Annotated in this window: 48 protein-coding genes, 1 rRNA gene and 1 pseudogene (1 of these 50 running past the window's edge); 16 read left to right on the top strand and 34 right to left on the bottom strand. The window is 55.5% G+C overall.

The window, feature by feature from the left end:
* A protein-coding gene (locus tag ETG88_RS19160) for a flagellar biosynthesis protein FlhA (RefSeq protein WP_100778044.1) crosses the window boundary here: on the top strand, positions 1 to 1,602 show its 3' portion. It extends 495 nt beyond the left edge of the window; the window shows 1,602 of its 2,097 coding nt (coding positions 496-2,097); its start codon lies beyond the left edge, outside the window; it ends in the stop codon at positions 1,600 to 1,602.
* An 81-nt stretch (positions 1,603 to 1,683) separates the two neighbouring features.
* On the opposite strand, the gene ETG88_RS19155 is transcribed toward ETG88_RS19160, so the two are convergent.
* On the bottom strand, positions 1,684 to 2,670 hold the full coding sequence (locus tag ETG88_RS19155; RefSeq protein WP_129036120.1) for a lysozyme inhibitor LprI family protein: 987 nt from the start codon (positions 2,668 to 2,670) through the stop codon (positions 1,684 to 1,686).
* A gap of 174 nt (positions 2,671 to 2,844) precedes the next feature.
* Between ETG88_RS19155 and ETG88_RS19150 the strand changes: the two genes are divergently transcribed.
* A complete protein-coding gene (locus tag ETG88_RS19150) occupies positions 2,845 to 3,093 on the top strand; it encodes a hypothetical protein (RefSeq protein WP_100778046.1) in 249 nt (82 codons plus the stop codon).
* A gap of 227 nt (positions 3,094 to 3,320) precedes the next feature.
* Positions 3,321 to 4,082 (top strand): EAL domain-containing protein, encoded by a 762-nt coding sequence (locus ETG88_RS19145; protein ID WP_129036119.1) that lies wholly within the window; start codon positions 3,321 to 3,323, stop codon positions 4,080 to 4,082.
* 149 nt (positions 4,083 to 4,231) lie between these two features.
* On the opposite strand, the gene ssb1 is transcribed toward ETG88_RS19145, so the two are convergent.
* Positions 4,232 to 4,759, bottom strand: a complete 528-nt coding sequence (gene ssb1, locus ETG88_RS19140) for a single-stranded DNA-binding protein SSB1 (protein ID WP_100778048.1) — start codon at positions 4,757 to 4,759, stop codon at positions 4,232 to 4,234.
* Positions 4,760 to 5,005: 246 nt separating this feature from the next.
* On the opposite strand from ssb1, the gene uvrA reads away from it, so the two are divergent.
* Positions 5,006 to 7,828, top strand: a complete 2,823-nt coding sequence (uvrA, locus tag ETG88_RS19130) for an excinuclease ABC subunit UvrA (RefSeq protein ID WP_129036118.1) — start codon at positions 5,006 to 5,008, stop codon at positions 7,826 to 7,828.
* A gap of 3 nt (positions 7,829 to 7,831) precedes the next feature.
* Here the strand turns inward: uvrA and ETG88_RS19125 are convergent, their stop codons facing one another.
* From ETG88_RS19125 to dnaB, 5 genes are all read right to left on the bottom strand, one after another.
* The gene (locus tag ETG88_RS19125; RefSeq protein ID WP_100778051.1) at positions 7,832 to 8,185 is read right to left on the bottom strand and encodes an MmcQ/YjbR family DNA-binding protein; all 354 of its coding nucleotides are present in this window, start codon (positions 8,183 to 8,185) and stop codon (positions 7,832 to 7,834) included.
* A 117-nt stretch (positions 8,186 to 8,302) separates the two neighbouring features.
* Entirely contained in the window at positions 8,303 to 9,016 is a 714-nt protein-coding gene (gene aphA, locus ETG88_RS19120; RefSeq protein WP_100778052.1) for an acid phosphatase AphA, read from the bottom strand.
* A 275-nt stretch (positions 9,017 to 9,291) separates the two neighbouring features.
* Positions 9,292 to 10,485, bottom strand: coding sequence for an aromatic amino acid transaminase (tyrB, locus tag ETG88_RS19115; protein ID WP_102105616.1), 1,194 nt, complete (start codon positions 10,483 to 10,485; stop codon positions 9,292 to 9,294).
* Positions 10,486 to 10,616: 131 nt separating this feature from the next.
* Positions 10,617 to 11,696, bottom strand: coding sequence for an alanine racemase (alr, locus tag ETG88_RS19110; RefSeq protein WP_129036117.1), 1,080 nt, complete (start codon positions 11,694 to 11,696; stop codon positions 10,617 to 10,619).
* Between the two features lie 90 nt (positions 11,697 to 11,786).
* Positions 11,787 to 13,199, bottom strand: a complete 1,413-nt coding sequence (gene dnaB / locus ETG88_RS19105) for a replicative DNA helicase (RefSeq protein ID WP_100778055.1) — start codon at positions 13,197 to 13,199, stop codon at positions 11,787 to 11,789.
* Positions 13,200 to 13,273: 74 nt separating this feature from the next.
* On the opposite strand from dnaB, the gene ETG88_RS19100 reads away from it, so the two are divergent.
* Positions 13,274 to 14,257 carry a quinone oxidoreductase gene (locus tag ETG88_RS19100; RefSeq protein WP_129036116.1) on the top strand — a complete coding sequence of 328 codons (984 nt, stop codon included), beginning with the start codon at positions 13,274 to 13,276 and terminating at the stop codon, positions 14,255 to 14,257.
* Between the two features lie 177 nt (positions 14,258 to 14,434).
* On the opposite strand, the gene pspG is transcribed toward ETG88_RS19100, so the two are convergent.
* The 4 genes from pspG to ETG88_RS19080 form a co-directional block, all read right to left on the bottom strand.
* The gene (gene pspG / locus ETG88_RS19095) at positions 14,435 to 14,677 is read right to left on the bottom strand and encodes an envelope stress response protein PspG (protein ID WP_100778057.1); all 243 of its coding nucleotides are present in this window, start codon (positions 14,675 to 14,677) and stop codon (positions 14,435 to 14,437) included.
* A gap of 138 nt (positions 14,678 to 14,815) precedes the next feature.
* The gene (gene dusA / locus ETG88_RS19090; RefSeq protein ID WP_129036115.1) at positions 14,816 to 15,811 is read right to left on the bottom strand and encodes a tRNA dihydrouridine(20/20a) synthase DusA; all 996 of its coding nucleotides are present in this window, start codon (positions 15,809 to 15,811) and stop codon (positions 14,816 to 14,818) included.
* An 81-nt stretch (positions 15,812 to 15,892) separates the two neighbouring features.
* Positions 15,893 to 17,152: a conjugal transfer protein TraF gene (locus ETG88_RS19085; RefSeq protein WP_228483554.1), complete on the bottom strand. Its 1,260-nt coding sequence runs from the start codon at positions 17,150 to 17,152 to the stop codon at positions 15,893 to 15,895.
* 222 nt (positions 17,153 to 17,374) lie between these two features.
* Positions 17,375 to 17,863: a cupin domain-containing protein gene (locus tag ETG88_RS19080; RefSeq protein ID WP_100778060.1), complete on the bottom strand. Its 489-nt coding sequence runs from the start codon at positions 17,861 to 17,863 to the stop codon at positions 17,375 to 17,377.
* 116 nt (positions 17,864 to 17,979) lie between these two features.
* On the opposite strand from ETG88_RS19080, the gene zur reads away from it, so the two are divergent.
* Positions 17,980 to 18,495, top strand: a complete 516-nt coding sequence (gene zur / locus ETG88_RS19075) for a zinc uptake transcriptional repressor Zur (RefSeq protein WP_100778061.1) — start codon at positions 17,980 to 17,982, stop codon at positions 18,493 to 18,495.
* Between the two features lie 68 nt (positions 18,496 to 18,563).
* Here zur and ETG88_RS19070 read toward each other — a convergent pair whose 3' ends face one another.
* The 4 genes from ETG88_RS19070 to ETG88_RS19055 all read right to left on the bottom strand — a co-directional run bounded on the left by ETG88_RS19070 (position 18,564) and on the right by ETG88_RS19055 (position 21,391).
* On the bottom strand, positions 18,564 to 18,773 hold the full coding sequence (locus tag ETG88_RS19070; protein ID WP_095280331.1) for a CsbD family protein: 210 nt from the start codon (positions 18,771 to 18,773) through the stop codon (positions 18,564 to 18,566).
* Positions 18,774 to 18,914: 141 nt separating this feature from the next.
* Positions 18,915 to 20,237: an MATE family efflux transporter DinF gene (gene dinF / locus ETG88_RS19065; RefSeq protein WP_129036114.1), complete on the bottom strand. Its 1,323-nt coding sequence runs from the start codon at positions 20,235 to 20,237 to the stop codon at positions 18,915 to 18,917.
* A gap of 67 nt (positions 20,238 to 20,304) precedes the next feature.
* Positions 20,305 to 20,913 (bottom strand): transcriptional repressor LexA, encoded by a 609-nt coding sequence (gene lexA, locus ETG88_RS19060; RefSeq protein WP_100778063.1) that lies wholly within the window; start codon positions 20,911 to 20,913, stop codon positions 20,305 to 20,307.
* Positions 20,914 to 21,022: 109 nt separating this feature from the next.
* Positions 21,023 to 21,391: a diacylglycerol kinase gene (locus ETG88_RS19055; protein WP_100778064.1), complete on the bottom strand. Its 369-nt coding sequence runs from the start codon at positions 21,389 to 21,391 to the stop codon at positions 21,023 to 21,025.
* Between the two features lie 154 nt (positions 21,392 to 21,545).
* On the opposite strand from ETG88_RS19055, the gene plsB reads away from it, so the two are divergent.
* The gene (gene plsB, locus ETG88_RS19050; protein ID WP_129036113.1) at positions 21,546 to 23,966 is read left to right on the top strand and encodes a glycerol-3-phosphate 1-O-acyltransferase PlsB; all 2,421 of its coding nucleotides are present in this window, start codon (positions 21,546 to 21,548) and stop codon (positions 23,964 to 23,966) included.
* 100 nt (positions 23,967 to 24,066) lie between these two features.
* Here plsB and ubiA read toward each other — a convergent pair.
* From ubiA to malK, 5 genes and pseudogenes are all read right to left on the bottom strand, one after another.
* Positions 24,067 to 24,935 (bottom strand): annotated as a pseudogene (gene ubiA / locus ETG88_RS19045) (4-hydroxybenzoate octaprenyltransferase).
* 12 nt (positions 24,936 to 24,947) lie between these two features.
* Entirely contained in the window at positions 24,948 to 25,445 is a 498-nt protein-coding gene (ubiC, locus tag ETG88_RS19040) for a chorismate lyase (RefSeq protein WP_129036112.1), read from the bottom strand.
* A gap of 181 nt (positions 25,446 to 25,626) precedes the next feature.
* A complete protein-coding gene (malM, locus tag ETG88_RS19035) occupies positions 25,627 to 26,580 on the bottom strand; it encodes a maltose operon protein MalM (RefSeq protein WP_123429859.1) in 954 nt (317 codons plus the stop codon).
* 114 nt (positions 26,581 to 26,694) lie between these two features.
* Positions 26,695 to 28,047: a maltoporin gene (locus ETG88_RS19030; RefSeq protein ID WP_100780781.1), complete on the bottom strand. Its 1,353-nt coding sequence runs from the start codon at positions 28,045 to 28,047 to the stop codon at positions 26,695 to 26,697.
* Between the two features lie 102 nt (positions 28,048 to 28,149).
* Positions 28,150 to 29,259 carry a maltose/maltodextrin ABC transporter ATP-binding protein MalK gene (gene malK, locus ETG88_RS19025; RefSeq protein WP_123429858.1) on the bottom strand — a complete coding sequence of 370 codons (1,110 nt, stop codon included), beginning with the start codon at positions 29,257 to 29,259 and terminating at the stop codon, positions 28,150 to 28,152.
* Positions 29,260 to 29,630: 371 nt separating this feature from the next.
* Between malK and malE the strand changes: the two genes are divergently transcribed.
* From malE to malG, 3 genes are all read left to right on the top strand, one after another.
* Entirely contained in the window at positions 29,631 to 30,821 is a 1,191-nt protein-coding gene (malE, locus tag ETG88_RS19015; protein ID WP_100778070.1) for a maltose/maltodextrin ABC transporter substrate-binding protein MalE, read from the top strand.
* 116 nt (positions 30,822 to 30,937) lie between these two features.
* Positions 30,938 to 32,482, top strand: a complete 1,545-nt coding sequence (gene malF, locus ETG88_RS19010) for a maltose ABC transporter permease MalF (protein WP_129036111.1) — start codon at positions 30,938 to 30,940, stop codon at positions 32,480 to 32,482.
* Positions 32,483 to 32,496: 14 nt separating this feature from the next.
* Positions 32,497 to 33,387, top strand: coding sequence for a maltose ABC transporter permease MalG (gene malG / locus ETG88_RS19005; RefSeq protein WP_100778072.1), 891 nt, complete (start codon positions 32,497 to 32,499; stop codon positions 33,385 to 33,387).
* A gap of 221 nt (positions 33,388 to 33,608) precedes the next feature.
* On the opposite strand, the gene psiE is transcribed toward malG, so the two are convergent.
* From psiE to pgi, 6 genes are all read right to left on the bottom strand, one after another.
* Complete coding sequence (psiE, locus tag ETG88_RS19000) at positions 33,609 to 34,019, bottom strand: phosphate-starvation-inducible protein PsiE (protein WP_095280319.1); 411 nt, start codon at positions 34,017 to 34,019, stop codon at positions 33,609 to 33,611.
* 172 nt (positions 34,020 to 34,191) lie between these two features.
* Positions 34,192 to 36,288 (bottom strand): YjbH domain-containing protein, encoded by a 2,097-nt coding sequence (locus ETG88_RS18995; protein ID WP_129036110.1) that lies wholly within the window; start codon positions 36,286 to 36,288, stop codon positions 34,192 to 34,194.
* On the bottom strand, positions 36,288 to 37,025 hold the full coding sequence (locus ETG88_RS18990) for a capsule biosynthesis GfcC family protein (protein ID WP_129036109.1): 738 nt from the start codon (positions 37,023 to 37,025) through the stop codon (positions 36,288 to 36,290). The genes ETG88_RS18995 and ETG88_RS18990 overlap by 1 nt, the downstream gene beginning before the upstream one ends.
* Positions 37,022 to 37,660 (bottom strand): YjbF family lipoprotein, encoded by a 639-nt coding sequence (locus tag ETG88_RS18985; RefSeq protein ID WP_102105626.1) that lies wholly within the window; start codon positions 37,658 to 37,660, stop codon positions 37,022 to 37,024. Before ETG88_RS18985 ends, ETG88_RS18990 begins: the two co-directional genes overlap by 4 nt.
* Before the next feature lie 62 nt (positions 37,661 to 37,722).
* The gene (yjbE, locus tag ETG88_RS18980; protein WP_100778077.1) at positions 37,723 to 37,965 is read right to left on the bottom strand and encodes an exopolysaccharide production protein YjbE; all 243 of its coding nucleotides are present in this window, start codon (positions 37,963 to 37,965) and stop codon (positions 37,723 to 37,725) included.
* 365 nt (positions 37,966 to 38,330) lie between these two features.
* Positions 38,331 to 39,980 (bottom strand): glucose-6-phosphate isomerase, encoded by a 1,650-nt coding sequence (gene pgi / locus ETG88_RS18975; protein ID WP_129036108.1) that lies wholly within the window; start codon positions 39,978 to 39,980, stop codon positions 38,331 to 38,333.
* A gap of 372 nt (positions 39,981 to 40,352) precedes the next feature.
* Between pgi and lysC the strand changes: the two genes are divergently transcribed.
* The 3 genes from lysC (at position 40,353) to ETG88_RS18960 (ending at position 43,075) form a co-directional block, all read left to right on the top strand.
* A complete protein-coding gene (gene lysC / locus ETG88_RS18970; protein WP_100778079.1) occupies positions 40,353 to 41,702 on the top strand; it encodes a lysine-sensitive aspartokinase 3 in 1,350 nt (449 codons plus the stop codon).
* 92 nt (positions 41,703 to 41,794) lie between these two features.
* Positions 41,795 to 42,739 (top strand): ketopantoate/pantoate/pantothenate transporter PanS, encoded by a 945-nt coding sequence (gene panS, locus ETG88_RS18965; protein WP_129036107.1) that lies wholly within the window; start codon positions 41,795 to 41,797, stop codon positions 42,737 to 42,739.
* Between the two features lie 63 nt (positions 42,740 to 42,802).
* Positions 42,803 to 43,075 carry a YjbD family protein gene (locus ETG88_RS18960; protein ID WP_100778081.1) on the top strand — a complete coding sequence of 91 codons (273 nt, stop codon included), beginning with the start codon at positions 42,803 to 42,805 and terminating at the stop codon, positions 43,073 to 43,075.
* Position 43,076: 1 nt separating this feature from the next.
* Here the strand turns inward: ETG88_RS18960 and rluF are convergent, their stop codons facing one another.
* A complete protein-coding gene (gene rluF / locus ETG88_RS18955) occupies positions 43,077 to 43,946 on the bottom strand; it encodes a 23S rRNA pseudouridine(2604) synthase RluF (protein ID WP_100778082.1) in 870 nt (289 codons plus the stop codon).
* A gap of 197 nt (positions 43,947 to 44,143) precedes the next feature.
* Between rluF and ETG88_RS18950 the strand changes: the two genes are divergently transcribed.
* Both ETG88_RS18950 and ETG88_RS18945 read left to right on the top strand, forming a co-directional pair.
* On the top strand, positions 44,144 to 44,461 hold the full coding sequence (locus ETG88_RS18950) for a type II toxin-antitoxin system RelE/ParE family toxin (protein ID WP_100778083.1): 318 nt from the start codon (positions 44,144 to 44,146) through the stop codon (positions 44,459 to 44,461).
* On the top strand, positions 44,454 to 44,741 hold the full coding sequence (locus tag ETG88_RS18945) for an addiction module antidote protein (protein ID WP_100778084.1): 288 nt from the start codon (positions 44,454 to 44,456) through the stop codon (positions 44,739 to 44,741). The genes ETG88_RS18950 and ETG88_RS18945 overlap by 8 nt, the downstream gene beginning before the upstream one ends.
* Here the strand turns inward: ETG88_RS18945 and ETG88_RS18940 are convergent.
* Together ETG88_RS18940 and metH are read right to left on the bottom strand one after the other, a co-directional pair.
* Positions 44,738 to 46,369 carry a Na/Pi cotransporter family protein gene (locus tag ETG88_RS18940; RefSeq protein ID WP_100778085.1) on the bottom strand — a complete coding sequence of 544 codons (1,632 nt, stop codon included), beginning with the start codon at positions 46,367 to 46,369 and terminating at the stop codon, positions 44,738 to 44,740. The genes ETG88_RS18945 and ETG88_RS18940 overlap by 4 nt on opposite strands.
* A gap of 175 nt (positions 46,370 to 46,544) precedes the next feature.
* Positions 46,545 to 50,228 (bottom strand): methionine synthase, encoded by a 3,684-nt coding sequence (gene metH / locus ETG88_RS18935; protein ID WP_129036106.1) that lies wholly within the window; start codon positions 50,226 to 50,228, stop codon positions 46,545 to 46,547.
* A gap of 194 nt (positions 50,229 to 50,422) precedes the next feature.
* On the opposite strand from metH, the gene iclR reads away from it, so the two are divergent.
* Complete coding sequence (iclR, locus tag ETG88_RS18930) at positions 50,423 to 51,247, top strand: glyoxylate bypass operon transcriptional repressor IclR (RefSeq protein WP_123429852.1); 825 nt, start codon at positions 50,423 to 50,425, stop codon at positions 51,245 to 51,247.
* Positions 51,248 to 51,293: 46 nt separating this feature from the next.
* On the opposite strand, the gene aceK is transcribed toward iclR, so the two are convergent.
* The 5 genes from aceK to rrf form a co-directional block, all read right to left on the bottom strand.
* Positions 51,294 to 53,021, bottom strand: coding sequence for a bifunctional isocitrate dehydrogenase kinase/phosphatase (gene aceK, locus ETG88_RS18925; protein WP_129036105.1), 1,728 nt, complete (start codon positions 53,019 to 53,021; stop codon positions 51,294 to 51,296).
* Positions 53,022 to 53,070: 49 nt separating this feature from the next.
* Entirely contained in the window at positions 53,071 to 54,375 is a 1,305-nt protein-coding gene (aceA, locus tag ETG88_RS18920; protein ID WP_100780782.1) for an isocitrate lyase, read from the bottom strand.
* A 135-nt stretch (positions 54,376 to 54,510) separates the two neighbouring features.
* Positions 54,511 to 56,112: a malate synthase A gene (gene aceB / locus ETG88_RS18915; protein WP_129036104.1), complete on the bottom strand. Its 1,602-nt coding sequence runs from the start codon at positions 56,110 to 56,112 to the stop codon at positions 54,511 to 54,513.
* 271 nt (positions 56,113 to 56,383) lie between these two features.
* Positions 56,384 to 57,313 carry a homoserine O-acetyltransferase MetA gene (gene metA, locus ETG88_RS18910; protein WP_100778090.1) on the bottom strand — a complete coding sequence of 310 codons (930 nt, stop codon included), beginning with the start codon at positions 57,311 to 57,313 and terminating at the stop codon, positions 56,384 to 56,386.
* 193 nt (positions 57,314 to 57,506) lie between these two features.
* Positions 57,507 to 57,622 (bottom strand): 5S ribosomal RNA (gene rrf / locus ETG88_RS18905).
* Between the last annotated feature and the right edge of the window lie 49 nt (positions 57,623 to 57,671).

Genomic DNA, 57,671 nt, shown 5'->3' with positions numbered 1-57,671 from the left:
GACCTGAATGCGGGACTGATTAACCAGAAACAGGCGCGCGATCGGCGTAAAGAGGTGTCGAAAGAGGCCGACTTCTACGGCGCGATGGACGGGGCCTCGAAGTTTGTCCGTGGTGACGCCATCGCCGGGATCATGGTGCTGGTGATTAACGTCATCGGCGGGATCTGTATCGGTATCTTCAAATACGATCTTGATGCCAGCCACGCGTTCCAGCAGTACGTTCTGCTGACCATCGGTGACGGCCTGGCGGCGCAGATCCCTTCCCTGCTGCTGGCGACCGCCGCAGCGATTATCGTGACGCGCGTCAGCGACGGCGATGACGTCAGCGATGAGATCAAAACCCAGCTGCTGGCCAAACCGCATGTGCTCTACACCGCCGCCTTCGTCATGTTTATTCTGGCGATTGTCCCCGGTATGCCACACATCGCGTTTCTGTGCTTCACCGGTTTACTGCTGTTTGCCGCCTGGCGGCAGAGCAAAGTGGTTAAACCCGCCGAAGAAGAGACGGATTACGAGGCGATTACCGATGCACTGGGCCAGGATGTCGCGCCTGCCATCAACTGGGAAAGCATTCCGTTGGTGGAGCCGATTGGCCTGAATCTGGGGTACAAACTGGTGACGCTGATTGATTCGGCAAAGGGCAGCCCGCTGTCGCAACGTATTCGCGGGGTGCGCCAGGTGGTGTCTGAGCAGTGTGGTGTGCTGCTGCCGGAGATTCGCATCCGGGAGAATTTCCGCCTCAAGCCTGCGCAATATGCGATTCATATCAACGGCATCCGCACTGCGCTGGCGGAGGTGTACGCTGAAAAACTGATGGCGATTCCAGGGGCGGAACTGTACGGCGAAATCGACGGCGTGCTGGATACAGATCCGGCGTACGGCATGGCGATCGTCTGGATCGACCCGGAACAGAAAGCCAATGCGCTGAATCTGGGTTATCAGGTAGTGGACTGCGCCAGCGTGGTCGCGACGCACGTCAATAAAGTCGCCCGCGAGCATCTGCCGGAGCTGTTTAATTACGACGATATTACCCATCTGCACGCCCGTCTGGCACAACAGGCGCCGAAGCTGGCGGAGGATCTGTCGAACGCCCTCAACTTTAGCCTGCTGCTGCGGATTTATCGCCAGCTGCTGCTGGAGCAGGTGTCACTGAAAGATATCGTCACCATTGCCTCGACGCTGCTGGAAAGCTCGGCAGTGACTAAAGATCCGATCCTGCTGACCTCCGACGTGCGTTACGCCCTGCGTCGCGCCATTATTCATAATATCAATGGTGACCGGCAGAAGCTGGCGGCCTACACCATTGATAACGCGCTGGAGAATATGCTGCTGGGCGCGCTAAATCAGTCTCAACAGAGTGGAAAAGTGGCGCTGGATAGCTTCCCGGTCGACCCGAACATTCTGACGCAGTTGCAGAACACGATGCCGATTATTCAGGAGCAGATGAAAGCGAAAGGGATGCCACCGCTGCTGCTGGTGACGCCACAGCTGCGACCATTGATTTCACGCTATGGACGTCTGTTTGCCAGCAATTTGAATGTGCTGTCGTATAACGAGGTGCCGGATGACAGTGATTTGACGATTGTGGGGACGTTGTCGTAGTCAGTGATGAATGCCCGGCGGCACTGCGTGAGTGGTGTTGTCAGCCGGGCAAGCGCTGCGTTACCCGGCATTTCCTGCCAGTTAATCATCCAAAAAACGCAGTTTCCAGCCGGCGAGGGTGCGCGGCATATGGCGCTGATCGCTACCGTCGGTGCTGTAATAGCTGAACATCAGGCCGCCCCCTTTCGCTGGCGAAATCAGCCCGGCCCAGATTTCCCCTTTCGGCGTGTACATCACGATAGCCGTGTGTTTATTTGCCGCACCTTGCACCCACATGGAGATCACGCGGGCACCGATGTTGTCGATATCATTCTGATAAATATAGACGTTCGCGCTGTTGACGAAGTTCTGGTAATCGTCCCCGACCAGCGCGCGGAATTTGTCGTCGAGGGCGGCATCCTGGAAGATCCCGAGGGTGAGCAGCGTCGCTTTGGGGCGCGGATCGTGTTCCGCCATCTGATAAGCGCCATCGAGGAATACCCCGGCTGGCATCGACATGCGGCAGCCCCAGTCGGAGTTACTGTAAACCTGGAGGGAGCCGTCGTGTTTGGGGATCAGCAGCAGTTTGCAGTTATTGGTGTCCACCACCTTCTCGACCACCAGCATCCCGTAGAGTTTGCGCGCCTCGGCGGTGAATTCATCTTTGTTTAACCCCGCCCAGGCACGAATATCCAGCGTCTCGCTCCACTGGGCACTGCGACTGAACTGGATCACCCCGCCGCTCATATTGGGTGCCAGCATGTTCCACCATTTGCCTTCCCACTTAAAATCGCGGTTAACGTTGGAAATCCCACTGATCCCGGCGTAGTACGCACGTTCAATGCAGACAGCGGTTGTGCATTTTTCCAGCAGCTTTTCCCAGTGGAGATACTCTTTATCGTTTGCCGCCAGACCATCCTGATGAATCGCCTGCTGATAAACCACCGACAGGGTGCTGTCGAGCCAGTGCAAGTTGTCGTTATTACAAATCGTATTTTCCAGCGGCGTGACGGCTCTTTGGCAGTTCACCGCCATGGCGCTGCTGCTCAACATTAGCATGAGGCAAAACAGAATGCGGCGAGAGATCATAATTGCTCAACTTTCATCCAATAATAGCTCTATTGTGGCGAATGCCTACCCACTTTGCAATATAAACCCATTCAGGGTATCTATATTTATAATTAATGAGAATGAGGTGTTAAGTTTTGTTGGTATTTTGTCGCAATATTAAAAATGGGATGATTAAATTATGGATACTTAATAATGAAAATTGACAGTAGTAATTTGACCATGGCAACCGTAGCCGCCTACGGATCGCAAACAGAATCCTCGCGCAGTCCCTTAGGTATAAAACGCTCCAGTGGAAATGCATGTCCGCAAAGTGGTTACTGGCGAATAGATAACCCTGCGGTGACCAATGTGGTAAATGTTATAAAGGGTGACACGATGCCCTGGCAAAATGGCTACCCCGTCACCTGGAAACTTATCGAATACGATTTAAAGAACGAATGACGTTATTGTTATTCACTCTATGGGAAATTTCATTTCCAGATGTAAAACAATAAAATTTCCCATAATATTATTCTTTCCCGTTTCAAACGCTTTTCCGTATTTTTACTTCCTTCAGAATGCTGTAATACACTGGCTCATACCACGCCGCCGCATTGTTGCCCTTCCTGTTTAAGTCTGGCGCAGAGTGTGTCGCTTTGAACGGGTAACGTTATGGTGATGAGGCTGGCATGGAAAAAAGTACACATTTTGTTGTTCAGTGTGTCGAAAAAAACAAGCTCGATGCTGGTATCGATTTTGTTATTCAACCCATTTTCGATCTTTCGCGCTTCGCCTGTATAGGCGGTGAAGTTCTTGTGCGCGGCACCCATAGGCGCAATATCGTGCCGCCGAATTATTTTATCAGCCAGCTGGAAGAGACGGGCGGAATTTTGCCGATGGGTGATTATGTCATGGCCCAGGCATTTAAATTCATCGCCAGACAGCCGCTGGCGTTGCGGGAAAATCCGCTTTTTACCCTGAATATATCTCAGGTACAATTGAACGATACCGAATTTTCGGCGCGCGCGTTAGACATGATGCAGAAAAATAATCTGTCACCGCGAAACTTTATTTTTGAAATTACGGATATCATCGATACGCCGGAAGAATCTGTCTGCCAAAATCTCGACCGGCTGAGCAAAGCCGGCATTCAGCTCGCCTGGGATGGTATTGACAGCCTGGAAACATTGAAATCACGGCTTGCTATCTGGACGACAGACTATATTAAGCTCGACAGAAGTTGTCTGACTGCCGGAAATATCGAAAAGACGTTTTTAATGCTGGATTATATCAATGAGATTGATATCGATGTCATTATTGAAGGCGTGGAAAATTACACGCACGTCTCCGCGATGCTGCGCCACGGTGTGAAATACGGACAAGGTTTTCTCTTCTCCCGCCCGATCAGTAAAGAGCATTTTCACCAGGAGTATATGCAGCCCGAACGCTAGCCATTTTCCCTGGAGAGATAAAAAACAAAAAGCCCCAAAAAGGGGCTTTTTCGTTTTATCACCGGGCGGCGCTGCGTTTCTCTGGCCTGCAAAATGGTGAGCAGGCCAGTGCAAACAGCGAGCCGCCAGGCGACAGCACGGTCTGAGTCTTAGAACGGGATATCGTCGTCGAAATCCATTGGTGGTTCATTAGACGGTGCTGGAGCAGACTGCTGCTGCGGACGAGACTGCGCGCCGCCGCTGAACTGATTGCCGCCCTGTGGCTGCTGAGGCTGACCCCAGCTACCCTGCTGCTGCTGGCCGCCGCCTGCAGGTGCGCCACCGCCCTGACGGCCACCCAGCATCTGCATGGTACCGCCGACGTTTACCACAACTTCAGTGGTGTACTTTTCTGCACCGGACTGATCGGTCCATTTACGGGTACGAAGCTGACCTTCGATATACACCTGAGAACCTTTACGCAGATATTCACCAGCCACTTCTGCCAGTTTGCCGAACAGCACAACGCGGTGCCATTCAGTCTGCTCTTTCATCTCACCGGTCGCTTTATCACGCCAGGATTCGGAAGTAGCCAGCGTAATGTTGGCAACTGCGCCACCACTCGGCATGTAGCGTACTTCCGGGTCCTGGCCCAGATTACCGACGAGAATCACCTTGTTTACGCCTCTGCTGGCCATGATTGTGTCTCCTGAATACGTTTCTTAATAGTGTAAACGCGCGAGTGTACCATTTCCACGGTGCAATTTGATAGCTGCGACCGCGATTCCACAGAACTCACGCTACCTAAACATTGTTGCACATTAAATCGGAACCTGCTTTCCAATACTGTATATTAAAACAGGTCAGATTGTGTCATAATTAGCCGTTTCTGCCGTTTGTCCTTCAAACAAACCAGGCATCCGAGTCTCTACCGGGAAAGGTGAATGGATAAGATCGAAGTACGGGGCGCCCGCACCCATAATCTCAAGAATATCAACCTCATAATCCCTCGCGACAAGCTGATTGTCGTGACCGGGCTATCGGGTTCTGGCAAGTCATCTCTGGCTTTCGACACCTTGTATGCCGAAGGACAGCGTCGTTACGTTGAATCGCTCTCCGCCTATGCGCGTCAGTTCCTGTCACTGATGGAAAAGCCGGACGTCGACCATATCGAAGGGTTGTCGCCTGCCATTTCCATTGAGCAGAAATCAACGTCCCACAACCCGCGTTCTACGGTCGGTACGATTACTGAAATTCATGACTATCTGCGTCTGCTGTTTGCCCGCGTGGGCGAGCCGCGCTGCCCGGATCATGACGTGCCGCTGGCCGCGCAAACCGTCAGTCAGATGGTGGATAACGTGCTGGCGCAGCCTGAAGGCAAGCGCCTGATGCTGCTGGCGCCTATCATTAAAGACAGGAAAGGCGAGCACACCAAAACGCTGGAAAACCTGGCAAGCCAGGGCTACATCCGCGCGCGTATCGACGGGGAAGTGTGTGACCTTTCCGATCCGCCGAAGCTGGAACTGCAAAAGAAACACACCATTGAAGTGGTGATTGACCGCTTTAAAGTGCGCGACGATCTCACGCAGCGTCTGGCCGAATCGTTCGAAACGGCGCTGGAGCTGTCGGGTGGTTCCGCTATCGTCGCGGATATGGACGATGCGAAAACCGAAGAGCTGCTCTTCTCCGCGAACTTTGCCTGTCCGATTTGCGGCTACAGCATGCGCGAACTGGAACCGCGTCTGTTCTCGTTTAACAACCCGGCTGGCGCGTGCCCTACCTGTGATGGTCTGGGCGTGCAGCAATATTTCGATCCGGATCGCATCATTCAGAATCCGGAGCTTTCGCTGGCGGGTGGCGCGATTCGCGGCTGGGATCGCCGTAATTTCTACTACTTCCAGATGCTGAAATCCCTGGCCGAACACTATAAGTTCGACATCGAAGCGCCGTGGGCGAGCTTAAGCCCGAATGTTCATAAAGTGGTGCTGTCAGGTTCCGGCAAAGAGAACATCGAGTTCAAGTACATGAACGATCGCGGCGATACCTCCGTGCGCCGCCATCCGTTCGAAGGCGTGTTGCATAACATGGAACGCCGCTACAAAGAGACCGAGTCCAGCGCAGTGCGCGAGGAGCTGGCGAAGTTTATCAGCAACCGCTCCTGCACCACCTGTGAAGGAACGCGTCTGCGCCGCGAGGCTCGCCATGTCTTTGTCGAGAACACGGCGCTACCGACCATCTCAGACATGAGCATCGGCCACGCGATGGACTTCTTCACCAATCTTAAGCTCTCCGGCCAGCGCGCGCAGATTGCTGAGAAAGTGCTGAAAGAGATTGGCGATCGCCTGAAGTTCCTCGTGAACGTCGGCCTGAACTATCTGTCACTTTCTCGCTCAGCGGAGACCCTCTCCGGCGGCGAAGCGCAGCGTATCCGTCTGGCAAGCCAGATTGGCGCGGGCTTAGTCGGCGTAATGTACGTGCTGGATGAGCCGTCCATCGGCCTGCACCAGCGCGATAACGAACGCCTGCTCGGCACGCTGATCCACCTGCGTAATTTGGGTAACACGGTGATTGTGGTCGAGCACGACGAAGACGCAATCCGCGCCGCAGACCACGTCATCGATATCGGCCCTGGCGCGGGTGTGCATGGCGGCCAAGTGGTAGCCGAAGGGACGCTGGCCGACATCATGGCCGTTCCGGAGTCGTTGACCGGGCAGTTCATGAGCGGCAAACGCAAAATCGACGTGCCGAAGCAGCGCGTTGCGGCCAACCCAGAGAAAGTGCTGAAGCTGACTGGCGCGCGCGGCAACAACCTGAAAGACGTCACGCTGACGCTGCCAGTCGGGCTGTTCACCTGTGTCACCGGGGTGTCGGGTTCCGGTAAATCGACGCTGATTAACGATACCTTGTTCCCGATTGCACAGACTCAGCTGAACGGCGCAACGCTCGCCGAGCCAGCGCCGTATCGCGACATTCAGGGCCTGGAACATTTCGATAAAGTGATCGATATCGACCAAAGCCCGATTGGCCGTACGCCGCGTTCAAACCCGGCTACGTATACGGGCGTCTTTACGCCTGTACGTGAACTGTTTGCCGGTGTTCCTGAATCACGCTCGCGCGGGTATACGCCAGGACGTTTCAGCTTTAACGTGCGCGGTGGGCGCTGTGAAGCCTGTCAGGGCGACGGTGTGATCAAAGTTGAAATGCACTTCCTGCCGGATATCTACGTGCCGTGCGATCAGTGCAAAGGCAAGCGCTATAACCGCGAAACGCTGGAGATTAAGTACAAAGGCAAAACGATCCACGAAGTGCTGGATATGACCATTGAAGAGGCGCGTGAGTTCTTCGATGCGGTGCCTGCGCTGGCGCGTAAGCTGCAAACGCTGATGGACGTGGGGCTGACCTACATTCGTCTCGGGCAGTCAGCGACAACGCTCTCCGGCGGTGAAGCCCAGCGCGTGAAGCTGGCGCGTGAACTGTCGAAACGCGGCACGGGCCAGACGCTGTATATTCTGGATGAGCCAACCACCGGCCTGCACTTTGCCGATATCCAGCAGTTGCTTGAAGTGCTGCATCAGCTGCGCGATCAGGGCAACACCATTGTGGTCATTGAGCACAATCTGGATGTCATCAAAACCGCAGACTGGATTGTGGATCTCGGTCCGGAAGGCGGCAGCGGCGGCGGTGAAATCCTCGTCTCCGGTACGCCAGAGACAGTTGCCGAGTGCGAAGCCTCGCACACCGCGCGCTTCCTTAAACCTCTGCTGTAATCCTCAGTCTGAAAGCTGCTGTCGGGTATTTTCCGGCAGCAGCTCAAAGGCCTGCTTGTAAGAGGCATCCACCAAATAGTAAATCTGCGAATCGGGCAGCGAGCCGTCGAGATAGACGGTGCTCCAGTGCGCTTTATTCAGATGCTTGCTCGGGCGCACATCGCTGTGCTGCTGACGCAACAAGTCCGCCAGTTCCGGGCTGGTTTTTAACGATGCCGCCGGACGCCCTTCTACCTCTTTTACCATCGCAAACAGCACGTCAGCCACTTTGATCTGCGTGGCTTTCCAGTCGCTGTGGACACTTTGCCCGGCGCCCGGTTTATTCATGCAATATTGCAGTATCTCCGAAATTGTCATCTTTGCTCCCCTGTGAGTGGGTTGAGTGCGACCTGAGGACTTGCCTCTTTAAGTGTGCAGCAAGACGACAAAAGGTAAACCCGGGCAGGCCCGATTTGTACAAATAATCATCGATTATCAGTATTCAGAATTAACAATCACCTCTTCGCCAAAAGAGCCGGCCATGGGCAGCGGGCGGTACGTCGAGTTGGAGGCGCGCAGAACGCGTATGCCACGGGCACCGACATCACGCGCGGCAGAGATATCGTTATCCGAATCGCCGTAGAACACTTTGATATTTTTCTGTTCCAGCCACTGGGTCTTGGTGTTTTGCCCGTGCTTGTCCCCGGCAAAAATCACCGGATTCATATTCGCTGGCGGAATGGAAAAATCGCCCTGCAGGGTTTTGCTGACGGTTTCCGTTTTGGTCTGGCTACGACCGGTGATGAAATAGATGCTGTCGCCGCGTTTTACGTGCATCGCAATCAGTGCGCGACCCACCTCTTTCGGGATACTGAATTCATCCCAGCCGTTGTTCATTTTTTCCCAGAATTCCGGGTTCTTCAGATACTCCTCGCTCTCAGGCGAGTAGGTTTTTTTGCCTCGCCAGAAGCCAGGGCTGGAAAAGAGGACGGTATCGTCAATGTCAAAACCGACAGCCATTGGCGCGCGGCCCATCAGGCTGTTTTCAATTTGCGCCACGGAGACCCAGTGAATGGGGGCTTGTTCAGCCAGAATGGCGGCGGTGGTTCCGGTGTAAAGCGGCGTTGGTGCGGAGGCTCGGGCACCGACTGCACTATTAAGCGAGAACAATAAGCAGGCGGCGCTGAGCGCCAGTGTGATCTTGCGCATGTATTCCCCTGAATATTCAGTTTGTTATCGTTTTAAATTGAGCGAATGGTCAAAAATCTATCAGACCTTAACCCCTGAGCCAGGCGAAGGAAAGGAAATTTTTCAGATTGTCCTTGGTAAAGGGAGGGATATCACAATGCGGGAAAAACAAAAAAGCCGGGTGGCCATTGCGCCTTACCCGGCCTGCGATTCAGGTCGTGGTCGCCGTTGTTGGCCCGGTACGCACAGCGCCACCGGGCGTTAATGGGTACGAACCCAAAAGAGTAAGTGAGTGCTTACATCACAGCCGCAAACGCCTGTGCGACGCGTTGAACGTTATGCGCATTCAGCCCTGCGACACACATACGGCCGCTGGCAATCAGATAGACGCCAAACTCTTCACGCAGACGATCGACCTGCTGCGCGCTCAGCCCGGTGTAGCTGAACATCCCGCGCTGCTTGAGCAGATAATCGAAGTTATGCTCCGGTAACGCGCTTTTCAGGGCGTTAACCAGCGCCTGACGCATCGCCAGAATACGCGTACGCATCGCTTCCACTTCAGCAAGCCAGGTCGCCTTCAGGCCCTCATCGCCCAGAACCGTCGCCACGACCTGTGCACCGAAAGCCGGCGGGCTGGAGTAGATACGACGCACGGTGGCTTTGAGCTGGCCGAGCACGCGGCCTGCTGCCTGTTCGTCTTCGCAGACCACCGACAACCCGCCGACACGCTCGCCGTACAGGGAGAAAATCTTCGAGAAGGAGTTGCTCACCAGTGCTGGCAGCCCGGCGCTGGCAATCGCGCGGATCGCGTAGGCGTCCTCTTCCATGCCTGCGCCAAAGCCCTGATAGGCGATGTCGAGGAACGGGATCAGATTGCGCGCTTTCAGCACCTCAATGACCGCATCCCACTGGCTGTTGGTCAGATCCGAACCGGTTGGGTTGTGGCAGCATGGGTGCAGCAGGACGATGCTGCGCTCCGGCAAGGTGTGCAGTTTTTCCAGCAGCGCTTCAACGCGAACACCTTTGGTGTCGTTGTCGAACCACGGATAGGTGCTGACGGCAAAGCCCGCGCCTTCAAAAATCGCGACGTGGTTTTCCCAGGTCGGATCGCTGACCCATACGCCTGAATCGGGGAAGTACTTTTTCAAAAAATCGGCGCCCACTTTCAGCGCACCGGAACCGCCCAGCGTCTGAATGGTTGCGACGCGTTTTTGCGTTAATACCGCATGATCGGCACCAAACAGCAGCGGCGCAATGGTGTTGCGGTAGGTATTCAGCCCTTCCATCGGCAGATAGAGCGAGGCGCCGTGCGGCACCGCGTTGAGACGCGCTTCGGCTTCGGCCACCGCCTGCAGCTGAGGAATGATACCGTCTTCGTTGTAGTAAAGACCGATGCTGAGGTTCACTTTGTCGCTGCGTGAATCTTCTTTGAAACGCTCCATTAAGGAGAGAATGGGGTCGCCGGCGTAGGCGTCAACTTTCTGGAACACGCGATGTATCTCCGGATATCTGTCAGGCAGGGATTTCAACAATAAACCGGAAGCGCGAGAAGATCGAGGGGATGTTCATCACAAGGTGCATGCCGGGTGAGGCAAAGCCGCCACCCGGCACTCAATAGGGGTTAATCGACGTACTTCATCGCCACCCGCGACGTGAGGCGCGTGATAAGTTCGTAAGCACTCACTTTCGTAATTTCAGCAATGCGCTCAACGGGTAAACCTTCGCCCCACATCACGACCGGATCGCCCGCTTTGTCGGTGGCATCAGGCCCGAGATCGACGCAAATCATGTCCATCGCGACACGCCCGACAAGCTTCACCTCACGGCCATTCACCAGCACGGGCGTACCGGACGGTGCCGCGCGCGGATAACCGTCGCCGTAGCCCATCGCCACCACGCCCAGACGCGTATCGCGCTCACTCACCCAGGTGCCGCCGTAGCCAACCGGTTCACCCGCCTGATGCTCACGCACGGCAATCAGGCTGGAGACCAGCGACATCACCGGCTGGAAGCCAAAATCAGGCCCCCAGGGTTTGCTCTCCAGCGGCGAAACCCCGTAGAGAATAATGCCCGGACGCGCCCAGTCGAAGTGCGACTGCGGCCAGAGCAAAATACCGCCGGACGCCGCGATAGAACGCATTCCCGGCTTGCCTTCGCAGAAGATGTTAAAGATGTCGAGCTGCTGCTCCGTGGCGCCGCACTCAGGCTCATCGGCACGGGCAAAGTGGCTGACGATATTCACCGGCTGACGCACGTTTTTGCACTGGCTCAGGCGCTGATAAAACGCCTCTGCCTGCTCCGGGCGCACGCCCAGGCGATGCATGCCGGTGTCGAGTTTCATCCACACGGTGACCGGCTCGCTGAGGGTCGCAGCTTCTAGTGCGGCCAGCTGCTCTTCGTTATGCACGGCGGTGTGGAGACGTTGATCGGCAATCGTCGTCAGATCGTCGGCTTCGAAAAAGCCTTCGAGTAACAGAATCGGTTGGGTGATGCCGCCCGCGCGCAGGTGCAGGGCTTCTTCGAGACGGGCGACGCCAAAGGCATCGGCATCAGGGAGCGTTCGCGCGGTCTCAAGAAGACCGTGTCCGTAAGCGTTCGCTTTCACGACTGCAACGAGCTTGCTGGCGGGCGCCAGTTCACGCAGACGTTGCAGGTTGTGTCGCAGAGCGCGGCGGTTAATGACTACAGTTGCCGCTTGCATTCGAATTCCTTGCCTTAATGAAATAAATCCAATCCTCTAAATCATTTGCGTTACAGCGGCGGTGGCTGTGACGCGAAGGATGGCGAGGATTTATTCGTCGTCGTACTGCGGCCCCGCATAATTATCAAAACGCGACCACTGACCGTTAAACGTCAGACGCACCGTCCCGATCGGGCCGTTACGCTGCTTACCAATAATGATTTCCGCGATGCCTTTCATGTCGCTGTTCTCGTGATAAACCTCGTCACGGTAGATGAACATGATTAAGTCGGCATCCTGCTCGATGGAGCCAGATTCACGCAGGTCGGAGTTGACCGGGCGCTTATCGGCACGTTGTTCCAGGGAGCGGTTAAGCTGTGACAGCGCCACGACGGGCACCTGCAACTCTTTGGCTAACGCCTTGAGTGAGCGAGAAATTTCTGCAATTTCCAGAGTACGGTTATCGGAGAGCGACGGCACGCGCATCAGCTGCAGGTAGTCGATCATGATAAGGCCGATGCCGCCGTGTTCGCGGGCGATACGGCGCGCACGGGAGCGCACTTCCGTCGGCGTCAGGCCGGAGGAGTCATCGATATAGATGTTCCGTTTTTCCAGCAGAATGCCCATGGTGCCTGAAATGCGCGCCCAGTCTTCGTCGTCAAGCTGACCCGTACGAATACGGGTCTGATCCACGCGCGACAGGGACGCCAGGGAACGCATCATAATCTGGTCCGATGGCATCTCAAGACTGAAGATAAGCACCGGTTTATCCTGCAACATCGCCGCGTTTTCGACGAGGTTCATCGCAAATGTTGTTTTACCCATCGACGGACGCGCCGCGACGATAATCAGATCCGACGGCTGCAAACCGGCGGTTTTTTTGTTCAGATCGTCGTAACCGGTATTTACGCCGGTCACACCGTCATGCGGCTGCTGGAAAAGCTGTTCGATACGCGCAACGGTGGAGTCGAGCACGTCGGCGATATTTCGCGGACCTTCGTCTTTGTTGGCGCGGCTTTCGGCGATCTTGAAAACGCGGGATTCGGCGAGATCCAGCAAATCTTCGCTGGTACGGCCCTGCGGATCAAAGCCCGCTTCGGCGATCTCGTTCGCAACGGCGATCATCTCGCGCACAACGGCACGTTCGCGCACGATATCCGCATAAGCGCTGATGTTCGCCGCACTTGGCGTGTTTTTCGATAACTCTGCCAGATAGGCAAATCCACCGACTGAATCCAGCTGCCCCTGACGCTCCAGCGATTCAGCCAGTGTAATCAGGTCAATCGGGCTACCGGCTTCCTGCAGGCGCGCCATTTCGGTAAAGATATGGCGGTGTGGACGGGTATAAAAATCGTCGGATACCACGCGCTCGGCGACATCGTCCCAGCGCTCGTTGTCCAGCATTAAACCGCCCAACACCGACTGTTCCGCTTCAATCGAGTGCGGCGGGACTTTGAGTCCGGCGACCTGCAAATCGCGCTCGCGAGGCTCAGTCTGTTTGTTGAAGGGTTTATTTCCTGCCATAGTGAATGGATTACCATAAATTGAGAGACGGGGAAGTATAACCGTCTGCAAATGAATCGACAAAGGAGTTCAACGTGGCAACTCGTATCGAATTTCACAAGCATGGTGGTCCAGAAGTCCTCAAGGCCGTGGAGTTTACCCCCACGCCGCCTGGGGAAAATGAAATCCAGGTCGAAAACAAGGCCATCGGTATCAACTATATCGACACCTACATTCGCGGCGGGCTTTATCCACCGCCAGCCCTGCCGAGCGGTCTGGGGACCGAGGCCGCAGGTGTCGTGGTGAGAATAGGCAGCGGCGTGAAGCATATTAAAGAAGGCGATCGCGTGGTGTACGCCCAGTCGCCGTTGGGCGCGTACAGTTCGATTCACAACGTGCCCGCCGATAAGGCCGCCATTCTGCCGAACGCGATCTCATTCGAACAAGCCGCCGCCTCCTTCCTGAAAGGGCTGACGGTCTATTATCTGCTGCGCAAAACCTACGAAATCAAACCTGACGAGCAGTTCCTGTTCCACGCCGCAGCGGGTGGCGTTGGGCTTATCGCCTGCCAGTGGGCAAAAGCGCTGGGCGCAAAACTGATCGGTACCGTCGGCAGCGCGCAAAAAGCGCAGCGGGCGTTACAGGCTGGCGCGTGGCAGGTGATTAACTATCGCGAAGAGAGCATCGCCGAGCGGGTGAAAGAGATCACCGGCGGCAAGAAACTGCGCGTGGTGTATGACTCCGTGGGGAAAGACACCTGGGAAGCGTCGCTGGACTGCCTGCAGCGTCGGGGTTTGATGGTGAGCTTTGGCAACGCCTCGGGCGCGGTCACCGGGGTGAATCTGGGTATTCTGAATCAGAAAGGCTCGCTGTACGTGACGCGCCCTTCCCTGCAAGGTTACATCACCACCCGTGACGAACTGACAGAAGCCAGCAATGAGCTATTTTCGCTGATCGCCAGCGGCGTGATTAAAGTGGACGTGGCTGAGGCACAGAAATATCCGCTGAGCGATGCACAGCGCGCGCATGAGGTGCTGGAGAGTCGTGTGACGCAGGGATCGAGTTTGCTGATCCCTTAAAAAGAATTAGGGCTTCCCGTAGGAAGCCCTTTCTTTTTTTAGTTCGGCTGTATGTAGGGTACAGCTCGATGAATTCTTTAACGGCGGCAATAGTGACAGATTCGATAAGTAAATCCTATTCTGTTCTAAGCATCCCTGCCGGAAAAGTTGCAGGTATGTGACGAAGACCTCAATACCTTAGTAACGAAAGCGGTTATTGCGCTGATACTGTGGGACTTTTGGCGCTTTTATCGCCCGAATCACCCACACAACCGCGACCGCCAACAGCAACCACGGCAGCAGTTTTAGCATCAGTGCAAACAACCCACCGATAAACATCACCACCGTCGCCACAACCAGTGCCGCCAGAATGCCAAGCAGCGAAATTCCGGTCGCCATCAGCATGACAAAAAATCCAATCACAAACAGCAATTCCAGCATGGCTCTCTCCCACGTCAATACCATAAAGATGTAGTGACTATTACAAGAAACGTGCCAAATTTAACTTATTGAATTCAAAACAAAACGCCCCGCGAACATTCGCAGGGCATGGTGAATTTGACGAACTTTTAGTGAAAATTAACGTTTGTCAGCGACCAGACGCAGGGCCTGCTCGAGGACTTCGATATCCGCCCCGGCTTTATGCGCGTTTTCACTCAGGTAGCGACGCCACTGACGCGCCCCTGGAATGCCCTGGAACAACCCGAGCATATGACGCGTCACGTGGCCCAGATAGGTGCCATTGCTCAGCTCACGTTCGATGTACGGGTACATGGCACGCACCACGGCCACCGGATCGTTATCGGCACGCTCAACGCCAAAGATCTCGCGATCCACCGAGGCCAGAATGCCCGGATTTTGATACGCCTCGCGGCCTACCATGACGCCATCCATATGTTCTAAATGGGCTTTAGCTTCGTCGAGAGACTTGATACCGCCGTTAATCGACATTGTCAGATGCGGGAAATCACGCTTCAGCTGATACACGCGCGGGTAGTCCAGCGGCGGAATTTCACGGTTCTCTTTTGGACTAAGGCCGGACAACCAGGCTTTACGCGCGTGGATAATAAACATCTCGCACTCGCCATTGCCAGACACGGTGTTGATGAAATCGCACAGGAATTCGTAGCTGTCCTGATCGTCGATGCCGATACGGGTTTTGACCGTCACCGGAATCGACACCACATCGCGCATCGCTTTGACGCAATCCGCCACCAGTTGGGCATTCCCCATCAGGCATGCGCCGAACATGCCGTTCTGCACGCGATCGGACGGGCAGCCGACGTTGAGGTTAATTTCGTCGTACCCACGCTCTTGCGCCAGTTTTGCACAATGCGACAGCGCCGCCGGATCGCTGCCACCAAGCTGCAACGCAACCGGATGCTCTTCTTCGCTATAGGCCAGATAGTCGCCCTTTCCGTGAATGATCGCCCCGGTGGTGACCATTTCGGTGTACAGCAGCGTGTGGCGAGAGAGCTGACGCAGGAAATAGCGGCAGTGTCTGTCGGTCCAGTCGAGCATCGGCGCGATGGAAAAACGGTGTGCAGGGAAATCGGACTGTAGTTCTGACGGCATGGCGAAGTTTTAAGCATGTGGTGGAAAAGGGGCGCTACTATAGCACAAAGAAAAGCCGGAGGCGCATGGCCTCCGGTCGTCTTAGAAGGTGACGCTCAGCTGCGCGCCTGCCCCCCAGGTTTTGTCCTCGCCGTACAGACCCATCAGATCCACATGGACCGCGTTGAACGGCGCAAAGCCAACACCGCCGGTAAAGACGTTGCTGTCGTTGTCCTTCACGTCCGCGCGATAACCGGCGCGCACCGCCAGCCAGCTGAGCGGAGTGACCTCGGCGCCGACGCCGACGTACTGAGAGTTATCTTCGCTCTTGAAGCCTTTGGTTTCAGTCAGATCGCCATCGGCGGTCAGGGTTACCAGATCGTTATGCCAGGCCACGCCCGCAGTCACCAGCGGACGGATCTGGTAGGTGTCTTTGTAGCTCACCACGTCACCCGTGCGGCCATTGCGGATACGGATATCTTTGGTATCGATATCGCGCGACATCAGGTTCTGCCCGCTCAAGCCCACCGTCCAGTTCTCGCCAAAATCGGCGGCCACACCGGCATCCACGTTAAAGCCAGTATCGTCCGTGCGATAGCGGCTACTGTTCCAGTCGCTGCTGTCGTAGGTGTAAATGGAGGTGGTGTAGTTGTAGAGCCAGGTTTTTTGCAGTTTTGGCGTGATACCGACGGAGACCGGCACATCGCCAATATCAAACTGACGGGCCACCGCGACGCCATAGTCAGAGACAATCGCCGCCCGGCCTGAGGCCGTGGAGTTGAGGTTTTTGGTGATCTCATCCGAACCGTTAAGAGCGGCATCAAGCGCGACGCTGCCCGCCACCAGTTTACTGTTCTGGATGCTGCGCAGATAATCGATATCCTGTTGGTCGATAGAGGAGCTTACGCGCGCGTGAGCGTTGCCTTTCGCCACAAAGGCGACCGCCAGCACGTTATTTGGAATGCTGACCGCAATCCCAGCACCGGCGGTGGCGCGAGCGGTTTTACCTTTCAGATCGTCCAGCTCGTCAGCGAGATCTTTCGCGGCACTCTGAAACTGGTTAACGGATCCCAAAGGATTGGCGATGATCTCAGCCGCTGTCAGGCTGTTAACCACATCGTCGTAGTAATCGACTTTATCGCTGATATCGTCGATCTGATCCTGCAGATTATCTTTGTCAGTAATCTGTGCGCCGACCGAAGGCAAAATAACGGTAATGTCGTCATCCGGTTTTGCCTTTGCCAGCAGTGCCGGGTTAATAAACGCTCCGCTACCGTAATTGCCTGATGCAACGCCAGTACCGCCCATCGCGTCGCTACGCGCTTCTGTCCAGGTATTGGCTGCTCCCGCCTCGTTTGCCATAAACAGGGAGACAGCGATGCTAACCACCGAAAATTTAAAATGTTTTTTCACAGTATGCTCGTTTTATAGTCTGTTATTAAACAACCCCTGTCAGTTATCACCCATACAGGGACGAACTATTGCTGTGAATAACATCAAAAAGACACGCCTGTTCCCTAAGTTAAATCTTCCGCGAGGCCTGTTGTAATTTGTGACGGCCCTCAATATTTATAGAAGAGGATATTATTTTCGCCCAGGTTTTCCATCGTGAGGGCCAAAAAATTGCGGCGGATGGTCCACCCAGCGGTCCTCGCGGGTGGCGGCGTAGACCGGATTGAGCGGGTAATAGATGCGGTTGTGTTTTTTGTTCGCCTCGCCCACCACCAGCAGCCGCACCTCTTCGTCGGTGTTATTAATAAAGGTGTGGCACACGCCGGTTCCGGCCGGAAAACCGACGCTGTCGCCCGGCTCTAGTTTCCATAAATATCCGTTAATCCACGCCTGGGGATACCCTTCAATAACAAAGATAAACTCCTCTTCGTCGCTTTCAGCGTGCGGATACGAAGTGCGACGGCCCGGCGGCAGGCGTTCATGGTGGATACCAATCCGCCCAAGCCCCAGTTTGCGGGCCAGCGGTGCGCCGATAGCAAAAAGTTCGTCGCTGTCTGGATAAGTGGAGTCGTCGGCACCTTCGACGTCGCGCCAGTGCCGGATGCAATCAGGTCTTTTCATTGTATTTTTCCCGTGTGGCGATGGGTCAGGTATAGCACAACTGTGGCGGATCTCGGCGTTTTCAGCAGAACATGGTAAAGTGAGGGTTTTCCAGACTCCATAATTCGAGGTGCGATATGGATAAGACCACGATGCAAGATCTGTTAGCGCAAGCTGAAAAGCTCTGTGCGCAACGCAATGTGCGCCTGACCCCGCAGCGCCTTGAAGTGTTACGTCTGATGAGCCTGCAACGCGGTGCCATCAGCGCCTACGATCTGCTTGATTTGCTGCGCGAAAGCGAGCCGCAGGCGAAACCGCCCACCGTTTATCGCGCGCTGGATTTCCTGCTGGAGCAAGGCTTTGTGCATAAGGTGGAGTCGACTAACAGCTATGTGCTGTGCCATCTGTTCGATCAGCCAACACATACCTCAGCCATGTTTATCTGCGATCGCTGCGGCGCGGTCAAAGAAGAGGGGGCGGAAGGTGTGGAAGATATTATGCATTCACTGGCGGCTAAAATGGGCTTTGCCCTGCGCCATAACGTGATTGAAGCACACGGATTGTGTTCAGCGTGTGTTGAAGTGGAAGCCTGTCGTCATCAGGGTGAATGTCAGCACGATCACTCCATTCTGGTGAAGAAAAAACCGCGCTAGAAACGAAGCGGGCGGCCATTAGGCCGCCCTCAGGGATTGTACTTCCGTGTACAACGGGTAGAACTCTGTTACCAGCGGTAGTCGTTGCGTTTTTCCCAGTCAACAACCTCTTTTTCCGCTTGGTCTTTCGCGTAGCCGTAGCGTTCCTGAATCTTACCTACCAGCTGTTCGCGTTTACCTTCAATGACGGTCACGTCATCGTCGGTCAGTTTACCCCATTGTTCTTTCGCTTTACCTTTGAACTGTTTCCAGTTACCGCCGATTTCGTCTTTATTCATAATCAATTCCTCATCGTTCGGTTATCACGTAAATTCGAGTCGTCCGTTACGTTCATTTCTGCTGGACGTGATAATAATTGTAGATAAGGATTCGGCATGCGTGTTGAGATTCAGAATCTTTAACCGTTTCGTCAAATCACGCTATCCGCTAAACCAGCTGTTATTGCGCCAGTGGCGCCGCCAAATCAGCGCTAATGACAGGCCGCGCAGGGCGAGAAACACCGCCAGTGCCAGCCACAAACCGTGGTTGCCGAGCCAGGGCAGCGTGAAGAGCGTCAGGGCGAAACCGGCCGCCGCGACTGCCATGCTGTTGCGCATTTCCGCCCCGCGCGTTGCGCCGATAAACATACCGTCCAGCAGATAACACCACACCCCCACCACCGGTAACACGACCTGCCAGATGATGTAGTGATTAGCCAGTTCTCTCAGTTCAGGCAGCGAGGTCAATAGCGCCACAATCTGCCCGCCAAATAAGGCATAGATCAGTGCGAAGACCAGCGCTACCAGCCCAGACTGACGACAGGCCGCGCGCCAGACCTCCTGCAACTGCCCCGCCTCACGGGCACCATAGGCCTGGCCTGAATGGGCTTCAACCGCATAGGCAAAACCGTCCAGCGCATAGGCGGTGAACGTCAGCAGCGTCATCAGCACCGCGTTTACGGCCACGATCTCCGGCCCCAGCCGCGCGCCGAACACCGTCAGGGCGCCAAAGCAAAGTTGCAGTAGCAGCGAGCGAAGCATGATGTCGCGATTAAGCGCCAGCAGTTTACGGATGTTGCCGTGCCACGCTGTTTTGAGCATCGCGAATGAGATTCCCCGCATGGCCAGCACACGTTTCACCATCCATAGACCAATGAAGAAAGTGCCGTACTCGGCGACCACCGTTGCAAGCGCCGCCCCCTGCACGTTCATGTTCAGACCCATCACCAGCCACAGATCGAGCACGATGTTGAGTAAATTTCCCACCACCAGCAGGATCACCGGCGCACGCGCGTACTGCACGCCCAGCAACCAGCCAAGCAGAACCAGATTTGCCAGCGATGCCGGTGCGCTGAGCCAGCGGATTTCGAGGAAGCGCCGCGCCTGTTCCAGCACCGCCTCACTACCGCCCACGACATGCAGAGCCAGATCGATGAGCGGCGTGCGCAGCAAAACAATCAGCAGACCTGCGCCAAGGGCGAGGATCAGCGGCTGCACCAGCGCACGGGCAAGTCGAACGGGATCTTTGGCACCAAACGCCTGGGCAGTCAGCCCGGTGGTGCTCATGCGTAAAAAGAGCAGCAGCATAAAGAGGAAACTGGTCGCCGTCGCGCCAATGGCTACGCCGCCGAGGTAAACAGGGGAATCCAAATGACCAATCACCGCCGTATCCACCAGCCCTAACAGAGGAACGGTGATATTGGAGAAAATCATCGGCAGCGCAAGACGCCACAATGCCTTGTCTGAGGTTGTCAGCAGAGACATGAGAAAGTACCGGGAATTGAGAGTAGACAGTCAGGCTGCGGCGCGACCACAGCCTGTCAGTAAGAGATTACAGCCATTCGCCGTTGCGGATAACACCAACAGCCAGACCTTCAATAGAGAAAGCCTGTTCGCGGAGATCCACCACAATCGGGGAAAACTCGCTGTTTTCTGGCAACAGCTGAACCGTGTTGCCCTGTTTTTTCAGGCGCTTAACGGTCACTTCGTCGTCGATACGCGCAACCACAACCTGCCCGTTGCGCACATCCTGCGTTTTATGAACCGCCAGCAGATCGCCGTCCAGAATACCGATGTCTTTCATGGACATCCCACTGACGCGCAGCAGGAAATCGGCACTTGGCTTGAACATGGCCGGATCGACCTGATAGTGACCTTCAATATGTTGCTGTGCCAGCAAAGGCTCACCCGCCGCGACGCGCCCCACAAGTGGCAGACCTTCTTCTTCTTCCACCAGCAGGCGAATTCCGCGTGACGCACCAGAGACAATCTCAAGAACGCCTTTACGCGCCAGCGCTTTGAGATGCTCTTCAGCGGCATTTGGAGAACGGAAGCCCAGGCGCTGTGCGATTTCCGCACGCGTCGGTGGCATTCCCGTCTGGCTGATATGATCTCGAATGAGATCAAACACCTCTTGCTGTCTGGCCGTTAACGCTTTCATTCCGCCCCCTGGGTGTATATACAGTTATGCTGTGAGTATATACAGTCAAAGGTGATTTTGGAATCAAAAACTGCACAAAAAACCAGAGACTTATTGGATTCCTGAAGCCTTATCGAAAATGTGACCAAAGAAGCGTGCCCCAGGTGATGGCTGCGATGATAATCGCCAGCAGCACAGCGGCAGAACCCATGTCCTTCGCACGGCCCGACAGTTCATGGAAATCAGAACCGATGCGATCCACCACCGCTTCAATAGCGCTGTTGAGAATTTCCACTATCATCACCAGAAGGACTGAACCAATGAGCAATACGCGGGTTATCGGGTCGACATCCAGAAAACAGGCGATGATCACCGCAACAACCGCAGCAACCCCTTCCTGGCGGAAAGCGGCCTCATTGATCCATGCGGCGCGGAAACCTTTCCATGAATATCCGGCAGCTTTGATGATTCGGGTTAACCCAGTGGTATTATTGGCCATTAAAAGAACCTTTTCTTAGATTTAGCGTCAGTAACTATAGCTGTAGCGCGTAGCAATACAGCCTGAAGTATGACCGGTAACAACAGAAATTTTGCGCGCTTTCTGTTATCCTTGCGCCGCAATTGCATTATTAACCAGAGGCTTTACATCGTTTATGTCCGGCTGGCCACGAATTTACTACAAATTACTTAATTTACCATTAAGCGTCCTGGTAAAAAGTAAGTCTATCCCGGCGGAACCTGCGCTGGAATTAGGGCTCGATACCTCGCGCCCTATTATGTACGTTTTGCCTTACAACTCGAAGGCAGACTTACTGACGCTCCGCGCCCAATGTCTGGCGCATGACTTGCCCGATCCGCTCGAACCCCTTGAGGTCGACGGGACTCTGCTGCCGCGCTACGTGTTTATTCACGGCGGGCCGCGCGTGTTCACCTATTACACGCCAAAAGAAGAGTCCATCAAGCTGTTCCACGACTACCTCGATCTGCACCGCAGCAACCCAAATCTGGATGTCCAGATGGTGCCGGTGTCGGTGATGTTTGGTCGTCGTCCTGGCCGTCAGAAAGGCGAGGAAAACCCACCACTGCGTATGCTGAACGGCATCCAGAAGTTCTTTGCCGTCTCATGGTTAGGCCGCGACAGCTTTGTGCGTTTCTCCCCTTCCGTCTCCCTGCGCCGCATGGCGGATGAGCACGGGACGGATAAAATCATCGCCCAGAAACTGGCTCGCGTCGCGCGTATGCACTTTGCCCGTCAGCGTCTGGCTGCCGTTGGCCCGCGCCTGCCTGCACGCCAGGACCTGTTCAACAAATTGCTGGCATCTAAAGCCATTGCCCGCGCGGTTGAAGACGAAGCGCGCAGCAAGAAAATCTCTCACGAGAAAGCCCAGCAAAACGCCATCGCTCTGATGGAAGAGATCGCGGCCAACTTCTCCTATGAGATGATCCGCCTCTCCGACCGTATCCTGAGCTTCACCTGGAACCGTCTGTATCAGGGGATTAACGTCCATAACGCCGAGCGCGTGCGCCAGCTTGCCCACGACGGCCACGAAATCGTCTATGTGCCTTGCCACCGCAGCCACATGGACTACCTGCTGCTGTCTTATGTGCTGTATCACCAGGGGCTGGTACCACCGCACATCGCGGCCGGTATCAACCTGAATTTCTGGCCAGCCGGCCCGATTTTCCGCCGTCTGGGGGCGTTCTTTATTCGTCGTACCTTCAAAGGCAACAAGCTCTACTCCACGGTGTTCCGCGAATATCTGGGCGAGCTGTTTAGCCGTGGCTATTCCGTTGAGTATTTCGTCGAAGGGGGGCGTTCCCGTACGGGCCGTCTTCTGGACCCGAAAACCGGTACTCTGTCGATGACCATTCAGGCGATGCTGCGCGGCGGTACGCGTCCGATTACGCTGGTGCCGATCTACATCGGTTACGAGCACGTCATGGAAGTGGGCACTTACGCCAAAGAGCTGCGCGGTGCGACCAAAGAGAAAGAGAGCCTGCCTCAGATGCTGAAAGGCCTGAGCAAGCTGCGCAATCTCGGCCAAGGTTACGTGAACTTTGGCGAACCGCTGCCGCTGATGACCTATCTGAACCAGCACGTGCCGGAGTGGCGCGAATCTATCGACCCAATCGAAGCGATTCGCCCTGCATGGCTGACGCCTACGGTGAATAATATCGCGGCCGATCTGATGGTGCGTATTAACAACGCCGGGGCGGCCAACGCCATGAACCTGTGCGTCACGGCACTGTTAGCCTCACGCCAGCGCTCGCTGACGCGCGAACAGCTGACCGAACAGCTCGATTGCTATCTGGATATTATGCGTAATGTCCCGTACTCAGCGGATTCCACCGTTCCGTCTGCCACCGCCAGTCAGTTGATCGACCACGCGCTGCAGATGAACAAGTTCGAAGTTGAGAAGGACACCATCGGGGACATCATCATTCTGCCGCGCGAGCAGGCGGTGCTGATGACCTACTATCGTAACAACATCACGCATATGCTGATGTTGCCGTCGCTGATGGCAGCCATCATCACTCAGCATCGCCGCATTTCCCGTCAGGAACTGCTGCGCCATGTTGAGACGCTCTATCCGATGCTGAAAGAAGAGCTGTTCCTGAGCTGGAGCAAAGATGAAGTGGCCGTTGAGCTGGAAAAACTGACTGCTGAGCTGCTGCGTCAGGGTCTGTTGACCGTCAAAGATGACGAGCTGCATATCAACCCGTCACGTTCCCGCACGCTGCAACTGCTGGCGGCCGGTGCACGTGAAACATTGCAGCGCTACGCGATCACCTTCTGGCTGTTGAGCGCGAACCCGTCCATCAACCGTGGTACCCTGGAAAAAGAGAGCCGCACGCTGGCTCAGCGTTTATCCGTGCTGCACGGCATTAACGCACCAGAGTTCTTCGATAAAGCGGTGTTTAGCTCACTGGTACTGACGCTGCGCGATGAAGGCTATATCAGCGATACCGGCGATGCGGAACCTGAAGAGACGATGAAGGTTTATCAAATGCTGGCCGAGCTGATTACGTCGGACGTGCGTTTGACCATTGAAAGCGCAACGCAGGACGAGTGACATAAAAAAGCCGGGAGGCGGTTTCGCCTTTCCCGGCTTACAATTACAAATATGCATCAGATATGTGCCCGGTGAGCGTTAGCGCTGCCGGGCATTTTTTTCAGGAAAAATAGCTCATCGCCAGCCCTAAAAACAGCACCAGCCCAACATAGTTGTTGTTCAAAAACGCTTTGAAACAGGCTTCACGCTCGCGATTCGCAATCAGCTTTTGCTGATATGCAAACAGCATCCCCGCCACCAGCACGGACCAGTAAAATTCCCAGTTCAGGGCGTTCAGATAACCAATCAGTACCATCAGCCCTAACACCGCGACCTGCAATACCCCGATGATCAGCTTGTCGTGGCGGCCAAACAGAATCGCCGTCGATTTGATGCCAATTTTCAGATCGTCATCGCGTCGACCATCGCATACTGGGTGTCGTACGCCACCGCCCACAGAATGTTAGCGAGGAACATCAGCCAGCAGCTCAAGGGCACAGATTCACTGACGGCGGCAAACGCCATCGGAATCGACCAGCCAAATGCCGCGCCCAGCACCACCTGCGGCAGATGGGTATAGCGCTTCATAAACGGATACACCCACGCCAGCGCCAGTGCCGCAACCGAGAGTAAAATCGTCATGGTGTTGAGCGTTAAAACCAGCAGAAACGCGAGGAGCACCAGCACCACAAACAGCGTGCGGGCCTCTTTTTCTGACACCTGACCGCTCGGCATCGGACGGTTGGCGGTGCGTTTCACGTGGCCGTCAAATTTGCGGTCGGCATAATCGTTAACCACGCAGCCCGCGGCACGCATCAGCCAGACGCCTGCGACAAACACTGCCAGGATCCACAGCGGCGGTAAACCTGGGGTGGCAACCCACAGCGCCCATAGCGTCGGCCACAGCAGCAAAAAGGTGCCGATGGGTTTATCGGTACGCATCAAGCGGTGAAAAGCCAGCAGCTTATCCTGCGTCAGACTCCACTCCATTTTCATATCCTCTTAGTACAACGGCGATGCAGGCAAAAAGAGTTCTGTCAGCATGAGCGGCTTGCCGCTTAAGCGCAGGCGGGAACGGCGTCCCCACAGGTCTGCATTGCGACCAATTTCAATAAAATCACGGGTAAGCTCAGACGAAGTAAAAAGATAGCGTCCCAGCGGGGTTTTACCCAGCTGTTGCAGCGCCAGCTCCGGACCGCACAGGGTAGATTCAGGGACCACGGTCCGCCCGGCAAGCCAGGGTTCACCATCGGCGCAGAGTAAAATTTCACGCAGCCAGTAACGATCTTCTTTTGGCAGCAGCGGCAGTTCACTGGCGACGTCCTCAGGGGAGACGAACCCTTCCTGAATCAGCGTTACCGTGACTTTTTTCCCCTGCTGCTCAAAGCGTTTCGTCATGGAATCTTCCAGCAGCAACCAGTCCAGTTGCTCCGGGTCAAGCGCGGGAATGTTTTCAAAATAGCGCAGCGCACGCAGTTGCGTTAGCGCAGGGTGTGACATGCCAGACTCTCCGATACATAACGTCTGGCTATTGTATCGCAGAAAAGCAGATTGGGGGCGGCCAAACGCGGTTTAACGATCATTATCGCAACAGGAGTGCAACAGCCTGCGCCGCCCAAAAAAAAGTGCGCCCACTCAGGCGCACTAAACTACTGACAACATCAGCACTGCGGGGAGACGGTCACCCCTTGCCTTTTACACTGCTGATAAAGGTGGAACGGGCAGTGGTCGAACCTAAACGCTCAGCTTCATCCAGCAGCTTCAGCGCTTTGTCTACATCGCCGCGATCAACTGCTTCTTTGATGGCGCGATTGAAGTAACTTTCAGTGTCATTCAACATCGGCTCGGCTTTCTTCGCCGGAGCTGGTGCTGGTGTCGGCGCAGCGGCAGGGGCAGCGGCGACAGGCGCGGCATAAGCTGGTGCGGCGGTGTTACCCACAGTCACAGGGCCAGGGCCAGCGGAGCCAAACAGTGGGCCAACCAGTACGCTGGAGGCAGAAGAGGTGCTGACCTTCAGTTTCAGCGTGCCGTCGGTGGTGTGGCGCGCTTTTGGATCCGGAATATCCGGGACCGCATTGCCCGTGCCTTTGGCGTAGGCTTTGGCCGGGTCAACCAGGGTAGTTGTCTGGGCGAGATCCTGCGGCGTCGTGAAGACCAGCACATAAATTTTCTGCTGACCCAGCGCAGGCGTCAGGCGCATCACCCCTTCCAGGCGATCGGCGCTCATCACGCCCGGTTCCTGATAGGTAAAATAGCTGCTCGGGAAGAACGCCGATGGCGTCATGTTCTGATCCAGAATCAGCACGTTCGGCGCAAAGACGTGGGTTTGCTTGTCGACAATACTGGTCAGCGTCAGGTTCAGCTCACCAATGTTTGCCGGGACGCTCCAGGCCGCGACCGGGCCGGAAATACCAGGCACATTTAGCTGCTGGCCGCCGCTCGCAAGATCGGTGCTTTGGGTTTTAGACTGGTCGACAGGCGTCCAGACCAGTTGTTGCAGTGCAGAAGCCGGGATGGCGGGAGCCGCCGTGGTGTTCTGCGGAACGAAATTAACCTCGGCAAAACTGACTGCCGGAACGCTTGCCAGCAGGCCAGCGGAAAGGCAGAGGGCGACGAGACTTTTGTTCATTTTCATTGTTATCACCTCAGATATTCAGCGCAGCGGTGGCCAGGCAATAGCGCGCGACGCTTAAATCAGAGGGGCTTGCGCCCCTCCTTTGTTTAGCCATTACGTGAGATTAACTGCGGATTACCACCAGATTTCCATCTGGGCACCGAAGCTCCACTCGTCGTTATCGCCGCGGCCAAGGCCTGCAGTCTGCATACCGAAGTTGGAGTTGTAGTTACCGCTGGTAGTGATCGGGCTACCCGAAGTGTCGTAACCCCATTTCTCATCCCACTTCGCATAGGTTGCGAAGACGCGGATTGCCGGACGGGACCAGATGCTGTCGCCAGCCTGCCATTGTTGCGCCAGGGTGACTTTGTACTGGTTGTTTTTGTCGCCGGTGTTCTGGGATTTGACGTTGTCGTAGCCCACTTCCAGCAAGGTACTCATGATTGGCGTCCATTTGTACATTGGGCGCACACCCACGGTGTACCATTTGGTGCCGTTGCCGTTATCCCAGTCGATGTCCTGGTACATACCGACGTACATCAGGTCCCAGCTGTCGCCCAGGGAGATTGCACCGTGGTCGAGAACGCGCAGCAGGTGGCCGTTGTTGTTGATGCCGTAGGCATACAGTTTGCCATCGGAATCGTCATTACCCAGACCGATGCCAGCACCCTGGTTCAGGCCTTTACCCTGAGAGGTCATGGAGTCTGTTGCGTACTGAACGACGAACTTGTTAAAGCCTTTCAGCATGCTTTGGGTATGTTCTGCGGTGAACATCCAGCCATCTTTGGAGGCGTTCGGCTGCAGATAGTAATCGTCATTTACGTTGGTGTGACCGTAGTCAACGCCCAGTTCCAGCGTACCGCCTGGGTTGATTTCCATCTGCGCTAAACGCACGTCGAAGACGTCGTTAGCGGTATCAGTGGTGTAATCACGAATGTTGTTGCTGGCGAAGGTAGAGGAGCCGCCCGCTTCAGTCGAACGGGTCACAGCCATGGAGAGTTTACCAAAGCCGAGATCCACGTTTTCCAGACCTGCACCCGGGCCGGAGATATCCCAGTAGTAGAAGTCGATCATGTGAACGTCATGACGCTGATAGAAGCGCTTACCCGCCCACATGGTGGAACCTGGCAGCCATTCAATCAGGTTTTTACCCTGCACGTTGGCTTCACGGAACGCGGGATCAGTAGCTTCCCAGTCGTTCTGCTGTGCAACGGAGTACGCGACGTTGGTGTCGAAGTAGAAGCTCTTATCGCCTTCTTTCCACACTTCCTGGCCCAGTTTCAGCTCAGCGTAAGTTTCACATTCGTTACCAAGACGATATTTACTTTGTGCACCCGTTGCCTGGAAGCACTGTTGCGCGCCGCCGCTACCGGTCCAGCCGATACCCGAACGGGCGTAACCTTTAAAATCGACGGCACCCGCGTGAGCAGACAAAATGCCTGCAGTCACGGCAATTGCCAGTGGAAGTTTGCGCAGAGTAATCATTATTCTATCTCCTGAGATCATTGCTTTTCTTATTACACTTCACTCTTCGGGCTACCTCTTCGTTGGCTGCAGCGCGAAGGATGACGTGTAGTTTTGTTGGAATGCTTAAACGCCTGGCTCTTTATGCAGCCGACGACATGCAGTGCCATCCTCTCGGAACAGATGGCAACGCTCTGGCGGCAAACCGATAGCGAATGTGGCACCCTCTTCTACCAACACCACGTCGTTCTGGCGGTAAACCAGGTTCTGACGGATGGCGGGGATCTGGATATGAATCTGTGTTTCGTGACCAAGTTGTTCGACGACCTGAACGTCCCCTTCCAGCGTCACATCGGCGATCTGACTTGGCAGTAAATGTTCAGGACGAATACCCAGGGACATGTTTGCCCCGACCTGTACGTTAGCGCTGTCCACTGGCAGCCAAATCTGCTGACGGTTCGGCAGTTCCACCTGTACCTGTTCGATCGCCGTTGCGGTCACTTTGACCGGCAGGAAGTTCATCTTCGGCGAGCCAATAAAGCCCGCAACGAAGCGATCTGCCGGGTAGTGATACAGCTCCAGCGGTTTCCCTACTTGCGCGACGCGACCGGCGTCCAGCACCACGATTTTGTCGGCGAGCGTCATCGCTTCGACCTGATCGTGGGTGACGTACACCATCGTGCGGCCAAGGCGTTTGTGCAGGCGGGAAATTTCAATACGCATCTGAACGCGCAGGGCGGCGTCCAGGTTAGAAAGGGGTTCATCAAGCAGGAACACGCGCGGTTCCGCCACCAGCGTACGGCCAATCGCCACGCGCTGACGTTGTCCGCCGGAGAGCGCTTTCGGTTTACGCTCCAGCAGGTGTGCCAGCTGCAGCACTTCCGCCACCTGGGTGACGCGCTGATTGATGACATCTTTTTTCGCCCCGGCCAGCTTCAGGCCAAAGGACATGTTTTCGGCAACGGAGAGATGGGGATAAAGCGCATAAGACTGGAAAACCATGCCGACACCGCGTTCGGCGGGTGGGATATCGTTCATGCGGGTTTCACCGATAAACAGATCGCCACTGGTGATCGTTTCAAGTCCAGCAATCATACGCAGCAGTGTTGACTTACCGCAGCCTGATGGGCCAACAAACACCACGAATTCACCTTCGTGGATGTCGAGATTGATGTCTTTTGACACCACTACGTCGCCCCAGGCTTTCGTTACATTCCGCAGCTGTACGCTCGCCATGCCCTTCTCCCTTCGTTACAACCTGTCACCGACAGAAACATTCAACATAAGTTCACTATGGGGTATCCATAAGTTCTGCAAATCCTCCACCCCCTGCCTTTTTCATGGGGGAGGAGGCGGGAGGATGAGAGAACCGGTTCTGCCACCGCGCCGGGCGTGGTCTGGGTAAATTCGTGATGCAGGCGGCAAAATTCAGTGGGTTTTTATGTGCGCCATGACTCATAACTTAAATTTATGCAACGCAGATCACACAAAGCGGGGGTGGGGCGTAGACCTAAGGAGGATGGAAAGAGGATGTCATATAAGGAAACTGGCTCACGTTGAACCACCTCAGTGTATCCACGAGCACATCACCAAAAAGGATGGCAGATATGAAGATCAAGACTGGCGCACGCGTTTTCGCATTGTCCGCCCTGGCAGCAATGATGATTTCCGCACCGGCTCTCGCCAAAATTGAAGAAGGTAAGCTGGTTATCTGGATTAACGGCGACAAAGGCTATAACGGCCTGGCCGAAGTGGGTAAGAAATTCGAAAAAGACACCGGCATCAAAGTCACCGTTGAACACCCTGACAAACTGGAAGAGAAATTCCCGCAGGTCGCGGCAACGGGCGATGGCCCGGACATCATCTTCTGGGCGCATGACCGTTTCGGTGGCTACGCACAGTCTGGCCTGCTGGCTGAAGTCTCTCCTGATAAAGCGTTCCAGGACAAACTGTTCCCGTTCACCTGGGACGCCGTGCGTTACAACGGCAAGCTGATCGCCTATCCGGTGGCGGTTGAAGCCCTCTCTCTGATTTACAACAAAGACCTCGTACCGAATCCGCCGAAATCCTGGGAAGAGATCCCGGCTCTGGATAAAGAGCTGAAGGCGAAGGGTAAGAGCGCGCTGATGTTCAACCTGCAAGAACCGTACTTCACCTGGCCGCTGATCGCAGCCGACGGCGGGTATGCCTTCAAGTTTGAAAACGGTAAATACGACGTGAAAGACGTGGGTGTGGACAGCGCTGGCGCGAAAGCCGGTCTGACTTTCCTGGTTGATCTGATCAAGAACAAACACATGAATGCCGATACCGATTACTCCATCGCGGAAGCTGCGTTCAACAAAGGCGAAACCGCGATGACCATCAACGGTCCGTGGGCCTGGTCTAACATCGACAAGAGCAAAATCAACTACGGCGTCACGCTGCTGCCAACCTTCAAAGGCAAACCGTCTAAACCGTTCGTTGGCGTGCTGAGCGCAGGCATCAACGCCGCCAGCCCGAACAAAGAGCTGGCGAAAGAGTTCCTCGAAAACTATCTGCTGACCGATCAGGGTCTGGACGAAGTGAACAAGGACAAACCGCTGGGTGCCGTCGCGCTGAAGTCCTTCCAGGATACCCTCGCGAAAGACCCACGTATTGCGGCTACGATGGATAACGCCCAGAAAGGTGAAATCATGCCGAACATCCCGCAAATGGCGGCGTTCTGGTATGCCACTCGTACGGCGGTGATCAACGCAGCAAGCGGTCGTCAGACTGTCGATGCCGCGCTGAAAGACGCGCAAGGTCGTATCACCAAGTAAGCACTATGGCGGGTGAGCGTAGCGATCCCGCCCTACTACTACGGCTCAAACCGTAGGTCAGGTCAGCGACGCGCCGCCTGACAATAAGTTTTCATCGCTGTAGAGGAAGATTCCCCATGGATATCATTAAAAAGAAACACTGGTGGCAAAGCGACACGCTGAAATGGTCAGTGATAGGTCTGCTGGGCTTCCTGGTGGGTTACCTTGTTGTTTTAATGTATGTGCAGGGGGAGTACCTGTTCGCCATCATGACGCTGATTTTAAGCTCTGTTGGCCTGTATATTTTCGCCAATCGTAAAGCCTATGCCTGGCGTTATGTCTATCCGGGTGTGGCCGGGATGGGGCTGTTCGTCCTGTTCCCACTGATCTGTACTATCGCTATTGCATTCACTAACTACAGCAGCACCAACCAGCTCGCGCAGGAACGCGCCCAGCAGGTGCTGATGGACCGTTCTTATCAGGCCGGAAAGACCTTTAACTTTGGTTTATACCCGGCGGGTGACGAATGGAAGCTGGCCCTGACCGACGAAGGGACCGGTAAAAACTATGTTTCCGACGCCTTTAAATTTGGCGGCGAACAGAAACTCACCCTGAAAGAAGCCGACGCCCTGCCGGAAGGCGAGCGCGCGAATCTGCGTGTTATTACCCAGAACCGCCAGGCGCTGACCCAGCTGACGGCCATCCTGCCAGACGAAAGCAAAGTGATCATGAGCTCGCTGCGCCAGTTCTCCGGCACGCAGCCGCTCTATACCAAAGCCGATGACGGCACGCTGACTAACAACCAGAGCGGCGTGAAATACCGTCCGAACAACGAGATCGGTTTCTATCAGTCGGTGAATGCCGACGGCAACTGGGGCGACGAAAAACTCAGCCCAGGCTATACCGTTACCATCGGCTGGGACAACTTTACCCGCGTATTCACCGACGAAGGCATCCAGAAGCCGTTCTTCGCCATCTTCGTCTGGACAGTCGTCTTCTCGGTCCTGACGGTGATCCTGACCGTAGCAGTCGGTATGGTGCTGGCGTGCGTGGTGCAGTGGGAATCCCTCAAGGGTAAAGCCATCTATCGCGTGCTGCTGATTCTGCCGTATGCGGTTCCGTCGTTTATCTCGATTCTGATTTTCAAAGGGCTGTTCAACCAGAGCTTCGGTGAAATCAACATGATGCTGGGCGCGCTCTTTGGCATCAAACCGGCCTGGTTCAGCGACCCGACCACCGCCCGCAGCATGATTATCATCGTCAACACCTGGCTCGGTTATCCGTACATGATGATCCTGTGCATGGGGCTGCTGAAAGCGATTCCGGACGATTTGTACGAAGCCTCGGCGATGGACGGCGCAGGCCCGTTCCAGAACTTCTTTAAGATTACGTTCCCGCTGCTGATCAAGCCGCTGACCCCATTGATGATTGCCAGCTTCGCCTTTAACTTTAACAACTTCGTACTGATTCAGCTTCTGACCAACGGCAGCCCGGACAGGCTCGGAACCACCACGCCAGCAGGCTACACGGACCTGTTAGTGAGCTACACCTACCGCATCGCCTTCGAAGGCGGCGGCGGTCAGGACTTCGGGCTGGCAGCCGCCATCGCCACCCTGATCTTCCTGCTGGTAGGCGCACTGGCTATTGTGAATCTGAAAGCCACACGCATGAAATTCGACTAAGGAGGGCACACATTATGGCTATGGTACAACCCAAATCTCAGAAGTTGCGCCTCCTGGCGACACACTTAGGGCTACTGATTTTTATCGCAGCAATCATGTTCCCGCTGCTGATGGTTATCGCCATCTCCCTGCGTGAAGGGAACTTCGCCACCGGCAGCCTGATCCCGGATCAGATCTCCTGGGAGCACTGGAAGCTGGCGCTGGGCTTCAGCGTCGAACACGCCGATGGCCGCGTGACGCCGCCGCCGTTCCCGGTGCTGCTGTGGCTGTGGAACTCCATCAAAGTGGCCGGCATTACCGCCATCGGGATTGTAGCGCTCTCCACCACCTGCGCTTACGCCTTTGCCCGTATGCGTTTCCCGGGCAAAGCGACGCTGCTGAAAAGCATGCTGATTTTCCAGATGTTCCCGGCAGTGCTGTCGCTGGTGGCGTTGTACGCGTTGTTTGACCGTCTCGGTCAGTACGTGCCCTTCATCGGTCTGAACACCCACGGCGGCGTGATTTTCGCCTACATGGGCGGTATCGCGCTGCACGTCTGGACGATTAAGGGCTATTTCGAAACCATCGATGGATCGCTTGAAGAAGCGGCGGCGCTGGATGGGGCAACACCGTGGCAGGCTTTCCGCCTCGTGCTGCTGCCGCTGTCGGTGCCGATTCTGGCGGTGGTCTTTATTCTGTCGTTCATCGCGGCCATTACCGAAGTCCCGGTCGCGTCGCTGCTGCTGCGTGATGTGAATAGCTACACGCTGGCCGTAGGTATGCAGCAATACCTCAACCCGCAAAACTACCTGTGGGGCGACTTTGCCGCAGCCGCGGTGCTCTCCGCCATCCCGATAACCGTGGTGTTCCTGCTGGCTCAGCGCTGGCTGGTCAACGGCCTCACGGCGGGCGGTGTGAAAGGTTAAGCTTCATTGTGTTATGCCACTGCAACCCTCAACTTTAGACGTATTGTATTGACCCAATACTCAAAATATTTTGCGGTGCTGGAAGGCGGCAAGTGAGTGAATCCCAGGAGCTTACTAAAGTAAGTGACTGGGGTGAGCGAACGCAGCCAACGCATCAGCAGCGTAAAATATGAAGAGTAAACTTGTGACTGTTGTTTGGCGGCCTTCAGGCCGCCATTTTTTTATTCGCGTTTCAGCCGTTTAGAGTTACACAGCCAGAGGGTAATCACTAACAGCAGGATCGCCGCCGAGTAGATCAGCACATCAAGGGGGGATTTATGATCGACGATGATCAGCCGCACAATCGCGGTGATCCCGATATAGACAAAGTAACGCAGTGGGAAGTGAAAGCCAGACTGAAAGTACTTCACAATCAGGGCGATAAATTCGAAGTAGAGAAAGTAGACCACCAGTCCTTCAACCAGCTCATATTTGCTGGTTTGTTCAGGGGCGAACAGCACATCCGCCAGATGCACCGTCTCTTTGCCGAGAAAGACGACCAGTATCAGGCCAAGGCTCAACAGACCGAGGCTCAGCACGGTCTGGAGGACCATTGAGATAAACTCAACGCGCGGACGAGTCAGGGATGTCATACAGCACCTCATTCTCTGGAGCGAAGATCCTGTATAACTCAAAAATGTGACAGAGATCTATATTTTTTGTTTATGTTTGGAGCAAACCAGAGGAATCGCCCGGTGGCGCGACGCTTACCGGGCCGACAAAATCGTTGGCCGGAAACGCGCAGCGCCATCAGGCAAAACAGTATTAACGTAAGTTAACGGAACGGTCGCTGGTCATGTCGTATAGCTGGAACTTACGTCCAAGCTGCTGTCCACCGTCACGCGTCAGCGGCGTCCAGCCAATGGCTGCGCGGCTGCGGGTCGGGCCTGACGAGAAGAGATCCAGCGGGATGGAAACATATACCCCTTTGGTGAAGTCCCCTTCCCCGTACTCGTCCGGCGACACGTTAGTGATCGTCGCGTAACCGCCCACAACCACGCCGCTGTCGAAGCGCTTCGCAATCTCCAGCGTACCGCCCTTATCCCCCGCCAGATATTGCCCGACGCTGGCTTTCACCAGTACGTCCTGGGCAAACGACGGCGTCCAGTAGGCGGTCAAATGACCGGTTTTGACGCTGTAGTCGGTGAATTTCATCATGTCCTGCGCACTGCGCCAGTCACGCTGTTTCACGTAGTTGGCATCCAGGCCGAACGCCCAGTTGCTGTCTACCGGACGGTAGAGCACTTCTGCCCCCGCGCCGCCGTACATGGTTTCCAGATAACCGCCATACACCTGGCCGTAGAAGCCATTTCCGAGGTACTGGAAATAGTTGGCCTGCAGGTTATTCACATACACATCATTCTGCACATATTCACGCACGCGGGTACGCACGCGCGGCAGCTTCGAGTCGCTCGGCGGATTAGTGTAGTTAAATTTGTCGTAGTTGTTGGCGATGTTGCCAAACACGCTGCCGGTGGTCAGCAGGTGATCCGTCATCCACAGATCCGCCGTGGCCATCACGCCCAGCTGATACATGTAGAAGTTTTCCGGGCCGCCGACGGACTGGTTGAGGATCGGGTCGATATGGAAATCGAAGCGCGATTTGTCGATATACCAGCCCTGCTCGGTGGTTTCTGGCACGACCGGTTCGATACGTTTTTGCACCAGCTCCGTTTCGTGGCCCAGCGGTTCGCCTTCGAGATGACGCTTCAGGCTGGCGACATCCGTTTCCGTGGTCACCTGCGGCATGTTGAGTCGGTTTTCCGTCACGCGGATCGTGCGGATCCCATCCGGCAGATCGTTCATCACGATCCGGTTCGCCCGTTCGATCCCTTCGTGGGAGTCGCGATACTTCACCTGCTCGCCCGTGACATACAGCGTGTCACCTTTGGTCTGGATTTTCGGATCGGCCAGACCCGCGTTGTATTTCAGCAGGGTCAGCTGATTCGCCACCACCGAGTGCTGCATGATCGCATCCTGCGGCTGCGGTCGATAGGCCGGGCGGGAATTATCGTTGTAGGACGGACGCATATCGTTAAAGTTGGTTCGTAGCGTGACACCAAACATGAAGGTGTTGCCGCGCTCGTAGCTGAGGTTAACGTCGGCCCAATCGGTAACACGGTAAATGGCGCCGACGTTAAACTTGCTCTTCTGCTCGATCTTGCCTGCAAAATCTTCCGTGTAGTTGTTGCCTTCGTACTCCAGCTTCAGGCGCAGCGACTGCCATGGCGTCTGATACTCCACGCCGCCAAACAGTGACGCCGGGCCGTGGAACATCTGATCGCCGTTTACCGAACCGGCTTTCTGATAGCTGTTGTCGCGATAGCAATATTTGTCGCTGTAGGAGCAGAACGGGTTTTTCACGTTGCCGCTGGTGCCAAGATATCCCCAGCCCATCCCGAGGGAGAAATCGAACGGTCCCCAGGCTTTGTTGGCGACGATGTACTCCGCATCAAACAGACCCGTACCGCCGATATCGCGCGCGCCGACGGAGACCTGCGGCATCCAGTAGCTCTCTTCCCACAGGCGCAGTTTGACGTCAAAGGCTTTGTCTTTGTAGGTCTGATTACCTGAGAACGCCTCGACGCTGCTGTACTGTTTGGTACGCACATCGGTGTAGCGCAGGGTGGTTTCCAGCCACGGGAAGAGCTGTACCGACGCGGAATAGTAGCGGTACTGATCGTTATCGCGATAGTTAAGGCTGATTTCGCCCTCGCGCGCCATGCGTGCCGTGGGCGTTTGCAGCAAGCCGACGCCGCCGAAATCTGACTGCGACGGTCCGACGGGCGCGGGAAAGGTTTCGGCGTGGCAGGCGGCGCTGACGCAAAGCGCCAGCATGCTGTAGAGATAAGTTCTTTTCATTAATCCGGTATCCGATGCGTCAGGGAGTGAAGGATGTCGGTGTTCAGTCCGTCATACGCCTTCGTCCAGAAGTGATCGGCAAAGCCGACAAAAATCACGCTGCCCGGCATCGGCTCGATATGGCGTTTGTTCCAGTACGCTACCGGGGCTTTTTGCGTGCGACCATCGGGATAAACCACCCACGCATAGCTGCGATCCGCGCCTTCCAGCAGGCTCTGGTCATCCAGGTAACTCGCGAGATCGCGTCCCGGCGTAAACGGCTTTTTCCCAGGAGCGCTGACCAGCCCCATCACCGTCACGGTGGTCGGCTGCGGTGTGATCCACAGGGTGTATTCCCCTTCCAGGGTCGGATTGCCTTTCTCCGCCACGCGCACTTCGTCGGGATCGAGATTAATCAGCTGGCGTCCCGTTACGCTTATCGCCTGCAGCTGCTGACGCACGGCGTTAATTGCGGCAGCCGTGTCGCCCGTTTCTTGCCCTGCCAGACCCGTCAGTCGGGCCAGCAGCGCCTTGTGTTGTTGATCGGCAACCGCGCTGGCCTGACGCTCGCTGATCACCGCTCCCGGCCACCAGCTATTCGCCAGACGCGGCTGGCCGACCAGATCAATCAGATGTTCAGCGTTCGAAAGTGTTTTCGGCTCTTTACTGCCGGGGGTAAAGACCTTGACGGTGCCCGCCGACCACGCCAGCGGTGCGGTCAGTGTCAGGAGCAGCGCAGCAGATGTGATGATTTTCATTGTTTCGCCGCCTTGATCAGGGTGGCTTTCACCGGGAAGAAATTCGCGCCAAGGTATTGCAGTGACTGGCGAATCTGCCCTTCGTCATCCACCCAGAAGCGGTTGTGCCAGCGAGCCTGGTCGGTCGTGACCTCTTCATCAAGGATACGCACCTGAGTTTGGTCGCTGCCCACGGTCACGGTGTCGGTGCCATCCCAGCGGAACAGGGATCGCGCCGTGGCGTAGCGCACCTGTTTGTGCTCCGTCCAGCCCATGGTGCGCGTCCAGCTTGCGCCATCGACGATCTGATTCGGTTTGATAAGCGGGTCTTCTGCGAGGTTATTCACTTCAAGCAGGTTGTCGCCGCCGAGCAGGGTTTTCACCAGACGCCCATGTTGCGTCACGAGTGTGGCCTGGTCCTGCGTCACCCATTTCTGCTGCCCGTTTTCGGCGAAAGCGAGCACCACAAACAGCTGTGGCCCGTCGTTTAACTGCATGTACTGGCTGGCGTAGGGCATATTCTGGATATCGTCATCCGTCAGATGCACGCCTGGCGTGCCAAACAGGCTGTCCCACAGTGAGTTTCCCAGCCCTTTGGTGGTGGCTGAGCACGCCTGCAACAGCAGGCAAATCAGAATGATTGCAGGTCGCTTCACGACTCTTCTCCGAAGGGGTGAAATAACCACACCGAAGTGTGGTTATGGTAATACACCCGTTATTACTGAGTGCTTGTTGTCGTGGTGGTCGTGGTTCCGGTATTGGAGCCATCACCGCCACCGGTTGCCGCCAGAGCGACACCCACGGCCGAGCCTACGGTGCTGGTCGCGGTTGCGGTAGAACTCCCCGCAGACGCAGACGTTGCCGCCGAACCTGCTGCTTCCCCGACCTGAACCGGAGCCGCATAGGCAGACGTCGCCGCAAGCGCAGATATGGCAAAAATGCCATACAGTACTTTCTTCATAACAATTTCCCTTCAATGAATGAATGGAGATTTGCCCAAAAAGAAATTCAGGCGGATTCGAGTATACACAACTAAAGCAGAGGGATTGCCGAACGGGGAAATAGGGGGATGGTTTTAGGACAAATGGATGAAAGTAAATAGCATCGGATATTTACTATTTATAAAACCATATTAAATCAACAAGTTATAATATACACAAAAACACAAAGGCTCCGTATATTCCTAAAATAACACCCAGTGATTAGCAGGGTAATCGACCTTTTCGGATTAAACTCAGAATAGAAATTTGCGCCAGGTAACGGACAACAGGAATTATCCGATAAAAAAATGCCGGCATTCCGCCGGCATTGATATGGGAATATTAATTATCCGCGCCAGGATTTATAGCGATTAATCAGACCATTCGTTGAACTGTCATGGCTGTTAATATCTTTGTCATCACCCAGCTCTGGCAGAATGCGGTTAGCCAGCTGTTTGCCCAGCTCTACGCCCCACTGATCGAAGGTGAAGATATTCAGGATCGCGCCCTGCGTGAAGATTTTGTGCTCATACAGCGCAATCAACGCACCCAGGCTGAACGGAGTGATTTCGCGCAGCAGGATGGAGTTGGTTGGGCGGTTGCCTTCGAAGACTTTGAACGGCACCACGTGTTCCAGCGTCGCCGGATCTTTACCCTGATCGCGATATTCCTGCTCCACCACGTCGCGCGCTTTACCAAACGCCAGCGCTTCGGTCTGGGCGAAGAAGTTAGACAGCAGCTTCTGATGATGGTCGGACAGCGCGTTGTGGGTCACCGCTGGCGCGATGAAATCACATGGGACCATTTTGGTGCCCTGGTGAATCAGCTGGTAGAACGCATGCTGACCGTTGGTGCCCGGCTCACCCCAGATGATTGGGCCAGTCTGGTAATCCACGGCGTTGCCGTTACGGTCAACGTATTTCCCGTTGGATTCCATGTTGCCCTGCTGGAAGTACGCCGCGAAGCGGTGCATGTACTGATCGTACGGCAGGATCGCTTCGGTTTCAGCGCCGAAAAAGTTGTTGTACCAGATGCCGATCAGTGCCAGCAACACCGGCAGGTTTTTCTCAGCCGGGGTGGTGGAGAAGTGCTTGTCCATCGCGTGCGCGCCGGAGAGCAGCTCAACAAAGTTGTCGTAGCCCACGGACAGGATGATCGACAGACCAATCGCTGACCACAGGGAGTAACGGCCGCCGACCCAGTCCCAGAATTCAAACATGTTCGCGGTATCGATGCCGAACTCGCCCACGGCTTTGCCGTTGGTAGAGAGCGCCGCGAAGTGTTTCGCCACGTGTTTGTTATCGCCAGCCGTTGCCAGGAACCAGTCGCGCGCGCTGTGGGCGTTGGTCATGGTTTCTTGCGTGGTGAAGGTTTTAGACGCAACCAGGAACAGGGTGGTTTCTGGATTCACTTTTTTCAGCACTTCGGCGATGTGGGTGCCATCGACGTTGGAGACGAAGTGCATGTTCAGATGGTTTTTGTATGGACGCAGCGCTTCGGTCACCATGAAGGGGCCGAGGTCAGAGCCGCCGATACCGATGTTGACCACGTCGGTGATCGCTTTACCGGTGTAGCCTTTCCAGCTGCCGGAGATAATGGCTTCAGAGAAGGTTTTCATCTTCTCAAGCACGGCGTTCACTTCCGGCATCACATCTTTGCCGTCAACGATAATCGGAGTATTGCTACGGTTGCGCAGGGCAACATGCAGAACAGCACGGTCTTCGGTGCGGTTAATCTTCTCGCCGGAGAACATGGACTTGATCGCCCCTGCCAGATCGGTCTCTTTCGCCAGATCCTGCAGTTTTGCCAGCGTCTCTTCGGTGATGCGGTTTTTGGAGAAGTCCACCAGCATCAGATCGTCGAAGGTTGCGGAGAATTTGCTGAAACGGTCGCCGTCTTTCGCGAACAGGTCCGCGATGGTGACGTCTTTCATTTCGTCGAAGTGTTTTTGTAGTGCCTGCCAGGCAGTTGTCTGCGTTGGATTGATATTTTTCATTAGCAATACTCTTGTGATTTGAGAATTGTGACTGCGGTCGATTGTAGCGCCTGCGCGCGGAAATTGTGATGGTTTTTATGCCATTGCCCTGGTCTGCATCAAACGGGCGTGAAAAGTCCCAAAAGTATAGTCGCTATAGCCAGCCCTATCGCGGTGGAATGTCCTCCGGATCGCCGTAAAACGAGGGATAAAATAATGGCTTGTTATTAGTCCTGTTACTGAGGGGTACCCCCCCATGAAAAATCCGCATAATCCCAGCGTTGACAGGACTCTCCCCACATTTTATTTATAGGGCGGTATTTGCGCCTGCACCTGTCATCGTTTCGTTCTTGTGCCATGGTCGCTTTATTCTTTCCCTGACACGAGGATGTTATGACGAGTTTTGTTGTCGCCAAATTTGGCGGTACCAGTGTGGCCGATTACGACGCCATGAACCGCAGCGCCGACGTGGTGCTGGCCGATCCGACGACCCGCCTGGTGGTGCTTTCTGCATCGGCTGGCGTGACGAATCTGCTGGTGGCCCTGTCAGAAGGACTGGAAGCGACCGAGCGCTTTGTAAAGCTCGATGCGCTGCGCAAAATTCAGTTCGATATTCTCGAACGTATGAAGAACCCTCAGGTGATTCGCGAGGAAGTCGAACGCCTGCTCGAAAATATCACCACTCTGGCGGAAGCCGCTTCCCTGGCAACATCGACGGCGCTGACCGACGAACTGGTGAGCCACGGCGAGCTGATGTCCACCCTGCTGTTCGTTGAGATCTTGCGTGAGCGCGACGTGCTGGCGCAGTGGTTTGACGTGCGCAAAGTGATGCGTACCAGTGACCGCTTTGGCCGTGCCGAACCGGACGTCGCGACCCTTTCCGAGCTGTCTAAACAGCAGCTGGCACCGCGACTGGCCGAAGGAATTGTCATTACCCAGGGCTTTATCGGGAGCGAAGCCAAAGGCCGCACCACCACTCTGGGCCGTGGCGGCAGCGACTACACGGCTGCGCTGCTTGGCGAAGCGCTGTACGCCTCCCGCGTGGATATCTGGACCGACGTCCCAGGCATCTATACCACCGACCCGCGCGTGGTGCCTGCCGCAAAACGTATTGATGTTATCGCCTTTGAAGAGGCTGCCGAAATGGCGACCTTCGGCGCGAAAGTGCTGCACCCGGCCACCCTGCTGCCTGCCGTACGCAGCGATATTCCGGTGTTTGTCGGATCGAGCAAAGATCCTAAAGCAGGGGGGACGCTGGTGTGTAAAAGCACAGAGAATCCTCCGCTGTTCCGCGCCCTGGCGCTGCGCCGCAAGCAAACGCTGGTGACGCTGCATAGTCTGAATATGCTGCACTCTCGCGGTTTCCTGGCGGAAGTGTTTGGGATTCTGGCGCGCCACAATATCTCGGTGGATCTGATCACCACTTCCGAAGTGAGCATTGCGCTGACGCTGGACACCACCGGCTCGACGTCGACGGGCGATACTCTGCTGACGCAATCGCTGCTGATGGAGCTTTCCGCCCTGTGCCGCGTTGAAGTTGAAGAGGATCTGGCGCTGGTCGCGATTATCGGCAACCAGCTGTCACGCGCCTGCGGCGTCGGCAAAGAGGTCTTTGGCGTGCTGGATCCGTTCAATATCCGCATGATTTGCTACGGCGCATCGAGCTATAACCTGTGCTTCCTGGTACCGGGTCACGAAGCCGAGCAGGTCGTGCAGAAACTTCATCATAATTTGTTTGAATAATATTCCTTAGCACGATAAACATTACCTATAGCCGGGCTCGAACCCGGCTTTTTTATAACTAAATAACACAACGTCATCGCAAGGAATTCACTATGTTATCCGCTATCACGCGGCTGTTCCCGTTATGGGCACTGCTGCTCTCTGTTCTCGCCTATTACACGCCATCGACTTTTACCCCTGTCGGCCCGTGGGTTACCACGCTGCTGATGCTGATCATGCTCGGCATGGGTGTGCATCTGAAAATCGACGACTTTAAGCGCGTGCTGTCGCGTCCGGCACCGGTCGCAGCGGGGATTTTCCTGCACTATCTGGTGATGCCGCTGGCCGCCTGGCTGCTGGCGCTGGCTTTCAAGATGCCACCGGATTTGTCCGCCGGTATGGTGCTGGTGGGAAGCGTCGCCAGCGGTACGGCTTCGAATGTGATGATCTACCTGGCCAAAGGCGACGTGGCGCTGTCGGTGACCATCTCATCCGTCTCAACGCTGGTGGGCGTTATCGCCACACCGCTGCTGACGCGTTTGTATGTGGATGCGCATATTCAGGTGGATGTGATGGGGATGCTGCTCTCCATCCTGCAAATCGTGGTGATTCCGATTGCGCTCGGTCTTGTCATTCACCACCTGTTCCCACGCGTCGTCAAAGCCGTGGAACCATACCTGCCTGCTTTTTCGATGGTCTGCATCCTGGCTATCATCAGCGCTGTGGTCGCAGGCTCTGCCTCGCACATCGCCTCGGTCGGTTTTGTGGTGATTATCGCGGTGATCCTGCATAACACCATTGGTCTGCTGGGCGGATACTGGGGCGGGAAACTGTTTGGCTTTGATGAATCGACCTGCCGCACGCTGGCGATTGAAGTGGGGATGCAGAACTCAGGCCTCGCGGCAGCGCTCGGTAAGATCTACTTCTCTCCGCTCGCGGCCCTGCCTGGCGCACTGTTCTCCGTGTGGCATAACCTGTCCGGCTCGCTGCTGGCGGGCTACTGGTCAGGAAAACCGATTACAGAGCCGTCGAAAAAAGAAGTGGTGAAAGAAAACTAATTCACTTCGCGCAAACCCCGGCTTGCTTTACACTGAAGCCTCTACTCTCAAGAGGCTTCAGGTATGTCCACACCGAGATTGACCCAGAAAGACATGACGGAAAGCGAGCAGCGCGAGCTGAAAACCCTGCTCGATCGCGCACGGATTGCACATGGTCGTACTCTGACAAACGCTGAAACCAATCAGGTGAAAAAAGAGTACATCGATAAACTGATGGCCCAGCGTGAAGTTGAAGCAAAAAAAGCCCGCAAACTTAAAAAAGCGCAGGCTTATAAACCGGATACGGAATCCACGTTCTCGTGGTCTGCTAACACCTCACCCCGTGGAAGGCGCTAATTTAGCGCCCTTTCTTTTTACGGCCCGGCTGCACGAAACGCTTCCCGGCAGGCTTGTTGCGCTCTTTTTCTGCGGATTTTGGCGCACTGACGACAGGCCGTTTAATCCCCTGCGTTTTCGGTTTTGCTTTGGCTTTCGGCTTCGCCTCGGAAGACGAACCTTCTATCAGCTTAAACAGCTCAATCAGCTCATCGCCTGTCAGATCGCGCCATTCGCCCTGCGGAATTCCGGAGAGGCTGACGTTCATGATGCGCGTTCGCTCCAGTTTCGTGACCTCAAAACCAAAGTGCTCACACATACGACGGATTTGACGGTTTAGCCCCTGCACCAGGGTAATGCGGAAGGTGAACGGCGCCTCTTTTTTGACTTTGCACTTCTTCGTGACGGTACCGAGAATCGGCACGCCCGCGCCCATACCGCGAATAAAATCATCCGTAACCGGCTTGTTGACCGTGACCAGATACTCTTTCTCATGATCGTTACCGGCGCGCAGGATTTTGTTCACCAGATCGCCATGGTTGGTGAGAAAAATCAGCCCCTGCGAGTCTTTGTCCAGACGCCCAATCGGGAAGATGCGGCTGCTGTGGTTGACGAAATCAACGATGTTATCCCGCTCGCCATCTTCCGTGGTGCTGACAATACCCACCGGTTTGTTCAACGCGATAAAGACCAGATCTTCTTCGTCTCTTGGTTCGATCAGCTGACCATTCACTTTTACCACGTCGCCAGGCACCACCTGATCGCCAATGGTGGCGCGTTTACCGTTCAGGAAAACGTTACCTTGCTCGATGTAACGATCGGCCTCGCGACGCGAGCAGATTCCGCTCTCGCTAATGTATTTGTTTAATCGGGTTGATTGGGTGGGCAGCATAATTTCTCCTTAATGGGCGAAATATACCTTAGGTTTGGGCTGGTAAAAAGATTAGCCGGTAAAAACTGACTTTCCCTTTTCCGCCTTGCGAGGCGGCTTCAGGATCTGCGTTTCGCCCATTTATCAGATGACGATTTTCTTCTAATTTCACGCCATGAGTTCATTCGGGATGTAGTTTAAAAAATACATGGAGTAGTATGAAGGAAATCGTTCAGACACCCTCTTTCCGCTGCTGGGAGCAAAACCTAAAAGATAAAAGGCTCAAGACGCTCATTGCCGCCCGCCTTTTTCGTTTAGCCAACGGTTTGCCAGGGGATGTGAAGCCTGTCGGGGAAGGGGTCAGCGAGTTGCGAATTCACTATGGTCCTGGTTACCGCATCTATTTCAAACACTATGACGAGATTTTGCTCGTATTGCTGAGCGGCGGAAACAAAAGCAGCCAGGACAGAGACATACAACTGGCTAAGACGTTTGCCAGATCGCTTGAACCCAATGAGTTTATAAGCCATGAATAAATTTACGCTGTACGATCCCGCCAGTGCGCTTGTCGATGATGATGAAATCGCTGTGTTTATGGCTGATGCATTTGAAACCGGAGACGCCGCTTATATAGCAAAAGCGTTGGGCGTCATTGCCCGGGCAAAGGGGATGAGCCAAATAGCCGCTCAGACGGGTTTATCTCGTGAACAACTCTATCGTTCATTCAGCGAGAAAGGTAACCCAACGCTCAAAACCACGTTAACGGTCATGCAAGCGCTGGGTCTCTCTTTAACGATTAAAAGTGCGCACGATTAATACTCATCCCTTTCATCATCTTCATCCGGCTGTTCCATGACGCTGTAGGCCACCGAGCAGAACAGGGAGTTGAGACGTTTCATGTCGCCAAGCAGCCCCAGGTGCAGGGAGCTGGTTTCGATACTTTGCACGTTTTGCTGGTGCAGACGGTCAACGTGCGCGTGGGAGTATCGGCGGTTGAGGATACGGAAGCGATGCTTGTTGCGGCGCAAACGGCGAGCGCTGGGCACGTCGCCAGAGAAGAAGACCGACATGGCCAGCTGCAGGTTACTGAGTAATTGATCGTGCAGCGCATCCAGTTCAGCAACCCCTTCCAGCGAAAACGCCCGACGGGCGGCCAGCGATTTGTCGGCGATTTCACTGCCCATACGCTCGACAATATCGGATGCCTGCTCAAGGTTGAGGGACATCTCAATGATCTCGGCCCAGCGGCGGGATTCCTCTTCCGCCAGCTCGTCTTGCGGCATACGCGCGAGATAGAGTTTGATCGCGGTGTAGAGCACGTTGATATCATCGGCCAGTTTGCGCAGCTCTTTCTCCTCGCGAGGCTCGCCGTGCATCACTTTCTTCAGTCCATCCAGCATGGTTTCCATCGCGTCGCCCATACGCAGGGTTTCGCGGGCGGCATTGGCCAGCGCCAGCGCCGGGGTATCCAGCGCTGAAGTGTCGAGATGCTTCGGCTTCAGGCGGGCGTCCAGCTCGGGCTCATCGCGGATCATGCGCTTGCAGAACCGCGCCATTGGCCCGGCGAACGGCACCATCGCCAGACAGCGCACCAGGTTGTAGAAGACGTGGAAGTAGATCACCAGCTCAGCTTTCGGCAGCGGCAGGTTATCCATCAGATTCGCCAGCGGGTGAACAAACGGCAGGATTATCAGGCTGCCCACCAGCTTAAAGAGCAAACTCCCCAGCGCCACGCGACGGGCCGCAGCGTTCGCACCGCTGTTGTTGAGCATCGCCAGCAGACCCGAGCCGAGGTTCGCGCCGATCACCAGGCACAGCGCCACCGGGAAGGAGATCGCCCCTGCGGTGGTCAGGGTGGCGGTCAACAGCACGGCCGCCAGACTGGAGTAACTGATGATGGCAAACACCGCGCCAATCAGCGCGTCGAGCATGATGTCGCCCGTCAGTGAGGCGAAAATCACCTGCACACCGTTGGCCTGGGTGATCGGCGTAACCGCCTGCACGATCAGCTCCAGCGCCAGCAGAATCAGCCCGAGACCAATCCCTACGCGCCCCAGCTGTCCTTCGCGGGTCTGTTTGCGGCCAAGGAAGAAGATGACGCCGATGAAAATCAGCAGCGGTGACAGCCAGGAGAGATCGAAGGTCAGGATACGCGCCATCAGCGCGGTCCCGACGTCTGCACCCAGTACAATCACCAGCGCCGGCGTCAGCGCCACCAGATCTTGCGCCACAAACGATGTGACGAGCATGGTGGTGGCATTACTGCTTTGCACGAGGGCGGTGACGCCGATCCCCGCGCAGAAGGCGAGCGGCTTCTTCTCAACGCTGCGGCTGAGGACGGTGCGTAAGCGCGCGCCAAAGACGCGCATCACGCCGGTACGAACAATGTGCGTGCCCCAGACCAGCAGGGCGACGGCCGATAGCAGGTGTAACAACGTCAGCACGGAAGTGGGTTCTCCTTATTGTTATCGATTCCTGAAGCCCATGCCTGAAACGCCGGATAGCGCGTAGCTTATCCAGCCTACGATGAGCCTGAGCTTGCTTAAGTATAAGGGTTTAAACGCAATAAAGAGACAGGGCGCCCGATGAGCGCCCTGTTAGTTGTAAGGAAAAGTGACGTTAATCAGCGTCGTAGCCCAGATTCGGGGCCAGCCAGCGCTCTACTTCTGAGACACTCATCCCTTTGCGCAAGGCGTAGTCTTCCACCTGATCGCGCTGGATTTGCGCCACCGCGTAGTATTTGCTGTCAGGGTGGCTGAAATACCAGCCCGAGACGGACGCGCCCGGCCACATGGCGTAGGATTCGGTAAGCTTCATGCCCGTATGGGTTTCCACATCCAGCAACTGCCAGATGGTGCCCTTTTCCGTGTGCTCCGGACAGGCCGGATAGCCCGGTGCCGGGCGAATCCCCTGGTAGTTCTCGCGAATCAGCTCCTCGTTGCTGAGGTTTTCATTTGCCGCGTAGCCCCAATGGACTTTACGCACCCGCTCATGCAGGTATTCAGCGAAGGCTTCTGCCAGGCGGTCAGCAATCGCTTTCACCATGATTTTATTGTAGTCATCGTGCTGCGCTTCGTAAGCCTCGGCGAGAGCATCCTCTTCCAGCCCGCCGGTAACGGCGAACGCGCCGATGTAGTCCGCTTTGCCGCTGAGTTTTGGCGCAACGAAATCGGCCAGGCAGTAGTTGGCAAACCCGACTTTCTCGGTTTGCTGGCGCAGATGACGGCTCACCGCCAGCACGTTAGTGCGGGTTTCATCGCGATAAATTTCGATGTCATCTCCGACGCGGTTCGCCGGGAACAGCCCCACGACGCCGCGCGGATTGAGGCTCTTTTCAGCGCTGAGCTGGTCGAGCAGATCGTTGGCGTCTTTAAACAGGCGCTGCGCCTCTTCACCGACCACCTCATCTTCAAGAATGCGCGGGTATTTTCCCGCAAGCGACCAGGTCATGAAGAACGGCGTCCAGTCGATGTAATTACGCAGGGTTTCGATGTTCGCCGTGACCGCCTGCACGCCCAGGCGATGCGCCACCGGCGGCGTGTAACTTGCCCAGTCGAAAGCCAGATCGTTTTCCCGCGCGGCGGCTAGCGTCACTGGCGGAGTGCGCGGTTTTTTGCGGCCATGCTGGATACGAACGGTGTCGTACTCTTTGCGGGTTTTCGCGACAAAATCATCACGCTGGGTCGCAGAGAGCAAGGCCGACACCACCCCCACGGTGCGTGAGGCGTTCTGTACGTAGACCGTCGGCCCGCTATAGTTTTGCTCGATTTTCACCGCAGTGTGCGCTTTTGAGGTCGTCGCACCGCCAATCAGCAGCGGAATGGTAAAGCCCTGGCGCTCCATCTCCTTCGCCACGTTGACCATTTCGTCCAGCGACGGCGTGATAAGCCCGGAAAGGCCGATCAAATCCGCATTCACTTCGCGCGCGGTTTTGAGGATTTTGTCTGCCGGTACCATCACACCGAGGTCGATGATTTCGTAGTTATTGCACTGCAGTACCACGCCGACGATATTTTTGCCGATATCGTGGACGTCGCCTTTGACGGTGGCGATCACCATCTTGCCGTTGGTCTGCCCTTTTTCTTTGCTGGCCTCAATGTAGGGTTCGAGATAGGCCACCGCCTGTTTCATAACGCGCGCGGATTTGACCACCTGCGGCAGGAACATTTTGCCCTCGCCAAACAGGTCGCCGACCACGTTCATCCCGTCCATCAGCGGCCCTTCGATCACCTCAATCGGGCGAGCGGAGAGCTGGCGGGCCTCTTCGGTATCCAGCTCGATAAATTCAGTAATGCCTTTGACCAGCGAGTATTCCAGACGCTTTTTCACGTCCCACGAGCGCCACTCGGCCTGCTGAACCTGGGCGCTTTCGTCGCTTTTACTGCCGCGATATTTCTCCGCCAGCTCCAGCATCCGTTCAGTGGAGTCGTCGCGGCGGTTGAGGATCACGTCTTCCACGGCGTCGCGCAGCTCGGCGGGCAGGTCGTCATAAATTGCCAGCTGTCCGGCGTTGACGATCCCCATATCCATGCCGTTACGGATGGCGTAGTAGAGGAACACGGCGTGAATGGCTTCACGAACCGGATCGTTACCGCGGAATGAGAACGAAACGTTGGAGACACCGCCGGAGATCAGCGCATGCGGCAGCTCGCGTTTGATATCCTCGCAGGCGCCGATAAAGTCCTGCGCGTAGTTGTTGTGCTCTTCGATACCCGTCGCGACGGCAAAGATATTGGGGTCGAAAATGATGTCTTCTGGCGGGAAACCGACCTCTCCCGTCAGGATTTTGTACGCGCGGCGGCAAATCTCAATCTTGCGTTCGCGGGTATCGGCCTGGCCGACTTCGTCAAACGCCATCACCACCACAGCCGCGCCATAGCGGCGCACCCGTTTAGCGTGATGAATAAACGGCTCCACCCCCTCTTTCATCGAGATAGAGTTAACAATGCCTTTGCCCTGAATGCACTTCAGCCCTTTTTCGATGACGTCCCACTTTGAGGAGTCAATCATGATCGGCACGCGGGCGATGTCCGGCTCACCGGCAATCAGATTCAGGAAACGCACCATCGCCGCTTCGGCGTCGAGCATCCCTTCATCCATGTTGATATCGATGATCTGCGCACCGCTTTCCACCTGCTGGCGGGCAACGTCCAGCGCTTCGCTGTATTTTTCTTCTTTGATTAACCGCTTGAACTTAGCGGAACCGGTGACGTTAGTACGTTCACCGACGTTCACAAACAGGCTGTCATCGGCGATGGTCAGCGGCTCAAGGCCCGCCAGACGACAAGCCACCGGCAGCGTCGGTAACGGGCGCGGCGGCAAGCCTGCGACGGCATTGCTCATGGCAGCGATATGTTCCGGCGTGGTGCCGCAGCAGCCGCCGACGATGTTCAGGAAACCCGATTCTGCCCACTCCCGAATTTGCGCGGCCATCGTCGTTGCATCGAGATCGTATTCGCCAAAGGCATTTGGCAGGCCGGCGTTCGGGTGCGCCGTAACGTAGCACTCGGCGATGCGGGAGAGTTCCTGCACGTACTGGCGCAGTTCATCCGGGCCGAGGGCGCAGTTGAGGCCAAATGTGAGGGCATCCGCGTGGCGCAGGGAGTTGTAAAACGCTTCCGTCGTCTGACCGGAAAGGGTGCGCCCGGAGGCATCCGTAATGGTGCCCGAGACCATAATCGGCAGATCGACGCCCAGCGCTTCCATCTCTTCCTTCACCGCAAAGATCGCGGCTTTCGCGTTGAGGGTGTCGAACACCGTTTCGATCATGATCAGATCGCAGCCCCCTTCCACCAGCGCTTTGGTGGATTCACGATAGGCTTCGACCAGCTGATCAAAGGTCACGTTACGGAAGGCCGGATCGTTTACATCCGGTGAAATCGAGGCGGTACGGTTGGTGGGGCCAAGCACCCCGGCGACGTAGCGCGGTTTGTCCGGCGTGCGGGCCGTCCATGCATCGGCGCAGGCGCGCGCCAGCCTGGCGGCCTCAAAATTGATTTCTGCCGACAGGGATTCCATCTGGTAATCCGCCATGGCGATGGTTGTCGAGTTGAAGGTATTGGTTTCGACGATGTCCGCGCCCGCCTCAAAATAGGCGTTATGGATGGCCGCGATGACATCCGGTTTACTCAGCACCAGCAGGTCATTGTTCCCTTTCAGGTCGCAAGGCCAGTCGGCGAAACGCTCGCCGCGAAAATCGTCTTCACTCAGACGATAGCTCTGGATCATGGTGCCCATGCCGCCGTCCAGCACCAGAATTCGTTCATTTAACTGCGCACGCAGTTGATCTACTTTGCTGCTCACACTCGCTCCCGACAACGCTCAACAAGGCCAAAAGGCCAGCAGTCCATACTGGCATAATCTCGCAGGGTGGAGAAGTGACGCAGCGTTAACATGAGACATGTTCACTATCACTCCTCCGATCAGTCAGGATAACGGTTGCAAATTCACCAAATAAAACGAAAATGATTTCCACGATACAGAAAAAGGATTCCGTCATGGTCGCTACCGTTCCCGCAAAACGCGGCAGAAAACCTGCTGCCACCACCGCGCCGCCAGGCGGACAAGTTCAGTCGCTCACACGCGGATTAAAGCTGCTGGAATGGATCGCGGAATCCCACAGCAGCGTGGCTCTGACCGAGCTGGCGCAGCAGGCAGGCCTGCCGAACTCCACCACGCACCGTCTGTTAAGCACCATGCAGCAGTTGGGCTTTGTCCGTCAGGTGGGTGAACTGGGCCACTGGTCCGTCGGTGCCCATGCGTTTATCGTCGGCAGCAGCTTTTTGCAGAGCCGTAATCTGCTGGCGATTGTGCATCCGATCCTGCGCAAACTGATGGAAGATTCTGGCGAGACGGTCAACCTGGCGGTGCTCGATCAAAGCGACCATCAGGCGATTATCATTGACCAGGTGCAGTGTACGCAGCTGATGCGGATGTCCGCACCCATTGGCGGTAAGCTGCCGATGCATGCGTCGGGTGCGGGGAAAGCCTTTCTCTCGCAGCTCAGCGAGGAGCAAGTTACTGGCCTGCTGCACCGCAAAGGGCTGCATGCCTATACGCATGCCACGCTGGTCTCCCCGCTGCATCTGAAGGATGATTTGGCCCAGACGCGCAAGCGCGGCTATTCGTTCGATGATGAAGAACATGCGCTGGGTCTGCGCTGTATCGCGGCGTGTATTTTTGATGAGCACCGCGAACCCTTCGCCGCGATCTCCATTTCTGGGCCGATCTCGCGCGTGACCGATGACCGCGTCACCGAGCTGGGCGCGCTGGTCATCAAAGCGGCGAAGGAAGTGACGCTGGCGTATGGTGGGATTCGCTAAGCTTGTATGCGGCCTGATTCCCTCTCCTCGTAAGAGAGGGGAAACACTACATTGACCACCGCACGCTAAAACGCTGCCGCCTGCGGTAGGCGTACACATCTTCAACGTAACCGTTTTTGATGCGCGTTTGCAGACCGCGCCAGTAGTCGGCGTGGAACAGATCTTCGTGCATCTCTGCAAATAACGGCCCGATGCGCGGGTCGGCGCAGAGCCAGTGGCGAAACTCCTCCGGGAAGACATCGCCCGGCGAGACGCTGTACCACGGCTCGCTGGCCAGCTCATCTTCCGGATAGCGCGCAGCCGGGATATCGCGGAAATTCACCTCGGTCATATAGCAAATTTCATCGTAATCGTAGAACACCACCCGCCCGTGGCGCGTCACGCCAAAGTTTTTAAACAGCATATCGCCGGGAAAAATATTGGCCGCTGCCAGTTGGCGGATCGCGTTGCCGTACTCTTCAATCGCATCACGCAGCGCCTGGCCGTCCACCTGCTCCAGCCAGATATTGAGCGGCACCATTCGGCGTTCGATATAAAGATGGCTGATGGCAATCTTATCGCCCAGATCGGTGATTTTGCCCGGCGCTTCCTGCATTAGCAGGGTCATTAGCGCAGGCGCGATCTGCCGTTTATCCAGCACAAAGTTTTCGAACTCCTGGGTGTCGGCCATGCGCCCCACGCGGTCGTGCTCTTTGACCAGCTGATAGCAGGCGCGGACGTGCGCCGCCGTCATCTCTTTCTGCGGCGCGAATTTATCTTTGATGACCTTAAACACACGATCAAAACCCGGCAGCGTGAAGACCAGCATCACCATCCCACGAATACCAGGCGCTTCGATGAACTGTTCGTCGCTACTGCTGATGTAGTGCAGGTATTCGCGATAGCTCTCAGTTTTCGCGTGTTTTTGACAGCCAATCGCCATATACAGCTCAGCGGTGGTTTTGACGGGGAGCAGCTCGCGCAGCCACTCCACCAACGCGGCGGGGTGTGGCGCATAAACCATGAAATAGGAGCGGGCGAAGCCGAAGACAATGCTCGCCTCGGCGCTGGTTGTCAGACAGGTATCGACAAAAAGCTCGCCATCATCCGTACGATGGATCGGCAACAGAAAGGGAATGGTGGCCGTGGGGGTGAGCAACTTCCCGACCAGCCAGGCGGCTTTATTGCGGAAAAACAGTTCGTTAGCCACCTGTAAATGGCTGCGTTGTAAAACGTCGGTGCCGAAAGCGTCCGTCAGATGCGCGACGATATAGCCCACGTCGCGCGTTTTGTTTTGCCATGGCAAACGCAGCGGTAAATCCGAGAGCATTTTGCTCAACAGACTTTCCCAGCCGTGTTCGGGGAAGAAATCCTTCGCCAGCGGGCGCGGGATGGTGCGAAAGCGACGCTCAGGCTGAGAGCTGAAAATAAATAACCGCTCAGGAGATAACGAGCGGTGGTCAAATAACCGGCAATAGACGGAGTTGAAAAAGCTCTCCGCAATCTCGAAGCGCGGGTAATCCGGCAACAGATGGGTGTAGTGCTCTTTTACGCGGAGCAGAAAATCGGCGTCGGGGCTTTTGCCATCGGTAATGCAGCGCAACTGCTCGACCACCAGACCCACGTGATGATCGTAAAGATGGATACGCTGTTTCATCGCCTGCTGTACGGCGTGCCAGTCGGCGTGTTCGAAGCGCTGCTGCGCGCCTGAAGTCACTTCCAGAAAACGGCCATACTGCGCGTCGAAGCCCTGCAGGATGGTTTGTGCAATCAGTAACTCCAGGCCACGCGACATAGGCTCCCCTCATCCCGGCCCTCTCCCCTGCGGGGAGAGGGGGAAAACATCAGAACTGTGATTCTTCAGTCGAACCGGTCAACGCCGTAACCGATGAGGCGCCGCCCTGAATGATCGTCGTGACGTTGTCGAAATAGCCCGTGCCCACTTCCTGCTGGTGAGAGGCAAAGGTGTAGCCCTCTTTGCTGGCTGCAAATTCTGGCTGCTGCACTTTTTCCACGTAGTGCTTCATGCCCTCGCCCTGCGCGTAGGCGTGGGCCAGATCGAACATGTTGAACCACATGCTGTGGATACCCGCGAGGGTGATGAACTGGTATTTGTAGCCCATCTCAGAGAGTTGCTGCTGGAAGCTGGCGATGGTTTTATCATCCAGATTCTTCTGCCAGTTGAACGACGGCGAGCAATTGTATGCCAGCAGTTTGCCTGGATATTTAGCATGGATCGCATCGGCAAAGCGTTTTGCCAGCGCCAGGTCCGGCGTGGAGGTTTCGCACCACACCAGGTCGGCATACGGGGCGTAGGCCAGACCGCGGCTGATAGCCTGCTCGATACCCGCATGCGTACGGTAGAACCCTTCGCTGGTGCGCTCACCGGTAATGAATTCGCTGTCGTAAGGGTCGCAGTCAGAGGTAATCAGATCCGCCGCGTCCGCATCGGTACGGGCGATAACCAGGGTCGGCACGCCCAGAACATCCGCCGCCAGACGCGCGGCGACCAGTTTCTGGATCGCTTCTTGCGTCGGCACCAGCACTTTGCCGCCCATATGGCCGCACTTCTTCACGGACGCGAGCTGATCTTCAAAGTGAACCGCCGCTGCACCGGCTTCAATCATTGATTTCATCAGCTCAAACGCATTCAGTACGCCGCCAAAACCTGCTTCGGCATCCGCCACGATAGGCAGGAAGTAGTCCACGAAACGCGGATCGTTTGGCTCAATGCCGGATGCCCACTGGATCTGATCCGCGCGACGGAAAGTGTTGTTGATCCGATCGACCACCGAGGGTACGGAGTTGGCCGGATAGAGCGACTGATCCGGATACATGCTGGAGGCCAGGTTGGCGTCGGCCGCCACCTGCCAGCCGGAGAGATAGACCGCTTCAATCCCCGCTTTCGCCTGCTGCAACGCCTGGCCACCGGTCAACGCACCGAGGCTGTTGATATACCCTTTTTTCGATTCGCCGTGCAGCAGACGCCACATTTTCGCGGCACCGAGCTGCGCCAGCGTGCATTCCGGATTGACCGAACCGCGCAGTTTCACCACTTCCTCTGCGCTGTACGGGCGGTTGATGCCTTCCCAGCGCGGTTGAGTCCACTCTTTTTGTAATTCTTCGATTTGTTGGGTACGGGTTTTCATGTGCAGATGCTCCATATTATCGTCCTGGCTTCCCAGGCGTTATTGGTGAAGGCAGTTTGGTCACGGCCAGCGCTAGAACCAACGGGATTCTGAGCACTGCCGGGGCCAAAATGGCGAACAAAATAGCCTGGGTAGTTAGGCCAGCAGGCGATAGCCGGGCAAAGTAAGGAAGTCGATTAATTCTTCAGACGTCGTGATTTGCTCCATCAGACGCGCGGCATCGTCAAAACGGCCACTGCTGAAGCGGTGTTCGCCCAGCTCGTCCTGAATCACCCGCATCTCTTCGGCAAGCATCTGGCGGAACAGGGATTTAGTGACCGGTTTGCCGTTATTGAGCGTTTTCTGGTGGTGGATCCACTGCCAGATAGAGGTACGTGAGATTTCCGCCGTGGCGGCATCTTCCATCAGGCCGTAAATCGGGACGCAACCATTGCCCGAGATCCATGCTTCGATGTACTGGACCGCAACGCGAATATTGGCGCGCATGCCTGCTTCAGTTCGCTCGCCCTCGCACGGCATCAGCAGCTCTTCAGCTGAGACAGGTGCGTCGTCTTCGCGGGTGACGAAAAGCTGATTTTTGTTCTCACCCAGTACGCTGTTGAAAACCTCCATCGCCGTGTCCGCCAGACCCGGATGGGCAACCCAGGTGCCATCGTGGCCGTTGCGGGCTTCAAGCTCTTTATCCGCCTTCACTTTGGTCAGCACCTGATTATTGCGCTCGGCATCTTTACTCGGAATAAAGGCCGCCATCCCCCCCATCGCGAACGCGCCGCGTTTATGGCAGGTCTTGATCAGCAGGCGTGAGTAGGCACTCAGGAAAGGCTTGTCCATAGTGACCGCCTGGCGATCGGGCAGCACGCGGTCTGGATGATTTTTCAGGGTTTTGATGTAGCTGAAGATGTAATCCCAGCGCCCACAATTCAGGCCGACGATGTGGTCGCGCAGGGCGTGCAGGATTTCATCCATCTGGAACACTGCCGGCAGCGTTTCGATCAGCAGGGTGGCTTTGATGGTGCCGCGCGGCAGATTGAAGCGATCTTCCGCGTAGCTGAATACCTCGCTCCACCAGGCCGCTTCCTGCCATGACTGCGTTTTTGGCAGGTAGAAATAAGGGCCACTCCCTTTTGCCAGCAGGCTTTTATGGTTGTGGAAGAAGTAGAGCGCAAAATCAAACAGGCTTCCGGGAATGGCTTCGTTGCGCCATGTGACGTGTTTTTCAGGCAGATGCAGGCCGCGCACACGGCAAATCAGTACGGCAGGATTGGGTTTCAGCTGATAGATTTTTCCGGCTTCATTGGTGTAGCTGATAGTGCCATTGACCGCATCGCGCAGGTTAATTTGCCCCTCGATCACTTTACGCCAGTCTGGCGCCAGTGAATCTTCGAAGTCTGCCATGAACACTTTTACATTGGCATTCATAGCGTTAATCACCATTTTACGCTCAACCGGGCCGGTGATTTCGACGCGACGATCCTGTAAATCCTGCGGAATACCACGGATTTTCCAGGCTGAGTTACGAATGGAAGCGGTTTCCGAAATGAAGTCTGGAAGCTTACCGTTATCGATGTCCTGCTGTTGCTGAATACGAGCCGCCAGCAGTTTATTGCGCTTCGGTGCAAAGCGTGTCACCAGCTCAGCCAGAAACTCGACGGCATCTGGTGTCAGAACCTGCTGTTCCAGCTCACCATTGGGTTGGTTAAACGTCAGTTCATCGGTGGTCGTTGCCTGTTGATTCATTTCGCTGCTCCTCATCAAAGATCCAAAAAAGCGTCCCCCACTGCGAGCGAAAGATCGTTGTGTGGTTTTCGCTCAGCAGATTTAAGACTATCCATTATTTTTCTAAAATCAAAAACAATTTCCATTTTAATTAAATATTGTTCTTATCTTATTGATTAGGAAGAGATTAAAAATCATTTAACGGATGAGGGGTGTTTCGGAAATAAAAAAGGCACCCGAAGGTGCCTGATCTGGAATGCTGAAACGCTTTAGGATCGTTCTGCGCAGAGGATTAATCTAACGTCGGATTCATGTGGCGCAGATCGTATGGCGTGATCTGGTAGACGTAATAGTTGAGCCAGTTAGTAAACAGCAAATTGCCATGGCTGCGCCAGGTTGCTCTTGGCGTGTTTTGCGGATCGTTTTTCGGGAAATAGTTGTACGGCACTTCCGGGGTTAACCCCGCTTCCACATCGCGGAAAAATTCGCTCGCCAGGGTATGCGCATCGTATTCCGGATGTCCCGTCACAAAGGCGATACGTTTGTCTTTACTGGCGAACAGATAGGCGTCGCCATCTTCCGTTTCGGCCAGGATCTCGAGATCCGTGTAATCACGAATCAGCGCGGCCGGGAAATCCGCGTAGCGCGAGTGAGGCGCGAGGAAAGAGTCGTCAAAACCGCGCGTCAGCAACGCATGAGGATGGAGAATATGGTGTTCGTAGACGCCAGACAGCTTTTCCGTACGGGTTTGCTTCGGGATGCCATAGAGAATATTCAGTGCCGCTTGTACCGCCCAACAGACAAAGAGCGTTGAAGTGACGTGATCTTTGGCCCACTCGAGTACCTGTTTGATCTGCGGCCAGTAGGCCACGTCGTTGAACTCAACCAGGCCCAGCGGTGCACCCGTGACGATCAGACCATCAAAGTTGTCGTTGCGGATATCTTCGAAGTTGCAGTAGAAGTTATTGAGATGCTCGGACGGTGTGTTGCGCGATTCACGGGCATCGACGCGCAGCAGCTGGATGTCCACCTGTAGCGGGGAGTTGGAGAGCAAGCGCAGGAACTGGTTTTCCGTCTCAATCTTTTTGGGCATCAGGTTGAGGATGAGAACCTTAAGTGGACGAATTTCCTGACCTGTCGCGCGCGAGGCCTTCATCACGAAGACATTCTCTTCACGCAAGAAATTAACGGCTGGCAGCTCGTCCTGCACCCTAATCGGCATAACCTTATATCCTCACAGCATACGTATAAACGTTTAGACATCCAGATAGCTGACAATACCCAGGAATCGTGCGAATGTCGAGTCTGTAAGAGGAAGGTGAGAAAGTTTCACGGAGGGGAAACAGGGGAACAAATAAGAAAGGACAAAAACGAAAAAAGGCCATCCTTGCGGATGGCCTCTTCACTTGTTTGATGCCTGGCAGTTCCCTACTCTCACATGGGGAGACCCCACACTACCATCGGCGCTACGGCGTTTCACTTCTGAGTTCGGCATGGGGTCAGGTGGGACCACCGCGCTAAAGCCGCCAGGCAAATTCTGTATCAACACGCATTCCTGCGCATTAATTAATCTGTATCAG

Origin of the sequence: Lelliottia nimipressuralis, assembly GCF_004115925.1 — a bacterium.
GTDB lineage: Bacteria > Pseudomonadota > Gammaproteobacteria > Enterobacterales > Enterobacteriaceae > Enterobacter > Enterobacter nimipressuralis.
The sequence above is the reverse complement of the archived record's forward strand: the minus strand, read 5'-3'. Positions and strand labels throughout refer to the sequence as shown.

Bases quoted from the DNA above. Each gene is read 5' to 3' on its own strand.
- ETG88_RS18990 (WP_129036109.1), bottom strand. From the start codon at position 37,025: ATGAAAATCATCACATCTGCTGCGCTGCTCCTGACACTGACCGCACCG.
- ETG88_RS19155 (WP_129036120.1), bottom strand. From the start codon at position 2,670: ATGATCTCTCGCCGCATTCTGTTTTGCCTCATGCTAATGTTGAGCAGC.
- panS (WP_129036107.1), top strand. From the start codon at position 41,795: ATGTTATCCGCTATCACGCGGCTGTTCCCGTTATGGGCACTGCTGCTC.
- ubiC (WP_129036112.1), bottom strand. From the start codon at position 25,445: ATGTCACACCCTGCGCTAACGCAACTGCGTGCGCTGCGCTATTTTGAA.
- ssb1 (WP_100778048.1), bottom strand. From the start codon at position 4,759: ATGGCCAGCAGAGGCGTAAACAAGGTGATTCTCGTCGGTAATCTGGGC.
- ETG88_RS19145 (WP_129036119.1), top strand. From the start codon at position 3,321: ATGGAAAAAAGTACACATTTTGTTGTTCAGTGTGTCGAAAAAAACAAG.
- metA (WP_100778090.1), bottom strand. From the start codon at position 57,313: ATGCCGATTAGGGTGCAGGACGAGCTGCCAGCCGTTAATTTCTTGCGT.
- iclR (WP_123429852.1), top strand. From the start codon at position 50,423: ATGGTCGCTACCGTTCCCGCAAAACGCGGCAGAAAACCTGCTGCCACC.
- malK (WP_123429858.1), bottom strand. From the start codon at position 29,259: ATGGCGAGCGTACAGCTGCGGAATGTAACGAAAGCCTGGGGCGACGTA.
- dinF (WP_129036114.1), bottom strand. From the start codon at position 20,237: ATGTCTCTGCTGACAACCTCAGACAAGGCATTGTGGCGTCTTGCGCTG.
- malM (WP_123429859.1), bottom strand. From the start codon at position 26,580: ATGAAAATGAACAAAAGTCTCGTCGCCCTCTGCCTTTCCGCTGGCCTG.
- dusA (WP_129036115.1), bottom strand. From the start codon at position 15,811: ATGCCGTCAGAACTACAGTCCGATTTCCCTGCACACCGTTTTTCCATC.
- ETG88_RS18995 (WP_129036110.1), bottom strand. From the start codon at position 36,288: ATGAAAAGAACTTATCTCTACAGCATGCTGGCGCTTTGCGTCAGCGCC.
- zur (WP_100778061.1), top strand. From the start codon at position 17,980: ATGGATAAGACCACGATGCAAGATCTGTTAGCGCAAGCTGAAAAGCTC.
- ETG88_RS19150 (WP_100778046.1), top strand. From the start codon at position 2,845: ATGAAAATTGACAGTAGTAATTTGACCATGGCAACCGTAGCCGCCTAC.
- aceK (WP_129036105.1), bottom strand. From the start codon at position 53,021: ATGTCGCGTGGCCTGGAGTTACTGATTGCACAAACCATCCTGCAGGGC.
- aphA (WP_100778052.1), bottom strand. From the start codon at position 9,016: ATGCGCAAGATCACACTGGCGCTCAGCGCCGCCTGCTTATTGTTCTCG.
- lysC (WP_100778079.1), top strand. From the start codon at position 40,353: ATGACGAGTTTTGTTGTCGCCAAATTTGGCGGTACCAGTGTGGCCGAT.
- malF (WP_129036111.1), top strand. From the start codon at position 30,938: ATGGATATCATTAAAAAGAAACACTGGTGGCAAAGCGACACGCTGAAA.
- alr (WP_129036117.1), bottom strand. From the start codon at position 11,696: ATGCAAGCGGCAACTGTAGTCATTAACCGCCGCGCTCTGCGACACAAC.
- aceA (WP_100780782.1), bottom strand. From the start codon at position 54,375: ATGAAAACCCGTACCCAACAAATCGAAGAATTACAAAAAGAGTGGACT.
- pspG (WP_100778057.1), bottom strand. From the start codon at position 14,677: ATGCTGGAATTGCTGTTTGTGATTGGATTTTTTGTCATGCTGATGGCG.
- ETG88_RS19085 (WP_228483554.1), bottom strand. From the start codon at position 17,152: ATGGCAAACGAGGCGGGAGCAGCCAATACCTGGACAGAAGCGCGTAGC.
- ETG88_RS19080 (WP_100778060.1), bottom strand. From the start codon at position 17,863: ATGAAAAGACCTGATTGCATCCGGCACTGGCGCGACGTCGAAGGTGCC.
- malG (WP_100778072.1), top strand. From the start codon at position 32,497: ATGGCTATGGTACAACCCAAATCTCAGAAGTTGCGCCTCCTGGCGACA.
- psiE (WP_095280319.1), bottom strand. From the start codon at position 34,019: ATGACATCCCTGACTCGTCCGCGCGTTGAGTTTATCTCAATGGTCCTC.
- dnaB (WP_100778055.1), bottom strand. From the start codon at position 13,199: ATGGCAGGAAATAAACCCTTCAACAAACAGACTGAGCCTCGCGAGCGC.
- aceB (WP_129036104.1), bottom strand. From the start codon at position 56,112: ATGAATCAACAGGCAACGACCACCGATGAACTGACGTTTAACCAACCC.
- ETG88_RS18960 (WP_100778081.1), top strand. From the start codon at position 42,803: ATGTCCACACCGAGATTGACCCAGAAAGACATGACGGAAAGCGAGCAG.
- ETG88_RS19125 (WP_100778051.1), bottom strand. From the start codon at position 8,185: ATGACAATTTCGGAGATACTGCAATATTGCATGAATAAACCGGGCGCC.
- lexA (WP_100778063.1), bottom strand. From the start codon at position 20,913: ATGAAAGCGTTAACGGCCAGACAGCAAGAGGTGTTTGATCTCATTCGA.
- ETG88_RS18945 (WP_100778084.1), top strand. From the start codon at position 44,454: ATGAATAAATTTACGCTGTACGATCCCGCCAGTGCGCTTGTCGATGAT.
- ETG88_RS19055 (WP_100778064.1), bottom strand. From the start codon at position 21,391: ATGGCCAATAATACCACTGGGTTAACCCGAATCATCAAAGCTGCCGGA.
- yjbE (WP_100778077.1), bottom strand. From the start codon at position 37,965: ATGAAGAAAGTACTGTATGGCATTTTTGCCATATCTGCGCTTGCGGCG.
- rluF (WP_100778082.1), bottom strand. From the start codon at position 43,946: ATGCTGCCCACCCAATCAACCCGATTAAACAAATACATTAGCGAGAGC.
- malE (WP_100778070.1), top strand. From the start codon at position 29,631: ATGAAGATCAAGACTGGCGCACGCGTTTTCGCATTGTCCGCCCTGGCA.
- pgi (WP_129036108.1), bottom strand. From the start codon at position 39,980: ATGAAAAATATCAATCCAACGCAGACAACTGCCTGGCAGGCACTACAA.
- plsB (WP_129036113.1), top strand. From the start codon at position 21,546: ATGTCCGGCTGGCCACGAATTTACTACAAATTACTTAATTTACCATTA.
- uvrA (WP_129036118.1), top strand. From the start codon at position 5,006: ATGGATAAGATCGAAGTACGGGGCGCCCGCACCCATAATCTCAAGAAT.
- ETG88_RS18950 (WP_100778083.1), top strand. From the start codon at position 44,144: ATGAAGGAAATCGTTCAGACACCCTCTTTCCGCTGCTGGGAGCAAAAC.
- ETG88_RS19070 (WP_095280331.1), bottom strand. From the start codon at position 18,773: ATGAATAAAGACGAAATCGGCGGTAACTGGAAACAGTTCAAAGGTAAA.